This window comes from Streptomyces sp. NPDC003035 (assembly GCF_042888285.1).
Lineage (GTDB): Bacteria > Actinomycetota > Actinomycetes > Streptomycetales > Streptomycetaceae > Streptomyces.
Map to the genome: position 1 here is coordinate 55,925 of NZ_JBIAPJ010000015.1, position 57,671 is coordinate 113,595.

A 57,671-nucleotide genomic window follows, 5' to 3' on the forward strand; every position below is an offset into this window, starting at 1 on the left:
TCCAGGTGGTGGGGATGCCGTTGGTGAGCGGCCGGAGCGTGGTCGGCTCGTTGAAGACCTGGAGGGTGGCGATGATCGAGAAGAAGAAGGTGAGCACCAGTGAGGGCGCCACCATGGGGATCTTGATCCGCAGGGCGATCTGCAGCTCCGAGCAGCCGTCGAGCTTGGCGGCCTCGTAGACCTCGACGGGGAGCGACCGCAGCGAGGTGTAGATGACGATCATGTTGAAGCCGGTACCGCCCCAGACGGCGATGTTGGACATCGCCAGGTAGAGCGGTCCGCCGTCCATCAGGTCCGGCTGCGGCAGGCCGAGGGCGTCGAGCACGTAGAAGAAGGGGCTGACGTCCGGCAGGTACAGGAAGCCCCACATGAGGGCCGCGATCACGCCGGGGACGGCGTACGGGAGGAAGATCGCGAGCCGGGAGAAGGAGCGGGCCCGGACCCGTTCGGTGTCGAGCAGCAGCGCGAAGAGCAGGGCGAGGCCCAGCATGACCGGAACGACGATCGCGCCGTAGCCGAGGATCCGCAGGGCCGCCGCGCCGAGTTCGGAGTCGGTGAGGGCGGCGGTGTAGTTCTCCAGGCCGGCCCAGACCTCGCTCCTTGCTCCCTTGCCCAGACCGAGGCCCTTGACCTCGATCTTGTGGAAGCTGAGCCAGATCGCGTAGCCGATGGGCAGCGCGAAGAAGAGGGCGAACAGTGCGGCTGCCGGAAGGAGGAAGCCGTACGGGGCCAGCTTGACCCCGTACGACCGGCGCACGCCCTGGGTGGGCTGCGTCACGGGGCGACCTCGAAGCCCTGCTTCTTCAGGTCCGCGACGGTGGCGGCCTGCATGGCGCTCAGGGCGGCGGCGAAGTCGGACTTGGCCTTGGCGGACTTGCCGAACTCGTCCTTGAAGGAGGTGTACGCGACGTTCACGTTGGGGCCCCAGGCGGCGGGGGCGGTGGTCTTCGCGATCGCCGCGGCCCGCGTGTAGAAGTCGGGCTGGTTGGCGAAGAAGTCCGGGGCCTGGGAGAGCGCTCCGCCGGTCTGGGCGGCGGTGGCGGCCGGGTAGATGCCGGCCTCCTTCACCAGGGCGGCGAGCGCCTCCGGGTCGGTGTTCAGCCAGGTCGCGAACTTCGCGGCGGCCGCCTTGTGCTTCGAGTCGGTGGTGACGGCGGTGGTGGAACCGCCCCAGCTGCCGGTGGTGGGCTTGGTGGTGTCCCACTGCGGGAGCGGGGCCATGGCCCACTTGCCCTTGGTGTCGGGGGCGGCGGTGGCGAGGACGCCGGGGGCCCAGACGGCGCTGACCCAGGCGATCTGCTCACCGGTGTTCAGGGCCTTGTTCCAGGCGGGGGTGTACATCGGCTGGTTGTCGATCGCGCCTTCCTTGACGAGGCCGCCCCAGAAGTCGGCGACCTTCTTGGTGGCCGCGTCGTCGACGCCCACCTTCCACTTCTGGTCCTGGGCGGTCCACCACTGGGCGCCGGCCTGCTGCGACAGGCCGGCGAAGAGGCCCGCGTCGTTGGAGGAGAAGGTGGTGAGCGCCTTGTCGGGGGCCTTCGCCTTCAGGGCCTTGGCTGTGGCGGCGAACTCGTCCCAGGTGGTCGGCACCTTCAGCCCGTACTGCTGGAACAGGTCGGTCCGGTAGAAGAACATCAGCGGCCCGGAGTCCTGGGGCACCGCGTAGACGGCGTCGGAGCCGAGCGTGGTCTGCTGCCAGAGGCCCGGGGCGAACTTGTCCTTGGCGCCGCCGACCTCCTTGGATATGTCGGCGAGGGCGTCGTTGCTGACCAGCGTCGGCAGGGCCTGGAACTCGGCCTGGACGAGGTCGGGGGCCTGGTGGGCCTTGGACGCCGTGATGATCTTGGTGACCAGGTCGTCGCCGGACGCCTGCTTCTGGACCGTGACCTTGATGTCCGGGTTCTTCTTGTTCCAGATCGCCGCCACCTTGTCCATGTTGGGCGCCCAGGCCCAGTAGGTGAGCGAGACGGGACCGGACGCGGTTTCCTCGCCGCTCTCCTCCGGCGAGCCGCAGGCGGTGAGTGCGGCCGCGGCGAGGGCGACGGCGGTGGCAGTGGCGGCGAAGACGGTAAAACGCTGCCGCGAAACGTTGGGCATGGAGCCCCTCCCCTGACGAGCGGCCTTCCCGTGGCGAGAAGACCGGCCATGCATCTGTGAGCGTTCACAGTAGAGAAACGTTCCGGACACTTGTCAATGGTGGATCGTGTGCGGTTATGTTGCGTTGCCACATCGAGATCTGATGTGTGTACGTTCACAGATGATCGAGTTCTGACGTTCAGGAGACAACCCATGCCGGACATGACTCCCCAAGGCCTGCAGCGGCTCGCCTTCGGCGGGGACTACAACCCCGAGCAGTGGCCGGAAAGCGTCTGGCAGGAGGATGTCCGGCTGATGCGGGAGGCCGGCGTCACCATGGTGAGCGTCGGAATCTTCTCCTGGGCCCTCCTCGAACCCGAGCCCGGCGCCTACGATTTCGGCTGGCTCGACCGGATCCTGGACCTGCTGCACGAGCACGGCATCCGCGTCGACCTGGGAACGCCCACGGTCGTGCCGCCCGCCTGGTTCTACCGCGCCCACCCCGACGCCCTGCCGGTCAGCCGCGAGGGCGTGCGGTACTCCTTCGGTTCCCGCGGGGCGATCTGCCACAGCTCGCCGGCCTACCGCGCGGCCGCCGCGGCGATCACGACGAAGCTCGCCGAGCGCTACGCCGGCCATCCCGCCCTGGCCCTCTGGCACGTGCACAACGAGTACGGCGTCCCGGTCAGCGCCTGCTACTGCGACACCTGCGCCGCCCACTTCCGGCGCTGGCTCGATCGCCGGTACGGATCCGTCGACGCGGTCAACGAGGCCTGGGGCACCGCCTTCTGGGGGCAGCGCTACACCTCGTACGAGCAGATCGACCCGCCGCGTCTGACGCCCACGGTCGGCAATCCGGCCCAGCAGCTCGACTACCGCCGCTTCGCCGACGCCACCCTGCGGGAGAACTTCGTCGCGGAACGGGACATCCTGCACCGCCTCTCCCCCGGCGTCCCGGTCACCACCAACTTCATGACCGCGCTCAGCCAGTGCGACGCGGTGGACTACTGGGCCTGGGGCCGCGAGGTCGACCTCGTCACCAACGACCACTACCTGATCACCGACGGCCGTCGCACCCACGTCAATCTGGCGATGGCCGCCGACCTGACCCGCTCGGTGGCGGGCGGGGCTCCGTGGCTGCTGCTCGAACACTCCACGTCCGGCGTGAACTGGCAGCCCCGCAACCCCGCCAAGCGCCCGGGCGAGATGGCCCGCAACTCCCTCGGCCATGTCGCCCGCGGTTCCGAGGGCGCGATGTTCTTCCAGTGGCGCCAGTCCCGGCGCGGCGCCGAGAAGTTCCACTCCTCGATGCTGCCGCACGCCGGTACCGACTCCCGGGTCTGGCGGGAGGTGGTCCGGCTCGGCGCCGACCTCGACTCGCTGTCCGCGCTGCGCGGTACGCGCACCGTGCCGGACGTCGCGATGGTGTGGGACTGGCAGTCGTGGTGGGCGCAGAACCTGGAGTGGCGCCCGACCGAGGACCACGACGCGCGCGAGCGCGCCGACAGCTTCTACGAAACGCTCTACGACCGGCATCTGACCGTCGACTTCGCCCACCCCGAGTCCGACCTCTCGGCGTATCCGCTGGTCGTGGTCCCCGCGCTCTACCTCGCCACCGAGGCCGCGGGGCTCAACCTGCGCGCGTACGTGGAGAACGGCGGCACGCTCGTCGTCTCGTACTTCTCCGGGATCGTCGACGAGCACGACGCCGTCCACCCCGGCGCCTACCCGGGCGCCCTGCGCGACGTGCTCGGGCTGACCGTGGAGGAGTGGTCGCCCCTGGGCGCGGGCGAGTCGGTACGGATCGCGGGACCGGGCGGGGCGACGCTGCCGGCCGACGTCTGGACCGAGTTCGTGGTGGAGCGTGGCGCCGAGCCCGTCTGGACGTACGCCGACGGGCCGGCCGCGGGACGCCCCGCTGTCACCCGCCACCGTCTGGGCAGGGGCACCGCCTGGTACGTCTCCACCCGGCTCGACGCGGCCTCGCTGGACACGATCCTCGCCGGGGCCTGCGAGGACGCCGGCATCACGCCGCGCGGCGGCCTTCCCCGTGACGTCGAGGTCGTCCGCCGCTCCGGCGACAGCGGTACGTACCTCTTCGCCCTCAACCACACCGCGCGGGACGCGAAGGTGCCGCTGGAGGCCCCCGGCACGGAACTCCTCCAGGGCGAACGCGCCGCCGGGCACCTCGCCGTCCCGGCCGGGTCGGTCCGGGTCGTACGGCTCGACAGCTGATCCTTCCCCTCATGACTCCCCGGGGGCGGGCGTCCCGCACGCGCGCCCCCGGGTGAACGGCACCACCGCACCACCACCCCCTCCCTCCACCGTCGAAGGGACAGACGATGTACGCCGTTCCCCGCACCCCGCGGAAATTTATGTCAGGTACACGATGGAGAGTCGCCGCGGCGTCCGCGCTCGGCGCGCTGCTCCTCGCCGCGCTGCCCGGGCAGCCGGCGCAGGCGGCGACGACCCTCACCAACACCGGTTTCGAGGCCGACGGCCGCGGAACCGCGACGCCGTCCGGCTGGTCCACCTACTCCGCGACGGGCCAGAACGCGGCCTCGTTCACGGAGGCAGGCGGCCACAGCGGCGGCTACCGGCTGAGTCACTGGGCCTCCTCCGCCTACCGGGTGGAGACGTACCAGTACCTGTCCGGGCTCACCAACGGCAGCTACACGCTCAGCGCCTGGGTGCGCTCCAGCGGTGGCCAGAGCTCCGCCTACCTCGCCCTGCGCAACTGCGGCTCGGCAGAACAGCGCACCGATCTGCCGCCCACGCCCAACGGCGCCTGGATGCGCCTGGTCACCTCGGTCACCGTGACCGGCGGCCAGTGCACGATCAGCGTCAACTCCCACGCCACCGCGGGCCAGTGGCTGAACGTCGACGATCTCACCTTCACGTCCGGCTCGACGGGCCTGTCCGTGAAGGGTGTCGACATCTCCTCGCTGAAGAAGAGCGAGGACCTCGGGGGTACGTACCGCACGAGCGCGGGGGCGAGCGGTGACCCCGTGGCGCTCCTGAAGTCGGCCGGCGCCACCTACGGCCGTCTGAAGGTGTGGGTGAACCCGGCCGACGGCTACAACGACAAGGCCAGGGTCCTGGCGACGGCCCAGCGCATCAAGGCCCAGGGCATGAAGCTCCTCGTCGACTTCCACTACTCCGACACCTGGGCCGACCCGGGGGCGCAGTCCAAGCCGGCGGCCTGGGCCTCGCACTCGTACAGTCAGCTCCGCACGGACGTGTACAACCACACGTACGACGTGCTCAACGCCCTCAAGGCGCAGGGCACGACGGCCGACATGGTGCAGATCGGCAACGAGATCAACACCGGCATGCTGTGGCCGGAGGGCTCCACGAACAACTGGTCCCAGCTCGCGGGGCTCCTGAAGTCGGGGGTCTCCGCCGCCAAGGCCGTCTCCTCGTCCACCCAGATCGCGCTGCACCTGGCCCACGGCGGGGACAACGCCCTGTACCGCTGGTGGTTCGACAACGCGACCGCGCAGGGTGTCCCGTACGACGTCATCGCGCTGTCGTTCTACGGGTACTGGCACGGCGCGCTGTCCGACCTGCAGGCCAATCTCGACGACATCTCGGCCCGCTACGGGAAGAACGTCATGGTCGCCGAGACCGCGTACCCCTTCCGGCTGGACAGCGAGGACGCGCACGAGAACATCATCGACACCACCGCTGAGCTGGTCCCCGGGTACGCGGCGAGTTCCGCCGGTCAGTCCGCCTGGCTGCGGGACGTGATGAACGTCGTGGAGGCCGTGCCGAACGGCCGCGGTATCGGGGTCGTCTACTGGGAGCCGACCTGGACCGCCGTGACCGGCAACGGCTGGGACCCGGCGGATCCCGCGTCGGGCAACGGCTGGGAGAACCAGGCGCTGTTCGACTACGACAGCAGGCTGCTGCCGGCGGCCTCCTGGCTCGCACACCGCTGATTCCGTGACCCGCTGATCCGCCGAAGCGCTGATGCGCGCGGCGGCGGATCAGCGGGCGATCTCGTCGGCGGGGCCCATGACGATCACCGGTTCGCGGACCGGGTTCAGGGCGCGCAGCAGCTGCCGCATGACGTCGGCGGGCAGGGAGACGCACGCCTGCGTGGGGCCGCCGTGGTCGACATGGACCCAGACACCTCCGCCGCGCTCCGGGCCGAGCGGCCGTTCCTTGTTCAACGGGGTCGTTCCGGGCAACCGGTTGTAGTCGATGGCGACCACGTAGTCGAACGAGCCCTCCAGGGGTTCGCCGAGGAACCCGGTGCCCGGTGAGACGAACTCCTCGTCCTGGTCGTAGGGCAGCAGGGCCCCTGGGTCCGGCAGCCGTCCGCCCGCGTCGCCGATCCTGAAGACTCCGATGGGGGTGCGCAGGTCACCGGCCACGTGGTGGGTGGTCCAGCCGCGCAGCGCGTTGTGCGCGGTCCACGGCCCCGCGGCCTGCCGCCACTTCCCGGTCCCGTCCCGCTCGTACAGCACCGCCGTGGCCACGTTGGTGTCCCGGGTCTTGCCCGTCACCACGAGCGCCTGGCTCGTGCTGTCCGGAATCTGGGTCCGGGTGACGGGGCCGACGCCGGGAGGTGCTGCGGGTGCGGCGGGCAGGGGCGCGGCCTGGGGGCCGGCGTTCTTGGCCGCGGCGCGGGGTGCGGGCGCGGCTGGTGGCGTGGCTTCCTCGGGTGACACCGTCATGTAGCCGATGACGGCGAGTGTCGCGCACAGGGCGGCGGTCAGCACGCGCGGGCCGGGGCGAACCTTCCTGACAGGCATGGGACGGCATCCTCCGACGCTGGGTGACGGCAATGCCGCGATACGTACCCGGTCCGCGTCCGACCCTGTCGGAAGAACGGCGCACTCACCCGACCGGGGCAGAGCCGGCGGATCACCGCGTCCGGTCGCCGAACAGCCGTCAGGAAGGTGCGGCGCTCCCTCAAGAAGGTCCGGCGCTCCTCAAGAAGGCCCGGCGCCCTGGCCGTCACGCCATCTGGGGGCCTCGTCGTCCGGCTCGTCCGGGCTCGCGAAGTGGAAGGGCACGCCGAGCCGCTCGGCCACGGCCCCGCCGGCCCGCTGTGCCTCCTGGGCCTCCGGCCAGGGCGGGACCGTACCGTTGAGCAGCCTCATGTCGCCGCCGTGCCGGATCGTGGCGAGGTGGTGCTCGGCGTCCGGGTCGTCGGTGACGAGCATTAGGTCCACCATCCAGCCGAAGCTGTCGCCGTCCCACACCGCCTCGACGGCCACGGGCCGGCCGGGCAGCCGCGTGGCCCGTGCGGCGAGGTCAGCGGGGTCGAGGGGTTCCGTCGGGCCGGGATCGAAGCGCCTGCCCAGTTCCCGGAAACGCCAGGCCACCACGTCGAGCGCCTCGTACAGACCCGGCCGGGATCCTTCGGGGAACCCGTCGCGGATCTCCTTGACCGCCGTGATGCGGCGGTCGAGCCGGACGAGGTCGTCCACGGCGGCGCGCGACGCGGCCGGGAGCGCGGCCCAGATGTCGGAGGTCATGGTCCCGGGTCAGGCGGTGGCGGCGGGGGTCTCGTCGAGCTCCCAGGCGTGGCGCTTGAACGCGCGGGCGAAGTCGGGGTGGTCCTCCCAGTTGCGGGCGACGCCGCGCAGCACGTCCCAGTTGTGTTCCAGGGCCTGGTCGATGATGTTGCGCAGCGCCGGGTCGGCCGACGCCCGCTGCTCGGCGAGGCCCTTGACGGCCGCCGCGGCCTTCACGGTGCCGAGGAGGGCCCGCAGGGCGCGGGAGGTGTCGTCCATGCCGAACCCGTGGTCGCTGCCGGTCTCGGGGTCGAAGAGCGGGCGGAGGCGTGCCTCGATGAACGCGGTGATGTGCTCGAAGTGCTGGACGTCCATCGGGTTCTCCTTCTCCCGCCGTGCGGGGCGTTTCGTGTCTCGTGGCGCGGGCGGCCGATGTCACCACGGCCCCGGTGATTATCCCGTGGCCTCGTCACCGGGGCGCGGGCGGGCTCGACCGTACGTCGTGGAACAGGGCGTGTGCGGCGAGCGCGCCCTCGGTGCGGTCCTCGGGAACGGCCCACACCTGCACGGGGGCCGTGGGGGCGGAGGCGTCCGTGAGCGGGGCCCAGCCCGGTTCTCCGGTGCTCGCGAAGGCGACCAGGGCCCGGATCATCCGCTGCGACAGGGCACGGTCGTCGGCGTCGGCGGGGCCGCCGGTCAGGAAGTCGACTCCGGTGGCGTCCAGGGTGCCGAGGACGAAGGGCACGTCGGCGGCGTGCCACGCGTGCACGGGGCTGCCGTCGGGGCGGGTGCGGCGGCGGTCGAAGCGGGACAGGTGGGTGCGCCCGCCGGCGCGGGCGTGGGCCTCGGCGAGGCGGACGGTATGCGCGGCGAACACGGCGTCGCCAGCGAGCGCGAGGAAGATGTCGAGCACCGGTGCCCCGGGCATCAGGGCGCGGTACTCCGCGAGGAGGTCCTCGGGCAGGCCGTAGTCGGCGGCGAACCGGGCGAGGCCGTCCTCGGTGGTGACCGACGGCATGGATCCGACCTCGTGCATGAGCCGGTACTCCTCGGTGGTGTGGCACACCAGGAGGTCGATCGCCCTGCCCGCGCCGTCGGCCAGCGCGTCGAGCGGGTCGCGCGTCAGCGTCTCGCCGTCGAGGACGGGGCCGTAGAGGACGGTGTCGTAGTGCAGGAAGCCCGAGGAGGGGTCGTCCGCGTACCGCGCCACGACCCGGTCCGATGCCTCGACGAGCGCCTGGGGGCTCGCGGAGAGCAGACCCTGCGCCGTGGGCGCGACGCCTGCCTCGTCCGCCACCTCGCGGGTCAGTGCCCCGGCGAGTCCCGCCGGGAAGGTGGCGTCGGGGACGCTGTGCACGACGGCGCGACGGAAGAGCCCCTCGGCCCGGGGGCTGCTCATCAGGCAGGCGATCGAACCGCCGCCGGCGGACTGACCGGCCACGGTGACGTTGTCCGGGTCGCCGCCGAAGGCGGAGATGTTGTCGCGCACCCACTCCAGCGCGGCGATCTGGTCGAGCAGTCCCCGGTTGTCGGGGAAGCCGGGGACGTGGCCGAACCCTTCGAAGCCGAGGCGGTAGTTGCACGTCACGACGGTGAGTCCGGCCCGCGCGAGCGCCGTCCCGTCGTAGTCGGGCTGCGCCGAGGACCCGAAGGTGTAGGCGCCGCCGTGGATCCAGAAGAGGACGGGGCGGGGACCCGAACCTTCCGCGGCGGACCAGACGTTGAGGGAGAGGACGTCCTCCTGGTCCGGGCGCCAGACCGGCGCGCCGGGCAGCTCCGCCGACTGCGGGGCCACCGGCCCGAAGCGGGTGCAGTCCCGTGTCCCCTCCCAGGGGGCGGCGGGCATCGGCGCGCGGAAGCGGCCGGCGCCGAACGGCGGTGCGGCGTACGGAATCCCCAGGGTGACGCTCAGCCCGTCGACGATCGTGCCCCGCACCGATCCCTGCTTCGTCACCACGATGTTCTCGGCGGCAGGCGCACTCACAGGCGGGGCTCTCCTTCTCGTCTCCGCCGGTGTCTCCGAGCGGCAGGCCACCCTCGCACGGGGACCGGGCCCGGGCAATCGAATAATGATCATTCCGGGGCGGGGGTGTCCCGGTCCAGGGGCTGTTCGGCCCAGATCACCTTGCCCTCGGCTGTGTAGCGGGTGCCCCAGCGCCGGGTGAACTGGGAGATCAGGAAGAGGCCGCGGCCGCTCTCGTCGGTCGTGCGGGCGTGCCGCAGGTGGGGGGAGGTGCTGCTGGCGTCGAAGACCTCGCAGATCAGGGTCCGTTCGAGGATCAGACGCAGCCGGATCGGTCCCGAGGCGTGCCGGATGGCGTTGGTGACCAGCTCGCTGACGACGAGTTCGGTGGTGAAGGCGAGCTCCTCGAGCCCCCAGGCGGCCAGTTGGCGTGCGGCCATCACCCGGGCGCGGGCCACGACGGCCGGGTCGGCGGGCAGGTCCCACACGGCGACCTGCCCGGCCGCCAGGCTGCGCGTCCTGACCAGGAGAAGCGCCGCGTCGTCGGTGTACGGCCTGCTGGGCGCCAGTTCGTCGACGACGCTGCGGCAGAGCTGGTCGAGCGGCAGCTCCCGCGACCGGAGAACCCGCCGCAGTCCCTCCTTGCCCGCGCCGGGCGCGGCGATCAGGCCGTCGGTGTAGAAGGCCAGCACACTGCCCTCCTCAAGGGGCAGCTCGACGGACTCGAACGGCAGCCCTCCGATGCCCAGGGCCGGGCCGGGCGGCAGCTCCGGGAAGCCGACCGTGCCGTCGGGGGCGACGACGGCGGGCGCGAGGTGGCCGGCGCTCGCGAGGTCGCAGCGCAGGCTCACCGGGTCGTAGACGGCGTACAGGCAACTGGTGCCGACCGCCCCGGGGTTGGTCGCGCCGCCGATGCCGGCCTCCCGCCCCTCGCGGGTCACCTGGAGGACGAGGTCGTCGAGGTGCGCGAGGAGCTCCTCGGGCGACAGGTCGAGGTCCGCGAGGGTCCGTACGGCCGTTCTGAGCTGCCCCATGGTGGCGGCGGCCTCGATGCCGTGGCCCAGCACCTCGCCGACGACGAGGGCGACCCGCGCTCCGGAGAGGGGGATGACGTCGAACCAGTCGCCGCCGAGGCCGGAGAGTTCGTCGGCGGGACGGTAGAACGAGGCCGCGTCGACGGCCTCCTGCAGGGGGACGCCGTGCGGGAGGAGGCTGCGCTGGAGGACGAGCGCGGCGGCGCGCTCCCGGGCGTAGCGGCGGGCGTTGTCCAGGCAGACGGCGGCGCGGGCGACGAGCTCCTCCGCGAGCCGCAGGTCGTCCTCGTCGAACGCCTCGTCGCGCCGCGAGCGGAAGAACGTGGCCACGCCGAGGGTGACGCCCCGGGCGAGGATGGGCACGACCATGGCGGTGTGCGCCATGGGGCCGGTGGGCGGCCGGGGGGCGGGCGCGGCAGCCTCGGGGGGCACCGGCGCGGCGGACGAAGGGGGTACGGGCACGGCGGACACGGCGTGCCCGGGCCCCGCGGTCGGTGCCTGCTCGGGGCCCGCGGTCGGGGCCTGCTCGGGGCCCGCCGATGGGGACCGTTCGGAGCCCGCCGATGGGGACCGTTCGGAGCCCGCCGTCGGGGCCTGCCCCGATCTCGCCGATGGGGCCCGTACGGATTCCGCCGACGGAGCCTGCTCGGACGCCGCAGACGGGGCCTGTTCGGGTCCCGCGGATGGGGCCCGTACGGATTCCGCCGACGGAGCCCGCTCAGGTCCCGCCGCCGGGAGCCACTCGGATTCCGGCCCTGGGGGCCGCCCCGGCCCCGTCGAGGGGGCCTGCCCCGATCCCGCCGATGGGGACCGTACGGATTCCGCCGACGGAGCCCGCTCGGACGCCGCAGACGGAGGCTGCTCGTACGTCGCCGCCGGGGGCTGCCCCGATCCCGCCGTCGGGGGCTGCCCCGCAGGCGGGGCCGCTTCGCCCTGGTGTTGCGGTGGCCGGACGGGGAGGGCCGAGTCCCTGGCGGGCGGGTCCAGCCGGGCGGCGCGCCAGGGCCGGCCGTGGGCGAGGCAGCCGATCTGGGGTGACGACGGCCGGTAGGCGGCCGCCTCGCCCGGCTCCACCACCGCCTCGGGCGCCCCCGCGCGCACCGTCTGAGCGCCCGCGCGCACCAGTCGTACGGCGGTGGCCCCGGCGGTCGGCCCGGGGGACGGCTCCGCGCCCCGGATCACGGAGTCCAGGAGGTCGACGGCGACGAAGTCGGCGAGGCCGGGCACCGCCACGTCGGCGAGGTCCTGGGCGGTTCCCATGACGTCCAGGCTGCGGCCGATGCGTTCGCTCGCCCGGGCCATCAGGGCGAGCCGGAGACGGGCGCGGTAGCGGTCGGTGATGTCGACGACCGCGTAGCAGATCCCGAGGGCACGGCCGCTGTCGTCGTCGAGCCGGACGAACGACATCGCATGGGCGCGGTCGCGCCCCGGGTCGGCGCGGGTGCGGCCGACGTGTTCGTACCCGGTGACCGGTTCGCCGGTGGCGAGCACCTGGCGCATCTTCGACTCGAGGAGCTCCGCGTCGAAGCCGGGCTGGATCTCCGCGAGGCGGCGGCCGCGGCGCTGGTCGGCCCGGCCGCCGCCGAAGCGCTCCAGCGCGGTGTTCGACCACACGCAGCGCAGCTCGGTGTCGACCAGTGCGATGCCGACGGGTGCCTCGGTGACCATCCGTTCCAGCAGGGCGGGTCCCATGGTCCACTGCCGGGACGGTGCCGCTCCGGTGGCCACGGCCAGCCAGCGTGCCGGTGCCGCGTCCCCCGGCAGGGGCAGCACGGTGACGTCGACGGTGATGTCACGGCCGTCCTGATGACGTGCGAGGAGGGCGCCCGACCAGGCGCCGTCCGTCGCGCAGCGCTTCCGGATCGCGGGCAGACGCGCGGCCTCGCGCGGCGCGAGGAGGGACTCCACATGCCGGCCACGCATCTCCTGCGCGGAGTGGCCGAGGAGCCGCTCGGCGGCGTACGGGCGGCCGACGACCGCCCCGCCCGCGTCGAAGACGAGGACGACGGCGTCCGTGACCCCGAACGCCGGTGCCTGCCCGGTGGTGTCTGTGCCCTCAGGTCTCCCCACGGCCGTCGGCTCCGTTCTCGGATACCACCTTGTTTTTCCCTTTTATCACACTGTGCACTCTCCTTCCGGGGGCTGCACCGGTCTCACCCCATCGGCGGCAGACCGGGTTTTCGAACGGCCAAACAGGTTAGTCAGCACTCAAGGACCGATGACCCGGGAGGCGGGCACGTGACTCGACCGAAGATCCTCGTGGTGGGCGCCGGCTTCGCCGGCGTCGCTTGCGTACGGCGGCTTGAGCGGCGGCTGACCGACAGGGAGGCGCAGATCTCGCTGCTCACACCGTTCTCGTACCAGCTGTATCTGCCCCTGCTCCCCCAGGTGGCCGCCGGGGTGCTCACGCCGCAGTCGGTCGCGCTGTCCTTGCGGCGCAGCAAGCGGCACCGGACCCGGATCATTCCGGGCGGCGCCGTCGGTGTGGACACCAAGGCGAAGGTCTGTGTCGTCCGGACCATCACGGGCGAGTACGTGAACGAGCCGTACGACCATCTCGTGCTCGCGCCCGGCAGTGTGACGCGTACCTTCGACATCCCCGGTCTGACCGAGCACGCCCGGGGCATGAAGACGCTCGCCGAAGCGGTCTACATCCGCGACCATGTGATCGCCCAGCTGGATCTCGCCGACGCGAGCACGGACGAGGCCGAGCGGGCGGCGCGGTTGCAGTTCGTGGTGGTGGGCGGCGGGTACGCGGGGACGGAGACGGCCGCCTGTCTGCAGCGGCTCACGCACCATGCGGTCAAGCGCTATCCGCGCCTGGACCCGAAGCTGATCAAGTGGCATCTGGTGGACCTCGCCCCGAAGCTGATGCCCGAACTCGGCGACAGGCTGGGGGGCGCCGCGCTGGACATCCTGCGCCGGCGCGGCATCGAGGTGTCGCTCGGTGTGTCCGTCGCGTCCGTGGACGCCGACGCCGTGACGCTCACCGACGGGCGGGTGCTGCCGAGCCGGACCCTGATCTGGACGGCCGGCGTGGCCGCCAGCCCGCTGATCGGGACCCTGGGCGCGGAGACCCTGCGGGGCCGCCTCGTGGTGGGGGCGGACATGGTCGTGCCCGGTGTGGACGGGGTGCACGCCCTGGGCGACGCCGCGGCCGTACCGGACCTGGCCAAGAACGAGCAGGGAGCCGTCTGCCCGCCGACCGCCCAGCACGCGCAGCGCCAGGGCAAGCAGGTCGCCGACAACATCGTGGCGACGCTGCGGGGCGAGCAGACGTACCCCTACCACCACCGGGACCTCGGCCTGGTGGTGGACCTGGGCGGACGGGACGCCGTCTCGAAGCCGCTCGGCGTCGAGCTGCACGGGACGCCCGCACAGGCGGTGGCCCGCGCGTACCACTGGGCGGCGCTGCGGACCAATGTGGCCAAGACGCGGGTGATGACGAACTGGCTGCTCAACGCCGTGGCGGGCGACGACTTCGTGCGTACGGGATTCCTGGCGTCCCGGTCCGGGACCCTGACCGACTTCGAGTACACCGACGCCTACCTCACGCCCGAACAGGTCCGGAAGCACACCTCATCCCTGCGCGCCCAGGGCTGAGTTCGTCCCGTCCGTTCCCGCCTGGGCCCTCACGGAGCGGCGACGGCCGAGGCGGGCTCCCGAGGCCGTGGCGAGCGCGAGGGCCGTGAGCAGCGCGCTCGTCCACAGGGGCGCGCGGTAGCCGTGACCGGCGTCGATGACCGCGCCGCCGAGCCACGGCCCCACGGCGGCGCCCACGTTGAGCGCGGCCACGGCGAGCGCCCCGGACAGGGTGGGCGCCCCGGCGGCCGCGTGGAGGGCCCGCGCGATGAGGGCGGAGCCGAGGGCGAACGACACGGCGCCCAGGACCGGGACGAGGACGATCGTGGCCGCGGCGCTCCCCGCGGTGAGTGCGAAAACGCTCCACCCGGCCACCCCTGCCACGGCGCAGCCGGCGAGCAGTGCCGGGGGGTGCGCGTCGGCGATCCGGCCGGCGAGCACGACTCCGGTGAAGGAGCCCACACCGAACAGGGCGAGCAGAGCGGGGACCCAGAGGGGGGCGAGTCCGGTGACGTCCGTGACGACCGGGGCGAGGTAGGTGAATCCGCAGAACATGGCGCCGTTCGCGAGGGCGCAGACCAGGAGTGTCAGGAGGAGCCGTGGGCTGCGCAGGGTCCGCAGTTCGGCGTACGCGCCGACGCCGGCCGGGAGTTCGGCGCCGCCGGTCGGGACCGAGCGGACGATCGCGACGAGCGCCGGTACGGAGAGCAGGGCGACGGCCCAGAACGCCGAGCGCCAGCCCCCTACGTGACCGAGCAGGGTGCCGCCGGGAACGCCCACGACGCAGGCGAGGGTGGTGCCGCCGAGCAGGACGGAGGTCGCGCGCCCCCGGGACTCCGGCCCGACCATCGACGTGGCCGCCACGAGGGCCACCGCGAGGAAGCCGGCGTTGGTCACGGCGCCGATCACGCGTGTGGCGAGGAGGACACCGAAGTGCGGTGTGAGGGCGCCGAGGACGTGGACGAGCAGGAAGGTGCCGAGCAGGACCGCCAGCGCGGTCCGTCGCGACCAGCGCCGGGCCAGGAGCGCCATCAGGGGCGCCCCCACGATCATTCCGACGGCGAACGCCGAGGTCAGCGAACCCGCGGCGGGGACCGAGACGTCGAGGTCGGCGGCGATGTCCGGCAGCAGGCCGGAGAGCATGAACTCGGACGTTCCCTGGGCGAAGACGGCCAGTCCGAGCAGGTAGAGAGCGAAGGGCATCGAGAGACTCCACAACCGAGCGGCAGCGTGAGCCGTACCGGGGCCGGGTGGCGGGGGTACGGCGGGCATGCGCGATCACCGCGCGCGAAGGCGGGGAGAGAGGCGTTCAGGGGCCCGTCTCCCGCGGCGGCGGTTCCGGCGGTTCGTGTCACGTCTGCCCAGCGCGGCGCATGGCCTCAGGGGCCGGGGTGCTTCAGCAGCAGGACGCGGGGAGCCACCGGAAGGCCGGTGGCCGGAGTCTGTCCGACTCGGGGCTCGACATGGCGCCACCGTACGCAGCGCGCCGCGGCACGGTCCAGTCGATTTCGGCCGGCCGGCGCCGGGGGTCGCCGAAGCGGCGTGAAGCGGTCAGAGCCAGCCGTTGCGGCGGAAGCTGCGGTGGAGGAGGAAGCAGGCGGTGGCCATCGCGGCGACGACGAGCGGGTAGCCGTAGGTCCAGCGGAGCTCCGGCATGTGGTCGAAGTTCATTCCGTAGACCCCGCAGACCATGGTGGGAACGGCGATGATCGCCGCCCACGCCGTGATCTTGCGCATGTCCTCGTTCTGGGCGACGGTCACCTGCGCCAGGTGGGCCTGGAGGATCGAGTCGAGCAGGGCGTCGAAGGAGGTGATCTGTTCCGTGATCCGGGACAGGTGGTCGGCGATGTCGCGGAAGTACGGACGTATCTCCGGGCCGATGAGCGGCAGCGGCTGCGCGGCGAGGGTCTGCAGCGGGCGGTGGAGCGGGGTCACCGCCCGCTTCAGTTCGAGGAGTTCGCGCTTGAGCTGGTAGACGCGGCCGGCGTCGCCGCGCGAGGCCTGCTCGCTGAAGACGGCCGTCTCGACGGCGTCGAGGTCGTCCTGGACGGCGTCGACCACGGCGAGGTAGTCGTCCACCACGTGGTCGGCGATGGCGTGCAGGACGGCGGCCGGCCCCTTGGCCAGTTGTTCGGGCTCGGCTTCCAGTGCCTCCCGCAGCGGGCCCAGCGAACCGTGCATGCCGTGCCGGACGGTGATGACGAAGTCGGATCCCGTGAAGACCATGAGTTCGCCCGTGTCGACGACCTCGCTGGTGGCGGTGAGCTCCTCGTGCTCGACGTAACGGACCGTCTTGAACACGGCGAACAGCGTCTGGTCGTACCGCTCGAGCTTCGGCCGCTGATGGGCGTGGACGGCGTCCTCGACGGCCAGCGGGTGCAGCCCGAACAGTTCGGCGAGTCCGGCGAACTCCTCGACGGACGGCTCGTGGAGGCCGATCCAGACGAACCCGTCGCCGGACTTGCGTACCCGCCGCACCGCCTCCTCCGCGGGGCAGGCCCCCCGGTGCCTCGCCCCGTCCTCGTACAGCACACAGTTGACGACCGCGCTGCCCAGCGGCGAGCGCGCCGGGTGGCTGAGGTCGACGGTCCGGCGGTAGGCGCGGCGGACGGTGCGGCGGAGGTTGCGGATGATGGGCACGTGGGGCTCCTCAGGACGATCAGCGGTCAGTGTGCCACTGCCCGGCCGGGGACGGGACCACTGACAAATGTCACCGGATCCGATGCACGAGATCCTCCCGAGGGTGGAGGGCGGGCCGCGCGACGGCGTCGAGGATGGATCCACCGCATTCATCGAGGGAAGCAGGATCCACCCATGCCTTCGTCGTATTCGTCGTATTCGCCCCGCAGGGCTCGCCTCTCCGCCGTCGCCGCGACCACCCTGATAGCGCTCTCCGCCTCGGCGTTACCGGCACAGGCCGTCGCCGCGGAGCCCCGCTCCCCCGCCGCCGTGAGCCCTGTCGCGGCGTCCGTCACCGGCCGCGGTCTCGACCGCGCGGCGCTGCGCGGCTCGCTCGACGCCTTCCACGCGGCGGGGATGTACGGCGCCTATTCGGCGGTGCGCGACGGCTCCGCGCAGTGGCGGGGCGCCACCGGGTTCGCCGACGTCGACACCCGGCGGCCCACGCGGCCGGACCTGGAGCACCGGGTCGGCAGCATCACCAAGACCTTCACGGCCGTCGCCGTGCTCCAGCAGGCCGGCGCCGGCCGCATCGACCTCGACGCTCCCGTCGGCCGCTACCTTCCCGACGTCGTGCCGGGCGAGCGCGGCCGGCAGGTGACCGTACGGATGCTGCTCAACCACACCAGTGGCATCGCCGACTACGTGCTGCCCGCCTTCCCCGGCATCCTCGAGAACCCGGGCAGGACGCTCGACGAGAACCGTCTGCGCCGCATCGCCCCCGAGGAACTCGCCCGCCTGGGGCTGGCGGCCCTGCCCGTCGCGGAGCGCGGGACGCACGCGTACTCCAACACCAACTACATCCTGGCCGGGCTGATCCTGGAGCGGGTGACGGGCCAGAAGGCCGAGGCGTACATCACCCGGAACGTCATCCGCAGGGCCGGCCTGCGCCACACGTACTTCCCGACGTCGGCGTCGATCAAGGGCCCGCACGCCAAGATGTACGAGTCGTTCTTCGGCCTGATCGATCCGCCCCGCGACTACAGCGTCTACGACATGTCATGGGCGGGCACGGCCGGCGCCCTCGTCTCGACGCCGGGCGACCTCAACGACTTCTACCGCGCGCTGCTGAGCGGGCGGCTGCTCGGCGCGGCGCAGCTGCGCGCGATGAAGACCACCGTGCCGGCCTACGAGACGCAGCCGGGCGAGGAGCCGTTGATGCGCTACGGCCTCGGCATCTACACCCTCAAGATGCCCAGCGGCGGTTGGTACTGGGGGCATGACGGAGGCGTCTTCGGGGCCGGTACCTGGGCGCTGTCCACCGAGGACGGCCGTCGCCAGGTGGCCATCGGCTACAACCTGATGAAGTACCAGCGCTTCGACGAGCAGGGCCGTCCGCTGCCGGATCCCGTGACCGAGGCGCTGTACGCCCACGTCGACGGGGCGCTGGCCGGCGCTCCCGCGCTCGTCCGCGGCGCGGCGCCGCTGCGGGGGCGGGCGCTGCCCGGCCTGCCGATCGGCCCGGACGCGCTGCACCAGGCGTCGCTCCGGTAGCCGGCTTCGCCGAAGCCGGGGACATGCGCGATGATCACCGGTCATGAGAGCTCTTGTCGGCATCGAACTGCCGGGCTTCCGACTCGTGGAGCCCGATGTCTGGGTCAGCGACGCGGGTGACGTGCTGTCGCTGCACTTCTTCGCACTGCGTCCGGACCTGCCCGCGTCACTGGACGACGGCCCGTCGTTGCGCGCCGCGTTGACCCGCCTCACCGCAGACGCCGGCGGCGGGCTGATCGAGGCGTCGGTGAAGTCGCTGGGAGAACTGCCCGCGCTGCGGCAGATACTGAAGCTGCCGCTGCCGGGACAGCCCAGCGGGCAGGTCTTCATCGGCAGTTACACCGTCCCGCGCGCGGAGTGCAGCACGGTGGTGAAGATCCAGGCGCCCGAGCGCGGGATGACCGGTATGCGTGAGGCGATGGTGATGGCGCAGGTCGGTCCGGACGCCTTCTACCGGGCGCATCCCTACGCCCCGGAGGTACGGGACGGGCTGCCGTTCCACGCCGCCGACCACGAGCGGTACGACGCCCAGTTCCCGGACCATCCCCTGACCCGGGTCCGGGGCGTGCTCGGGGCGCTCGCGACGAGCGTCGCGGTGGCACCCGAGTTCGCGGCGCTGCCGTCCTTCACGGTCTGACGCCCCTCGGCAGACGTGCTCCCCGCGGCGACGACCGGATCGGCGCGCGCGGGGAGCCGCCCATGGGGAGAGACTGGAAGGAGAGCACGCCAGGGGGGCAGCTCCGGACCGTCGGAGCGGAGCAGCCGTGGAGGAACGATGAGGGCAACGACACGGGAGGACACCCCTGTGGCCATCGCCGGTGACGGCGTGGAGCTGCGGACACAGGAGATCGGCGGCGACATCAGCGTGGCGTTCGTCCACCTGCCCGCCGGTACCGATCTCGGGCCCGCTCTGGAGGGGATGCCGGACGACCTGTGCCAGTGCCCCCACTGGGGCTACGTCTTCTCCGGCGCGGTGAAGATGCGCACCAAGGACGGGGACCAGGTCTACCGCGCGGGTGACGCCTTCTACTGGGCTCCCGGGCACGCTCCCCTGGCGCTGGAGGACTCCGACTACGTCGACTTCTCGCCGACGAAGGAGTTCACCGAGGTGATCGATCACGTGAAGGCGAGGGCGGGCGGCTGATGCGTTCCGGTGGACGGGGCTCGTACGCTCCCGTCCACCGGGGCGAGCCGTCAGCCCTGGGACGCCGCCAGGAGTGCCTCCGCGGTGATGAGGGCGGTGGAGCCCGGCGCCGTACAGGCGTGGGCTCCGGCCACCGCGCCGAGACGGGCGCAGTCCAGGACGTCGCGGCCGGCGAGCCTGCCGTAGAGGAAGCCGCTGACGAACGCGTCACCCGCGCCGTTGGAGTCGACGACGGGCGCGGACGGGGCGACCGCCGGGATGTGACGTGGGGTGCGGCCGCCGTTCCGGGTGAGGACGTAGGAGCCGCTCGCGCCCGCCGTGGCGACCACGGCTTCCGCGCGGCCCTCGCGCAGGATCTCGCGCATCAGCTCCGGTGTTCCCTCGCCGGCCCCTTCCGCGCTGAGGAAGACGAGGTCGGAGCGGAGGGCGAACTCCCGGTGGTGTTCGGCGAGTCCGTCCCAGTCGTGCAGATCGGTGGAGACGGGGACGCCCAGGGCCTCGATGTCGTCGTACAGGAAACGCGTGAAGTTCATGATGGACAGGTGGGCGTGGCGGGTGCGCCGCAGCCGGGGCAGGTAGAAGTCCCTGGGCATCCGCAGGTCGGCGGGGTCCCTGGCGTCGTAGAACGACATCCGGCGCCCCGTCGCGTCGACGAGGTTGACCGCGCGGCGCGTCCCGGCGGGCGAGATCACGGGGGCGAACTCGACGTCCCCCTCGGCCATGCGCTTCCGTACGAGCGCCCCGGTCCCGTCGTCTCCGATGCAGTCGAGCAGGGCGACCTCGAGGCCGAGGGCGCGGGTGCCGAGTGCCACGTTCCCGCCGGTGTGCCCCGCCCACTCCTCGATCGGCCCCACATGGACCGAGTCGGCGAGCGGGACGGGCAGGGTGTCGACCCGGACGACGGTGTCGACGCCACTGCCGCCGATCACCAAGACGTCGTACCGCGCGTTGTGTTGACTCACTGTTCCGCCTCTCGGGTCCCGCCGCGTCCCAGTATGGCGGCACCGCCGGGCGCGGGTTCGCCTGTTCGATCTGTTCGATCTCGATGAGCGCTCCGGTCCTACTTGCGAGCCGCTACTGAAAACGATTATCGTCTTGCCCGCACCGGGGGCGGTTCGACCCGCCGCCGAACCGGCCCCCGGCCCGCGGCCGCGCAGCGAGCGCTGCCCGGAGAAGGGGGACGTACGACCATGACCGGAACCTCGAGACGGCCGACCAGGGCCGCCTGGGTGGCGGCCGCCTGCGCCGCCGCGTTACTGAGCGGGTGCAGCGGCACGCCGGACGGCCCCGGAGCAGGGGCCCAGCGCGACGCGACCGCGGCGCGCGGCGAGCAGCAGATCAACGCCCGGCCCGTCGGCGACCTGCGTGACGGAGGCGATCTGCGCGTACCCGTGGACGCGCTGCCCACCAACTACAACCCCGTCCAGGTCAACGGCGCGCGCGTGGTGACCTGGCAGCTCGCCGAGGCGGTCCTGCCGAGCGCCTTCAACGAGGCCCCGGACGGCGGACACGTCCTCAACAAGGCGTTCTTCACCTCGGCCGCCCTCACGTCGACCTCTCCGCACGTCATCACGTACACGATCGCGGACAAGGCGGTCTGGAGCAACGGCCGCCCCCTCACCTGGGAGGACCTGCGCGGGCAATGGCAGGCGCTCAGCGGCCGGGACACGGCGTACGAGGGGTACAGCAACGTCGGGTACGCGGACATCGTCTCGGTGCAGCGGGGCTCCTCGGACAAGGTGGCCGTGGTCACGCTGCGCCGGCCGTTCGCCGAATGGCAGGGGCTGTTCCGCCCGCTGGTGCCCAAGGAGCTGACCGCGAAGGCGAGTTCCTTCAACAGGGGCTGGCTGGAGGAGCCACCGATCACCTCGGGCCCGTTCGCCGTCGAGCGGATCGACCGGACCGGGAAGACGATCACATTGAAGCGCAACGCCTCCTGGTGGGCGCGCCGGCCTCCCCTGGACCGGGTCGTCCTGCGCGTCCTCGACCCGGCGGCGCGCGCCGACGAGCTGGCCAACCGGGGCATCGACCTCTACCCCGTCGGCGCGGACCTGGATCTGTTCACCCGGGCCCGGACGATGCCCGGAGTGGAGATCCGGCAGGCCCCCGAACGCCTCGCCGGGCAGCTCACCTTCAACGGCGCCGAGGGCGCTCCGCTCGCCGACGAACCGCTGCGCCGGGCCGTCGCCCAGGCCGTCGACCCGAAGGCGATCACCGACGCCCTGGTCGGCCGGATCGTGCCCGGGGCCGCACCGGTCGGTCACCACATCCTGCCGCCGGGCGACCCCGGCTACCGGGACAACTCCGCGACGCTGCCCTTCGACGCCGCTGCGGCGGGACGGCAGCTCGACCGGCTGGGCTGGAAGAAGCACGGCGCCTACCGCGAGCGCGCGGGCAAGAGGCTGACCCTGCGGCTCGTCGGCCAGGCCACGCCCGTGGGACGGACGGTCACCGCCCTCGTCACGGAGCAGCTGCGGGCCGTCGGCATCGAGGCGCGCACCCGGACCGTGCCGCTGGAGAACTTCTACGACGGCTATCTGCTGCCGGGCAACTTCGACCTCATCGCCTTCGAATGGACCAAGTCCGCCTCGCCGTTCGCCCACGACCGGCCGGTGTTCCAGAAGCCCGAGGGCGATGACTTCGGCAGCAACTTCGGCCGCATCCACGTCCCCGGGATCGACGAGCTGTACGACCGGGGCCTGGCCGAGCTCGACGCCGGCAAGCGGCGCGAGATCGCGAACAGGATCGACGTACTGGCCTGGAAGCACGCCCACCATCTGCCGCTCTACGCCGGTTCCGGCGCGTACGCGGTCCGCGCCGACCTCGCGAACTACGGGGCGCGCGGGCTGGGTTCGTACGGCTTCGAGAGCGCCGGGTTCGTGAAGTGAGGGGGGCGGCCGTCCATCTGGTGCGGCGGCTCGCCTGGCGGGTGGGACTGTGCCTGGCCGCCACGCTCGCCGCGTACGTGCTGGCCTCCCTCAGCTTCGACCCGCTCGCGGAGCTGAGGGGGCACCAGCCGCGACCGCCGCAGGCCGTCATCGACGCACGGGCGCACCGCCTGGGGCTCGACTCGCCGCTGCCGGTCCGTTTCCTCGACTGGCTGTCGGGGGTTCCGCGCGGGGACTTCGGCGAGACGGTCGGCGGGCAGCGGATCGGGGACGAGCTGTGGCGGCGCTGCGGCACCAGCGTGCGTCTGTTCCTCGCGGGGAGTCTGCTGGCGATGGCCGCCGGGGTGGTGATCGGGGTGTGGAACGCCCTGCGCAGCGGCCGGCTGAGCGACGGGGTGTCCCTGGTGGGCTCGCTGGTGCTGCTCGCGATTCCGGTGTTCGTCCTGGGGACGGTCCTGAAAATGGCGTGGCTGCCCATCAACGAGGCCGTCGGCACGCAGGTGCTGTACTTCTCCGCCGAGACGACACCCGGCTCCGAGCTCACCGGGTGGGCGGCGTTCGGTGACCGGCTGCGGCACCTGGCCCTGCCGACGCTCGCCGTCGCACTCCCCCAGGCCGCGTTCTACAGCCGCTATCAGAGGGCGGCGATGCTCGACGTGCTCGGCAGCGATTTCCTCCGGGCGGCGCGGGCGAAGGGCCTGCGGCGCGGTAAGGCGGTGGTGCGGCACGGCATCCGGATGGCGTTGATCCCGATGGTCACGCTCTTCTCGTTCACCTTCGGCCTGCATCTGACGGGCGGGGTGTTCACCGAGCGGATCTTCGGCTGGAACGGCATGGGCGACTGGCTGCTCACCGGGATCCACGAGCAGGACGCGACCGTCGTCGCCACCGTCACCCTCTTCATCGCCGTGCTGGTGGTGCTGGCGGGGTGGCTCGGCGACGCGCTGCTGGCCGTGCTCGATCCCCGGATACGGAGGGCCGGGCCATGACCGCTCCCTCCTCGGTGCCGGCCCGGCTCTTACGGAGCCCGCTCGCGCTCTGCGGAGCCGTCCTGCTGCTGTTCCTGGCCGGCTCGGCGCTCGTGGGGCCCTGGCTCTGGCCGTACGACCCTGTCACCCAGGATCCCGGGGCTGCTCTGCTGCCGCCGTCCGCGGACCACTGGCTCGGCACGGCCCGGCTCGGTGAGGACCTCCTCGCGCAGTGTCTGACGGCGCTGCGGAAGTCCCTGCTCATCGGGCTGCTGGTGGCCGGGCTCTCCACGCTGCTGGCGACGCTGGTCGGGCTGACGGCGGGGTACGTCGGCCGGGGTGTCGACCGGTCGCTGATGTGGGGCGTGGACATGCTCCTGGTCCTGCCGTCCTTCCTCGTCGTCGCCGTGCTCTCACCGGCGCTGCGGGACCGCTCCTGGCTGTGGACGGTCCTGGTCATCGCCCTGTTCCAGTGGATGCTCACCGCGCGCGTCGTGCGCGCCCGCGCGGTGAGCCTGCGGCGGCGGGAGTTCGTGACGGCGGCCCGCTTCATGGGCGCGCCGACGGGCTGGATCCTGCGCAGGCATCTCGTACCGCATCTGGTGCCGCTGCTGGTCATCGACTGCACGCTGCACGTCGGTGCGGCGATCCTCGGCGAGGCGGGACTGAGCTACTTCGGCTTCGGGATCCAGCCTCCCGATGTGTCCTTGGGGACGCTGCTGGCCGTGGGGAGCGGCTCGGCGCTGACGTATCCGTGGGTGTTCCTCGCGCCGGTGGGCTTTCTCGTGCTGACGGTGACGGCCGTGGGACTGCTGGGCGAGGCGCTGCGGCGCGTACTGGACGAGGAGGACGGCCATGACGGCTACGACGGCCAGCACGGCTGAGACGGCTGAGGTCAGGGCACATCCGCTGCTGGAGGTGCGCGGTCTGTCGGTCACCTTCGCGGCGGGTTCGCGGCGGGCGGTGGAGGGGGTGGATCTGACCCTCGCGCGCGGCGAGGCGCTCGCCGTCGTGGGGACCTCGGGCTCGGGGAAGTCGGTGACGGCCTCGGCGCTCATCGGTCTGCTGCCGGGGCTCGGGGAGGTCGGCGGTTCGGTGCGGTTCGACGGGCGCGAGCTGGTGGGCCTTCCGGACCGGGAGATGTCGCGGATCCGGGGGAAGCGGATCGGCATGGTGTTCCAGGACCCGCTGGCGGCGCTGACGCCCGTGATGTCGGTGGGGCGGCAGATCGAGGAGGCGATACGGACGCACCGGAGGGTCCCGCGGGCGGAGGCCCGGCAGCGCGCGGTCGGCCTCCTCGACCGGGTCGGGATCCCCGACGCGGCACGCCGGGCGCGGGCGTACCCGCACGAGCTCTCCGGCGGTATGCGGCAGCGGGTCGCGATCGCCATGGCCCTCGCCTGCGATCCCGAACTGCTGATCGCCGACGAGCCGACGAGCGCCCTGGACACGACGGTGCAGGCGCAGATCCTGGACCTCCTGGACCGCCAGCGCGCGGAGCGCGGGTGCGCGCTGCTGCTGATCACCCACGACCTGGGGGTGGTGGCCCGGTGCTGCGACCGCGTGGCGGTGATGCGCGACGGCCGCCTCGGCGCGGCGGGCGAGGTGGCGGCGCTGCTGTCGGGTCCCGGAGCGGGAGGCGTCGAGGACGGGGGTGCGGGCGGTGAGGGCGGTGCGGGCTCGGGCGGCGACCTGGCGCATCTGCTGGCCGCCACCCGGCGTATGGAGGAGGCCGCGACCGGCCCGCGTCCCACCGCGACGCGTCCCGCCACGGCACGGCCCGCACCACGGCCCGGCGACACGCCGGCGGAGGTCCCGGACCGGGCCCCGGTTCCGGCCGGACCACTCGAAGTGCTGCGTGTCGAGGGCCTGGAGCGGCACTACGCGGCGCGTCGGGGCCGGGCGGTTCGCGCGGTCGACGGGGTGAGCCTCAGCCTCCGGCAGGGAAGGGCGCTCGCGCTGGTCGGCGAGTCGGGGTGCGGGAAGACCACCACGCTCCACGAGATTCTGCGGCTGCGGGCGCCCGCGGCGGGCCGGATCGAGGTGCTCGGGCACGATCTCGCCTCGCTCGCACCGTCCGGCCGACGGGAGTTGAGGCACCGGATGAGCGTGGTGTTCCAGGATCCCGCGGCCTCGCTCGATCCGCGGATGCGCGTCGGGGAGATCGTCGCGGAGCCGCTCGCGCTGCGCGGTGCGACGCCCGCCGAACGCGGGCGCCGGGTCGAGGAGTTGCTGCGCCTGGTGGAGCTTCCCGGGAGCGTCGCGGAGGTCCGGCCCGCCCGCCTGTCGGGCGGTCAGCGTCAACGCGTGGCCATCGCACGGGCGTTGTCCACGGGGCCGGAGCTCGTGCTGCTCGACGAGCCGGTGTCCGCCCTGGACGTGCCGTTGCGGGCCGGGGTGATGGACCTGCTCGACGGCCTGCGGGCCCGGATGGGCCTTTCCTACGTGCTGGTGTCCCACGACATCCGGCTCGTGCGCCGTTCCGCCGACGACGTGGCCGTGATGTACCTGGGGCGGGTGGTGGAGGCCGGCCCCGCCGGGGAGGTGCTCGGGCGGCCCCGACATCCGTACACCCGGGCCCTGGTCGACGCCTCGCCCTCGACCGATCCGGCCCGGGAGCGCGAGCGGGTGGTGCTGCACGGTGATCCGCTGCCGTCGACCGGTGCGGGCTGCTCCTTCCGGAACCGCTGCCCCCTTTTCCCCGCACTGGACGCGCCCGTCCAGGAGTTGTGCGTCCGGAACGCGCCGCTCCTGCGGGAGGCCGAGCCCGGCGCGGCCCAACTCCTCGCGTGCCACGGCGACCTGCACAAGCGGCACGTACCATTCCTTGATTGAAAACGATTGTCGTTGCGCACTAGGGTCGAAGCGGACGCACGGCGCGGCGCTTTCGCGGCCGGTCCGCCCCTACGAGAAGACCAGGAGTCCGCACATTCATGAGCACTCCGCTGTATCTCGCTCCACGACTCGAGCCCCGGCTGGCGTCGCTCCTCGACGACACCGAGCTCCTCCACCGGCTGACCCGGGCGCTCGGATCTCCGTTGAACATCGTGCTTCCCGACCAGATCGCCGAGAACGTCGGCCGCTTCCAGGAGGTGTATGAGAAGCACCGGCTGGCCGGCACGATCTACTTCGCCCACAAGGCCAACCGCTCCAGCGCGCTCGTCCGGCGCCTCGCCGCCACCGACGCCCACATCGACATCGCCTCGCTGCACGAGCTCCAGCACGCGCTGGGCTGCGGCTTCGCGCCGGAGCGCATCATGGCGACCGGCCCGAAGAGCCCCGAGTTCCTGTGGCTCGCGGCGCGGACGGGTGTCATCGTCAACGTCGACTCGGCCGACGAGCTCCGCACGCTGGCCGCGTTGGTCGAGAAGCACCGGCTCCCTGCGGTCCGCGTCCTCCTGCGGCTCTCCGACTTCGACAGCACCGGGGTCACCGTGCTGAGCCGGCGCAGCAGGTTCGGCACGCCGGCCGCCTCGGCCACCGTGCTTCTCGACATCCTCGACAAGCACCGGGAGTCCCTCGACTTCCTGGGCGTCGCCTACCACCTCGACACCATCGGCGCCGCCGAGAAGGCCACCGCCTTCGAAGGGTGCCTGCGGGTGATGAACGAGTGCGCCGCCCGGGGCCTGCGCCCCCGCGTCGTCGACATCGGCGGCGGCTTCGGCGTGGACTATCTCGCCGACGGCGCCCAGTGGGAGACGTACACCTCGGAACTGACCAACGCCGTGCTCGGCAGGCGCCCTGCCCTGACCTGGCAGGGGCACGGCTACGGGCTGCGCAACGACGGCGGGACCCTGCGCGGCGCGCTCGGCCTCTACCCCGCCCACCGGCCCGTGTCGGGACCGCGCTACTTCGACGAACTCCTCGCGATGCGCGGCCAGTCGCTGGGCCGGCCACTGGCGACTCTGCTCCTGGAGAGCCTGTACGACCTGCACATCGAGCCGGGTCGCGCCCTGGTGGACCAGTGCGGTGTCGCGCTCGCCCGCGTCCTGGAGGTCCGCGACACACCGGGCGGGGACTGCTTCGTACGCCTGGAGATGAACGCCTCCGACGTCAGCCTGGAGGAGCACGGCGTCCTCATGGACCCGGTGCTCGTGGAGCGCCCCGGCGCCAGGGGGGAGGCCGACGGCGACGGTCCGGTCGGGGTTCACCTGATCGGGAACCTCTGTCTGGAGGCGGACTTCATCACGCGGCGGCTGGTGTACCTGCCACGCCGTCCGGCACCCGGCGACCTGCTCGCCTTCGCCAACACCGCCGGCTACTTCATGGACTTCAGCGCCGACCACGCCCTGCACCAGCCCATCGCACGCAAGGTCGCCGCATACCGGGCGGGCGACCGGTGGGACTGGTGCCTCGACGAGAACTACTGGCCCATCACTTCCACGGGGGAAGACTGTTGAAGTACGACTCCATCACCGATGTCATCGGCGACACCCCGCTCGTCCGCATAGCACCGGAGATACACGGACTGCGTCACATCGATCTCTACGCCAAGCTGGAGATGCTCAACCCCTTCGGCTCCGTCAAGGACCGCGCGGCCTGGAACATGGTCCAGCCGCTCATCGCCACGGAAGGCGACGGCGACAGCGACAGCGACAGCGACGGCAAGGTCACGCGCACGGTCGTGGAGCTGTCCAGCGGCAACACCGCCAAGGCCCTCGCCGTCATCGCCGGCATGCACGGGCTGCCGTTCAAGAGCGTCACCAACCGGATGAAGGTCCCCGAGATCAAGGACCTGCTGCTCCTCCTGGGCGCGGAGATCGAGGAGCTTCCCGGGCAGGCCGAGTGCCTGGACCCGACGAACACCGAGGACCCGCTCACCAAGATCCACCAGATGCTCTCCGCCGACACCGGCGCCTACGTCCACACGGACCAGTACTACAACCCGCTGAACATCGAGGCGCACCGGACGGCCACCGGGCCGGAGATCGTGAAGGACCTCGGCGGCCGGGCCCCCGACTGGTTCGTCGCGGCCGTCGGCACCGCGGGCTCCTCGACCGGTACCGCCCGCGCCCTGCGCGGCCACGACCCGAACGTCGGCGTGATCGGCCTGGTCGCCCACAAGTCCGACTTCATCCCCGGCATCCGGAACATCGACGAGGTCCACGAGGTCGGTCTGTTCGACCCGGCCACGTACGACACCATCGAGTCCGTCACCGCCGACGAGGCCATCGACGGCATGATCACGCTCGTCCGTCGCTGCGGCATGCTGGCGGGCCCCACGGGCGGAGCCGCCTACTTCGGCGCGGTCCGGCATCTGCGGGCCATCGACGAGACGCTGACGGACGAGGAGGAGCGCAGGACCGCCGTCTTCATCGTCTGCGACCGCGTCGAGAGCTACATGAGCTATGTGCGGCAGCGGCGGCCCGAGCTGCTGCGGCAACCGGCCCGGCGCAACTCCGTCGCCACGCTCACGGACGCCGAGATCGCCGCCGCCACGACGATCGACGCGGGAGAGGCCCGTCGGTGGATCGCCGACGCGCGGCCCCTCGTCGTCGACCTGCGGGGCTCCTTCGCCTTCGACGCGCTGCACATCCCCGGCTCGGTGAACATCGTCGACGAGATCTTCGCCGAACTCCTCCATGGCGGGCTGCCGTTCGGCCGCAACCAGCCCGTCCTGCTCGCCTGCCCGGTCGGCGAACAGTCCGTGCGCTACGCCGCACTGCTCCACCGGATGGGCCACACCGATGTGCGCAGCCTCGCGGGCGGCATCATCGCCTGGCGCGACGCCGGCGCTCCGCTGGTGAGGGACTGAGATGACACTGCCTCTCGACACCACTCCCGCCCCGCCGGTCGATCTCGTCTCCTGGCAGGCGGGGCTGCGGGACCAGTTCCCCATCGTCACCGGGCATCCGGACGTCCGGTACCTGGACAGCTCGGCCACCGCCCAGAAGCCGCAGGCGGTCCTCGACGCCGTGCACCGTTATCTGACCACGTCGAACGCCAACGCCGGGCGGGGCACGTACCCCTGGGCGAACCGGACGACCGAGCTGATCGAGCGGGCCAGGGAGCGGGTGAAGTCCTTCCTCGGCGATCCCGGGCCGGAGCGGTCGGGCGTCCACTTCACCAGCGGGACGACCGAGGGCCTGCGAGCGGTCGCGCGCGACTGGCTCGTCCCGTACCTGCGCGACGGTGACGAGATCGTCGTCCCGTTCGCCGACCACCAGGCCAACGCCGTGCCCTGGCTGGAGGCCCGACGGCTGCTCGCGGAGCGCGGTGTGCGGATCACCGTACGGGAGATGCCGTACGAGACGGACTCCCGGGACTACGACCAGCAGGCGCTGGCCCGGCTGGTCAACGAGCGCACCCGTTTCGTGGCCGCCACGCACGTCCACCACGTCTACGGCGCCGACATGAACGTGCACCGGATCCGTGCCACGGCGGGCCCCGACGTCGTGATCTGTCTGGACGCGGCGCAGAGCATCGGGCACAAGCCCGTGGACCTCGGCGCCCTCGACGTCGACTTCGCCGTCTTCTCCGGGCACAAGGCGATGGCCCTGCCCGGTGTCGGCGCCGTCTGGGCCCGCAATCTGCGCGGGCCGGTGTTCGAGCCCGGCGGGTGGAGCGGCAGCCCCAACACCAGCGGCATCGTCAGTCTGCACGCCGCGCTGGACTGGCTGGAGGCGGCGGACCCGCGGCGGATCGAACGCTGGACGGTCGATCTCGGCGTCCGTCTCACCGACGGGCTCAGCCGGCTCGGCTCGTACGAGGTGCTCGGCTGTCCGCTCAGTCTCACCGCCGCGTCCACGGTGCAGCGCCGCCAGGGCATCGTCACCTTCCGCCACCGCGCCATCGGCTCCAACGACCTGGGGTTCATCCTGGCCAGCCATGGGCTGATGGTGCGCGCGGACGGGCACTGCCAGGGGCACGCCGGGGAGAAGGACTCCTCGGTGCGGGCAAGTCTGCACGTCTACAACACCCCCGACGACATCGACCACCTGCTGGAGGTCCTGGCCGGCCTCGACCGGGAGAGCTGAGGGAACCATGCGAGACGACAACACCGCCGGGCGGGGCGGGGGTCCGGCGCCGGTCGTGATGGTCGACGTGTACGCGCCGACCCTGCGCCTGGCCCGCGCCTTCCAGGAGGCCGGCCACCCGGTGGTCCGGGTCCAGAGCACCCCGTCCGTCCCCCCGGTCTACCGCGGTTCGTTCCGTACGGAGGAGTTCGCCGACGACATCGTGGACGACGGTGATTTCGCGAGCACGCTCCGGGCGGTCGCCGCGCACCGGCCGGTCGCCGTGCTCACGGGCGGGGAGCTGGGGGTCGAGCTGGCCGACCGGCTCGCCGAGGCGCTGGGGCTCGCCGGCAACGGCACCCAGCTCAGCGCCGCCCGCCGCCACAAACACACCCAGATCGAGACGATCAAGGCGGCCGGTCTGCCCGGCACCCGCCAGCATCTGGCCGCCTCGGCCGAGGACGCCGCCGCTTGGCACCGCGAGCTCGGCGGCCGGGCCGTCGTCAAGCCGGTCCGCAGCGCCGGCAACGACCACGTCAGCTTCTGCGCGAGCCCGGAGGAGACGGCCGCCGCCTACGAGAAGATCATGGCCGCGACGAACATCTTCTCCTTCCGCAACGAAGGCGTCGTGGTGCAGGAGCATCTGGAGGGCACGGAGTACGTCGTCAACACGGTGAGCCGCGACGGGCACCACCGGTGCACCGACGTGTGGCGGTACATGAAGATCTCCGCCAACGGCGTCACCGACCGCATCAGCGCGGCCGTCTCCACGCACCCCGGCTCCCCCGAGCGCGCGCGGCTGATCGAGTACGGCTTCGAGGTGCTCGACGCCCTCGAGGTCCGGCATGGGCCCGCCCATCTGGAGATCATGCTCACGCCGGACGGGCCGCGTCTGGTCGAGGCGGGCATCCGGCTGTGCGGCGCGGACGCGGCCTACTTCGCGCGGCTCGCGGCCGGCGAGTCGCAGATCGAGCGGACCGTCGACGCCTATCTGCGCCCGGAACGTTTCCTCGCCTCCGTCGGCGACGCGCACCGCGTGGAGCGGCACGTCGCCATGGCCTATCTGACCTCACCGGTCAGCGGAACGCTCGCCGGATATCCCCTGCTGCCGCAGGTGGAGGCGCTGGAGAGCTTCCACAACGTGCACATCGCTGTTCCGGAGGGCGGGCGGCTCCCGCTGACCGTCGACGACACCACGGAGCCGATGATGATCGGCCTGGCGCACGCCTCGGAACACGTGCTCGCCCGGGACCTGAACACCGTGCACTACCTGGACGGCGCGGGGTTCTACGCCCTGGCGGACCTGGCGGACCTGGCAGACCTCGGAGGCGGCGCGTGAGCGCGCGGCGGCCGCACCTCGTGGTCCTCCACCGCTGGCGGGCCGACTACGCGCACTACGCGCGGTACGTCGACCACTCCGCCTACGCCGTCACCTATGTGACGACCGAGGTCGGGGCGGAGGCCCTGCCCCCGGCGGCGGCCGAGACCGTCGTCGTACCCGCGACCGACGATCTCGCGCGGGTCCGCAAGGAGGTCGACGGCCTCGCCGCCCGGCACGGCGCCCCGACCGCGGTGGTCGCGCTCAAGGAGGACGATCTGCTGGTGGCGGCCCAGGTGGCCCTGGAGTGGGACTGTCGCGGCCGACGCCCCGACGAGCTGCTGCCCTTCCGGGACAAGTACCTGATGACGGCCACCGTGGCGCGGGCCGGGCTCACCGTCCCGCCGACGGCCCGGGTCGCCGGACCGCGGGACGTGCGCGCGCTCGCCGACGCGCACGAGCGCCCGGTCGTCGTCAAGCCGGCGACCGGCAGCAGCAGCGAGGGGGTCGTGCTCGTCCGGGACGAACACGACCTGGACGAGGTGCAGTTCGCCGCGGACCGGCCACTGATCGCACAGGTGCACATCCCGCATCCGGTGTTCCACGTGGACGGCGTCTTCGACGGCCGCGAACTGCTCTGCTGGAGGACGTCCCGCTACGTCAACTCCTGCCTGGGCTTCCGGCACGGCGCCACCCTCGGCTCGGTCGAGGAGGACCGGGCCGACGTCGTGGCGGCGGTCGGCGAGTTCGCGGTCCGGGCGCTGCGGGCGCTCACCTCCTCCCCCACCCCCTTCCACCTGGAGGTGTTCGTGGACGCCGAGGCGCCGTCCGGGCCGCGCGTCACCTTCCTCGAGGTGGGCGCGCGGGTGGGCGGGGCGGAGATCCCGTACGTCTGGCGGGAGGTGCACGGCTACGACCTGATGGAGGCCGCGTTCCGCATCGCCCTGGGCGAGGAGCCGAGACCCTGGGCGCCGCCACCCCGGGCGGAGACCGCCGGGTGGCTGCTCGCCCCGGCCCCGGCGGCCCGGCCGTGCGTGATCACCGGTGTCACGCCGATGTCGGGCCGGCGGCCGGGTCCGTACGCGGAGGAGTTGCTGCGCCCCGGAGACGTCCTGCCCGCCGCGGACGCCTACTACGAGCACGTCGGGGGCCGGTTCCGGTTCCGCGGTCCGGACAGCGCGGCCGTCCTGGCCGCGGTCGAGGCGACCGCGCGCGACTTCCGGGTGACCGGCGAGACCTGTGGAGGCGGACGATGACCGGCATGGCGCGGTACGGCCGGCTGTGGCGGGTGCCGGGGGCTCCCCTGCTCCTGGTGGGCGGTGTGGTCGCCCGCCTCGGGCAGGGCGTCACGATCCTCGCCTGGCTGCTCCTGGTGAAGGAGACCAGCGGAGGGTTCACCGAGGCGGGCCTGGTGGGCGCCACCATCTCGCTCGCCACGGCGGCCACCGCCCCCGTGGCCGGACGCCTCGCGGACCGCTACGGCGCGGGCCGGGTCCTGCCGCTGTACGCCGCGGTCTACGCCGCCCTCCAGCTGGTGCTGCTGGCCGCGGTGCTCGCCCGGCTGCCGCTCGGGGTGCTGTGCGCCGTCGCCGCGCTCTCGGGCGCCGCGTTCCCGGCGATCAGCCCGGCGTTGCGGGCGGCGTGGACCACACTGACCAACGAGGACAGCGGCCGCGGCGACGTACGACAGGCGGCGATGGCGGCCGAATCCACCCTGTTCGAGCTGGTCTTCGTCGTCGGGCCGCTGCTGTTCTCCGCGTTCATGCTCCTCGGCACCCCGCTCGGCGACGCCCTGGGCACCGGCAACGGCACGGCGGGCCCGGCGGCCGCCCTGGTCTTCGCCTCGCTGTGCACGGGGTTCGGCACGTTCGTGGTGGCGCGCGGCCGGGCGATGCGCGCGCTGCCGTCCGGGGGCGCGAAGGCGGCCCGCGGGATCGGGCCGCTGCGGGAGCCGGCGCTGCGGATGCTGCTGCTGTGCGCGGCGGGCATCGCGTTCTCCTTCGGCGGCTCGCCCGTCGCCATCGCCGCGTACACCAAGGCGCATGACGGTGCGTCGGCCGAGAGCGTGACCGGGATACTCATCGCCGTCTGGAGCATCGGCAGCGCGGCGGCGGGCCTGTGGTACGGCAGCCGTACGTTCCGCGGGTCCCTCGGACGGCGCTTCCTCGTCCTGCTCGCCGCGCTCGCCGCCGGGTACGCGGTGTGGGCGCTGATGCCGAACTCGTACGCCCTCGGTGCTGTCCTCTTCGTCTCCGGCGCCGTCATCGCCCCCGCGCTGACGGTGGAGGCCGAGCTCGTCTCGCAGGTCGTGCCCGAGCGGATGCTGAACGAGGCGTACACCTGGCTCACGACCGTCAACCTCTCGATGGCCGCGCTCGGCTCCGCGGTCACCGGCGTCGTCGTCGACCGGCAGGACGGCCACACCTGGGGCTTCCTCGCCGCGGCGGCGGCCACCGCGGTCGCGGCCCTGGTCGCCGCGACGGGCCGGCTCGAAGCGCCCGCCGCCCCTGTGTCGTCCGCGGCGGACGACATACCCACGGCCCCGCCCGCGCCAGAAGTACGAACAGCACCAACAGCACCAACAGCAAGGACGCACCATGGCACGGAACATGACGGCTGAGACGGCCGCCCGTCTCTGGGTGGATCGCTGGGAGCGCCAGCAGGAGCTCTACGCGACCGCCCGCGAGGAGCGCTTCCACGTCGTGGCCGACGTGGTCGCCCACGGCACGCGGGGCATGCGCCGGCCGCTCGTCGCCGATCTTGGCTGCGGACCCGGTTCGCTCGCCGCCCGGCTCGCCGACCGCCTCCCGCACGCCCGGGTCCTGGCGGTCGACCACGACCCGCTGCTCCTGGCCCTGGGTCGGGCGGTGCACGGCGACGCGGTCGGGTTCGTGGACGCGCGGATCGGATCGGGGCCCTGGGCCGCCGCGCTGTCCGCCGCCGGTCCGCTGGACGCGGTGGTCTCCACGACGGCGCTGCACTACCTGCCCGTGGACGTGCTCGCCTCGGTGTACGAGGAGGTCCACGGGCTGCTGCGGCCCGGCGGGGTGCTGGTGAACGCCGACCACCTCTTCCAGGAGGACACCGCGATCCGCCGGCTCGCCGCCGCGGTGGCCGGGGGCCACGACGCGCGTCGTGGCCCCCGGCCTCCCGAGGACTGGCGGGGGTGGTGGGCCGGCGTGGCCGCCGACGGCCGGTTCGCCGACCTCCTGGCCGAACGGGAGGCCCGCGGCCTGGACCTCGGCGACGACAACGGCCTCACGGCGCAGCGCCACATGGAGCTGATGCGCAAGGCGGGCTTCGGCGCGGTGGGAAGCGTCTGGCAGTACGGGCACAGCTGCGTCCTGGCCGCCGTCCGCACGCGGCCCCGGTCTCTTCCGGCGCGCCACCCCGAACAGGGGTGATAATCCCGATATGAGCGCAAAGTCGGTTGTCGTCGGCGTGGACGGTTCCGAGCACAGTCACCGAGCCCTGGAGTGGGCACTGAACACCGCCCGGGGGCTCGACGCTCCGCTCGTGGTGGCGCATGTGCGCTCCGAGGCGCTCCAGCTCGGGGCCGCGCGCATCGCCTCGCTCGGCGAACCCGCCGAGATCCCCGACAGCGTCCTCGACGGCGTCCGCGCGTGGATCGAGGAGCAGGGCGGGAACGTGCCCGTGCGGTACGCGTCGCTCGACGGCTCCGTGCCGGACGCCCTGCTCGCCGAGGCCCGGACGGCGCGGCTCCTGGTGACCGGCTCCCGGGGACGCGGCGGCTTCACGAGCCTCCTGCTCGGCTCCACCAGCCGGGCCCTCGCCTCGTCCGCGCCCTGCCCGGTCGTCGTCGTACCGCACGAGGCGCGGGACGTGTCGCTGGAGAGCGGCGCGACGGCGGGCCGGATCCTGCTGGGGCTGCACCCGGAGGAGACCGCCGACGAGGTTCTGGACTTCGCCTTCCACGCCGCCCGGCAGCGGAACGTGGCCGTCGAGGCGGTGACGGCCTACCGGCTGCCGCCCTCCCCCGTCATCCTGGCCGGCCCGCCCGCCCCCGCGCTCCAGATTCCGCCGCCGCTCCCCATGGACGAGACGCCTGAGCTCGTCACGGAGACCACACGGCGCCAGGAGGAGCGGCTGCGGCCCTTCACCGAGCGATTCCCGGACGTCGAGGTCGTCCCCGCCGTGGTCCCCTCGGACGCGGCGGGCCGGCTCGTCGAGGGCTCGCAAAGCGCCGGTCTCGTGGTCGTGGGCCGCCACCGCAGGCACCGGATGGAGTCACTGCTCATGGGGTCGGTCGCCCACGCCGTCCTGCATCACGCCCACTGCCCGGTCGCGGTCGTCCCGCCCGCCCCTCCCGCGTCGGCCTGAGGCGTGGACGGGAGGAGCGCCCCGGAAAGTCCCCTGGCATCGGCACCTTCTCCATCGAAGCGCTTCGATTGTGTGTCCAGAAGCCTGGACACCTGCCAGGGCCCGAGATACCGTCTCCCTGTTCAGAGCCTCACAAGCTGAGTTCATCGCTGTCGAAGCGCTTCACACGATCGGGAGTGGGGATGGTCACCCTTGCCGAGGTCGCCCGGCACGCCGGAGTGTCGGCCAGCACGGTGAGCTACGTCCTCAGCGGCAAGCGGTCCATCTCCGCCGTCACCCGGCAGCGCGTCCGCGACAGCATCGAGCACCTCGGATACCACCCGCACGCCGGCGCCCGCGCCCTGGCCAGCAACCGGTCCCGGATCATCGCGCTGATGGTGCCGCTGCGCACCGACATGTACGTACCGGTGATGATGGAGATCGCCATCGCCATCGCCACCACCGCCCGCGAACACGGCTACGACATCCTCCTCCTGACGGGCGAGGAGGGACCCGCCGCCGTCCGGCGTGTCACCGGCAGCGGCCTCGCCGAGGCCATGATCCTGATGGACATCCAACTCGAGGACGAGCGGCTTCCGTTGCTCCGCGAAGGCGGCCAGCCCGCGGTCCTCGTCGGACTGCCGGCCGATTCCTCGGGGCTCACCTGCGTCGACCTGGACTTCGCCGCGACCGGTGCCCTGTGCGCCGAACACCTGGCGGCGCTCGGGCACCGGGACCTCGCCGTCATCGGCGAGGCGCCCGGCGTCTACGAGCGCCACACCGGCTTCGCCGAGCGCACCCTCGAAGGACTGCGCGAGCGCGCGGCGCGACTGGGGCTGCGCGTGCTGCACCGGCCGTGCGAGGGGGGCTACGCCTCCCTCGCGGGGACGCTCGGCCGGATCTTCGACGAGCGGCCCGGCACCACCGGGTTCGTCGTCCAGAACGAGGCGGCGGTGGAGCCGCTGCTCGCCCTGCTGCGGCAGGGCGGACGGGCCGTTCCGGAGGATGTCTCGGTGGTCGCGGTCTGTCCCGAACAGGTCGCCGTCCAGGCCTCCGTGCGGCTCACGTCCGTCGCGGTCCCGGCGCAGGAGCTCGGGCGGCAGGCGGTGGAGCTCCTCGTGGCCAAGCTGCAGGGCCGGCCGGACGAGGGGGTCGTGCTCCTGCCGCCCGAGCTGACCGTGCGGGACAGCTCGGGGCCCGCTCCGGCGGTCAGCCGGAGCTGACGGTCAGACTGTTGGTGACGAAGTCCTTGCCGCCGGACGACGAGGTGATCTCGAATCCGAACTGCACGTCACCGATGGTCTCGTCCCCCATCCACTTCTTCGTGTCCTTGATCCACTTCAGGATCGGCAGGATGTTCACGGTGCCGGCGGTCGAGTCGGAGGTCCGCAGGAACGAGAACACGTCGTGGTACGTGCCGTCGGCGTTGTGGACCTTCCCCTTGTAGACGCTCCAGGTGTGGCCGCCCAGGGTGGCCGTGCCCTGGTGGTCGCCGAGCGCCCCGACGGGGCCGGTCGCGTTGACCCAGAGCATGATCTCGTAGTCGTAGTCGGTGTCCCAGATGTCGTACGAGCTGTTGTACGCCCCCGAGGACGGCACCGTGACGTTGTAGCTGCTGGTCAGCGTGGTCATCGCGCTGATCTTCCGGTTCACCACCTTCTTGGCGTTGGGGTACGACTTGATGCCGCCGGTGTCCGGGTGATCGGCCCAGACGCCCCAGTTCGTACCGGAGTTGGCCCACACGCACTGGCTGCCCGCGCCCGAGCCCCAGATGTTGTTGTAGAGCGTGTATCCGCCGAGGGTGGTGTTGCCCCATCGGTCGCAGCTGTTCCAGACGGCCGCCTGGGCGGGGTCGGCGGCGAGGCCCAGCGTGGCGCCGAGGGCGAGAACGGGTGCCAGCAGCGCGGTGCGGAGCCGGGCGGCCGTGGTCGTGCGTGGTGCCATGGTCGGTCCTTCCGTGGGGGGTGGGGGGCTACCGCGTCTCGGGGGTGAGGACGCGGTCGACGCCGGCGCACAGGTCGAGCGGATGCGCGCCGGCGGGGCTTCGGAGGTCGATCCGGTGGCTGCGGGTGGGGCGGACGACCGCGGTGTACGTCCCCGGCCCCCAGGTCAGGTCGACACGGGCACCGAAACGGGTCCGGATGCCGGTGATCCGGCCGCTCGGGTACGCGGCGGGGGGCGCGGGCAGCAGGACGAGGCGGTCGGGCGTCGACTGCACCACCATCTCGACGAGCAGGGCGGGCAGGGCGTGCGCGGCGTCGGCGTTGTAGACGTCACGGCCCGGGTAGTGGGAGCTCATCAGGGAGTCGTGGAAGTAGTCGCCCGCCAGGACCCGGTGCAGAGCGGCTTCCGCGCGGGAGCCGTCCCGGAGGCGGGCCGCGACCAGGGCCTGGTGCAGGTGCCCGTGGGCGGAGTCGTTCTCGGCGCCGCGCAGGGCGAGCGCCCGGTGGGCGGCCCGTGCCGGCTCCGGGGTGTCGTAGGGGTTGATCTCGTCGAGCGGCCACACGGCGTAGAGGTGGCTGAGGTGGCGGTGGTCGTAGGTGTCGTCGAGGCCGGGCCAGGCCCATTCGGCGAGCGCACCGTCGTCGTTGATCCGGTACGGGGGCAGGCGGTCGGCGAGCGCGCGGCGGCGGTCCGCGGCGGGGCCGGGGTGGTACGCGGCGGCGGTCAGCAGCGCGTGCCGGGCGGCGGTGAGGTCCATGGTCGCGTTGATGGCGCCCCAGCTCGCGCGGGCGGGGCGGTTCTCGGGCGAGTAGGAGGGCACCACGACGACGCTCCCGTCGGGACCGGTGCGGGTGAGGAAGTCCTCGTAGAAGTCGGCGACTTCGGCGAGCGCGGCGGCGAGGCGGGGGTCGCGGGTCCCTCGGGACTCGTCGTGGTCGACGAGCGGCTTCAGGAGCCAGTCGGCTCCCGCCGTCCAGAGGTGGAGGGGGTACTCGCGGCTGAAGTGGTAGGTGTGGCCGCTGACTCCGTCGGTGTGGGAGGGGGCGACGATGCCCCGGGTGCCGAAGATGCTGCGGGCGTTGTCCCGCCAGTCGGCCAACTGCCCCATGATCAGCCGGGCATGCGCCTCCGTGACCTCGGGGAGGTCGGCGGCGACGGCGGAGGCGGTCTGGAGGTTGAGGTTGGCGTTGGTGGTGAAGGCACCGGACCAGGCGGTGTTCCAGTCGCCGGTCCACAGTCCGGTGAGCCGGGGCGGCAGCATGCCGGAGGCGGACAGCAGGTGGTAACGGCCGGCGGCGAAGAGCCGCTCCAGAAGGGCGGGGCTCCGGGTGCGGCGCAGGAGGGCGGTGCCGGGGAGCGCGCGCTCGGCCGGATCGGCAGCGAGATCGAGGGTGACGCGCGCGTAGGCGGGGCGGTGCAGGGCCGTGTGACGGTCGAGCAGACGGGCGTACACGGCGGCGAGGTCCCGGTCGGTGGCGGCGGAGTGCCGGCCGGTCGCGGCTGGGCGCTCGCCCGCGGCGGCGAGGTCCCCGTCGGTGGCGGCCGGACCCCGGTCGGGCGCGACCGGGTGCTCGCCCGTGGCGGCGAGGTCCCCGCCGGTGGTCGCCAGGTCCCGGACAGTGGGGGCCGGGGCCCAGCCCGGAGCGGCGAGGTCCCCGCCGGTGGCCGTCGCGCCCCGACCCGTCGCCGCGAGGCCGCCGTCGGCGGAGACGAGGGGCGTTCCGGTGGTCGCGAGGTCCCGGCCGGTGGGGGCGGGGTCCCGGCCCGGGGGCTTGGGGGTCTCGACGGCGCGGAGGAGGGCGCGCAGTTCCTCGGCCTCGGCGACGGCGTCCAGCTCGCCCTCGTGCCGGCGTACCCGGGTCAGGACGAGCAGCGCGCGAGCGCCCACGAACCGTACGCCCGCCGGGGTGATCACCGTGCGGCCGCCGCCCGTGACCGCCAAGGTCACGCCCGTGCAGGCGAGACGGCTGCCGGGGTAGCCCATCCGGAGCGTGAGCAGGACGCCGTCCGGGGTGAGGGCGACACTCCGGCCGACGGTCAGGTCCGGCGGGACGCCCGGGAGCCGGTGGTCGAGGTGGAGTTCGACCGTGGGACCGGGAGCGGTCACGTACTGCAGGACCACGTCGTCCGCGCGCGAGACGACGACCTCGCTCCGCCGCGGGCCGCGCACGGAGGTCACCACTCCCGTGGTGTAGTCGACGGCCCTGCGGTACCCCCGCGCCGTGCCGCCGCCCTCACGGCGCAGCCGGACCTGGAAGGCGGGGTGGAAGGGGCGGACCCAGCGCAGGGGCCGGCCGTCGGTGAACCGCTCGGCGGCGGTGACGTCCCCGGCGAGCAACCGGTCCTGAAGACCGGGGAGTTCGTCGGCGAGGCGTGGGGGGCGGGTGTCCTCCTCGGCGTTGTTGGGCCGGACGAGCGCGTGGTGCGTGACGATCACCCGGTCGTCGTCCGGGTCTCCGAGGACCATGGCCCCGTGCCGGCCGTTGCCGCTGAGGAACGCGTCCTCCCAACGGGCCGCGGGCGCCGCCTCCCAGGTGCCGTGGACCGGGCCGGGCTCCCCCGCCGTGACCGTCACGCCGGTTCCTCGAGGATCGCGACGCCGTACCGGGCGAGGTGCAGCGTGCCGTCGACGTCCGCGCCGGTGAGCAGGTCCCGGTGGTGGCCGGGGATCTTGACCGTGACCTCGTCGCGGTGGTGGTTCAGGACGAAGAGCAGCTCGCCGCGGCGGATGGCCTCGACCCCGTCCGGGAGGCCGTCGAGGACGGGCCGCACCCCGGCGTCCTGGGCGATCCGGGCGAGGAGGGCGCGCAGCGCGCCGGGCTCGGGCAGGGTGGAGACGTACCAGGCACGGCCGTTGCGGAGCACGGCGGGCAGTCCGTCGAGCTCCCCGCCCCGGTAGGCGGCGACGGCCTCCGCGCCCGGCGCCGGCGCCAGCTCCTCGGACCACAGGGTGCCGTGGAAGTCCCCGCAGTCGGCCCGCTCACCGGCGTCCAGCGGCCACCACTCGTGCAGGACGTCGATCCCGAGGAGTTCGCGCAGGCGGGGGTCCATGCCGCCGGGACGTACGCGGTCGTCCTCGTCGGCGACGCCGGTGAGGAAGCCGCAGACGAGGGTGCCGCCGCCGCGTACGTAGGCGAGCAGGTTCTCGATCCCGGTGTCGTCCAGGAGATAGAGGCGCGGGACGACGACGAGGCGGTAGGCGGACAGGTCGTGCGCGGGGTGGGCGAAGGCGGCGGTGGTGTGCGACTCCCACAGGGCGCGGTGCCAGGCCCGGACGATCTCGGGGTGGTCGACGAGGTCGGAGAGCCGGCCGTCCTGGTCGCCGGCCCACCAGGAGTTCCAGTCGTGCAGGACGGCGACGTCCGCCCGGACGCGCTGCCCGGTCACCTGCTCGCCGACGAGGGCCAGTTCGCGGCCGATCTCCTTGACCTCCCGGAAGACGCGGCCCTTCTCCCCGGCGTGGCCGAGCATGCCGGAGTGGAACTTCTCGGCGCCCTGACGGGACTGCCGCCACTGGAAGTAGCAGAGGGCGTCGGCTCCATGGGCGACGGACTGGAGGGACCAGAGGCGGTTGAGACCGTACGGTTTGGGGTGGTTGACACCGCGCCAGTTGACCGGCCCCGCCGCCTGCTCCATCACCATCCACGGTCCGCCGCCCGCCTGGGAGCGGGTCATGTCGCCGATCATGGCGTTGTACTGGCCGCCGTACGGGTCCTTGGGGTCCGGGTAGATGTCGACGGAGACGAGGTCCTCCTCGCGTGCCCAGGTCCAGGCGTCCTGGCCGGTCCAGAACGGCATGAAGTTGGTGGTGACGGGGATGTGCGGGGTGTGGCGGCGCACGATGTCCCGCTCGGCGCGGTAGCACTCCAGGAGCATGTCGGAGGTGTAGCGCCGGAAGTCGAGCACATGGGCGGGGTTCTTCATGTAGTGGGCGTGCCGGGGCGGCAGGATCTCGTCCCAGCTGTCGTAGCCCTGACTCCAGAAGGCGGTCCCCCAGGCCGTGTTGAGCGCGTCGAGGGTGCCGTACCTCTCCTGGAGCCAGCCGCGGAAGGTACGGGCCGCCTCATCGCCCCAGTCGAAGGTGCAGTACTCGTTGTTGATGTGCCACATCGTCAGGGCGGGGTGGCCGCCGTAGCGGGCGGCGAGGTCCTCGGTGACGGCGGCGGCGTAGCGCCGGTAGGCCGGGCTGGAGTGGGAGAAGTGCTGCCGGGATCCCCACCACTCGGTCCGGCCGTCCGCGTCGCGGGGCAGGGTCTCGGGGTGGAGGCGTCCCATCCAGGGCGGGGGCGAGGAGGTGGGGGTGGCGAGCACGACCCCGATGCCGTGGGCGTGCAGGAGGTCCATGAGCCGGTCGAGCCAGCCGAACTCACGGGCGCCGGGGCGCGGTTCGATCCTGGCCCAGGAGAACACGCCGAGGGTGACCGAGTTGACGCCGGCCTCCTTCATCAGGCGGACGTCCTCCGGCCAGGTCTCCTCCGGCCACTGCTCGGGGTTGTAGTCGCCGCCGAAGAGGATGCGGGCCGGGCGGTCCGGCCGTCCGTCGTGGGGGCGGGTCAGGTCGTCGAGGCCGGGCATCAGGCGATGTCCCCGTACTGGACGCCCCGGCCGTTCGTGCCGAGGTAGACGCGGCCGTAGAGGCGCGGATCGCCGGTGATCACCTCGCCCGTCCAGCCCCATTGGTGGGCGTCGTCGTTGATACGGGTCCAGCTCGCGCCCTCGTCGTCGGAGCGGTACACGCCGACGACGTCGGCGGTGGCACCGGTCTGGTAGATCGCCGGGTAGCCGCCCGGCTCGGCCGCCCTGCCGAAGCCGAGGGCGTACGAGGCCCAGCAGCTGGTCACCTCGGTGAAGGTGCGGCCGGCGTCGGTGGAGCGGTACAGGCCGTTCCACTTGGCGGAGAGCCAGAGGTGGCCGCGGCGCCCGGGGGCCGCGGCGATCCGGAACTGGGTGTCGCCCGCGGGGAGTCCGGTCGCACCGACGGTGAACGAGACGCCACTGTCAGTGCTCACGTATACGTTTCCTGTGTCGGTGTCGTACGCGTAGAAGAGCGTCGGGTCGGCCGGGTCGGCGACCGGCGTGGCGCCCTTCGGGAAGGAGGAGACCTCGGTCCAGGTCGCACCGTTGTCGGTGGAGCGGTGCGTGGCGTGCCTGGTGCCGTCCCAGTGCACGAAGGACCAGAGCAGTGCCGTGGCGTCGGCGCCGAGGGCGATCGGTCCCGGTGCGTCCTTGGCGATGGGGGGCTGGGCGGAGAAGGGCGCCCAGGTCCGGCCCCCGTCGGTGGAGTACGCGCCGTTGCCGTGGTCGCCCCAGCCGGTGCGGACGACATGGTCCGGCCGCAGCGCGGCCTGCGCCAGTCCGGTCGCCGACCCGAACACCGGACGCGTGGCCATGCCGTCGGAGGGGGACGCCGTGAGGCTGTCGTGGTACATGACGCCGATGTCGCCGAGCCCGCTGATCAGATGCGCCGTCCCGACCGGCGGCGAGATCAGCTGGCGTACGGCGGACTCCTCCAGGCCGCGGACGCGCGGGGACCAGTGGGTGAGGTCCGGGGTCGCGTAGAGCGTCGCGCCCGTGCCGTAGAGCAGGTGCTTCGCGTCGAAGGGGTCCAGGGCGAGTGCCTGGATCCACCAGCCGAACTTGGGGTGCTCCTCGCCCCACTTCAGGAAGGGGGTCTCCGACACGTCGAAGACCGCGGTGTCCTTGAGAGAGGTCCAGTGCGCGCCGCCGTCGGTGGAGCGGAAGAGCGTGTCGACGTCCGCCCAGCGGTTGTTGGTGGAGACCACGACGGTGCCGGGGCGGCGGGCGTCGACGGCGACGCCGCCGTAGCCGAAGGTGTCGGCGCCGCCGTCGGCCGTCGTGCCGCCCGGGCGGACCGGGGTGACCTCGGTCCAGCGTCCGGTGACGGTGTGCAGCTTGTGGACCGATCCGGTGGTCTGGCCGTTGGGGCCGGGTGCGTCGGCGTAGGTGACGTACAGCTCGCGGGCGCAGGCGTCGTACGCGGCGCGGATCGGGACCTTGGCGGCGGGGCCGGTCGGCCGGCCGGGGACGGGCTCCCAGCCGGTGGCGGTCGAGCGCAGGAGGGTGGCGCCGCCGTCGCCCCAGCCTGCGTAGACGGTGCGGCCTGCGGCGACGAGGAAGGTGACGCCCTGGCCGGTCGCCGAGGGCTCGGCGGGGAAACCGGTCGCGGGGGCCCAGGTGGCGCCCCGGTCGGTGGACTTCAGCAGGCCGTCGTGGCGGGTGCCCAGCCACAGGGTGTCGCTGCCGCGCGGGTCGACGAGGAGGCGCTCGCCCGTGCCCCGGCCGTCCTCGTTGGCGCCGAGCTTGACGGTGAGGTCGGTGCGGGACCAGGTCGCGCCGCGGTCCTCGGAGCGCAGCACGGCGCCGTTGCCCGCCCATGGCTGGCTGTACGTGCCCAGGGCCAGGTACAGCCGGTCGGGGTGGGCGCGGTCGACGGCGATCGCCTCGACGCCGAGGAGATTCCAGTCGTCCCAGCCGAGGTGGTCGGTGAGCGGGACCCACCGGGCGGCGCGGGCGTCCCAGCGGTAGGCGCCGCCGATGTCGGTGCGGGCGTAGGCGAGGCCGCGTACGGCCGGGTGGAAGAGGACGCCGGTGATGAAGCCGGTGCCGCCGATGACCGCGGTGCGCCAGCGGTACGGGGTGCTCGCGGCGCCGGAGCCGGCGGCCGATTCGGCGTGGGCGGCGGCCTGGGCCGCGGGTCCCGCGGCGGCTGCGGCGTGCGCCGTGCCGGGGAACCCGGGGAGGGCGGTGACGGCGGTCGCGGCGGCGGCTCCGGCGAGGACGGTACGCCGGGAGACGGTGAGGGACGACGGCGTGGGCACGGGAAGGGACGACGGCATGGCGGACCTCGCGCTCGACGGGGAGGACGGTGGGGGGACGGCGCAGCGGCGCGGGGAGGGGCTCAGCCCTTGACCGCGCCGGTGAGCATGCCCTTCTTGAAGTGCTTCTGGACGAAGGGGGAGAAGACCGCGACGGGGACCAGGGCGAGGACCATGACGGCCATCTGGACGGCGACCCCGGACAGCGAGCCGGCCTTGACGGCCTGGCCGAGCCCCACCGGGATCTCCTGCTTCTGCACGAGCTGGATCAGGACGTTCTGGAGCGGCATCATCTTCTGGTCGCTGAGGTAGATGGAGGCGTTGAACCAGGCGCTCCAGTACCCGACGGCGTAGAAGAGGGTGATCACGGCGATCACGGCGCGGGAGAGCGGCATCACGATCTGCCAGAGGATCCGCAGGTCGCCGGCGCCGTCGATACGGGCGCTGTCGATGAGTTCGGGCGAGACCCCCATGAAGAAGCCGCGCAGGACCAGGATGTTGAAGACGCTGACCGCGCTGGGCAGGATCAGCGCGAGGTAGGTGTCCGTCAGGCCCAGGGTCTGCACCAGCAGATAGGTGGGGATCAGTCCGGCGCCGAAGAACATGGTGGCCATCAGCGTGAGCAGGATGGCGCGGTGGCCGAGCGAGCCCGGCCGGGAGAGCCCGTAGGCGCAGAGGATGGACACCGCCATGGAGAAGACGGTGCCGGTCACGGTCACACCGACGCTGACGAGCGCGGCGCGGGTGACCTGGCCCCCGCTGAGCAGCTCCTGGTAGGCGATGAAGGTGATGTCCTTGGGGACGATGACCAGTCCGCCGGCCTCCGTGATCGTCTTCTTGGAGGAGAGGCTGGTGACGATCACGATCCACAGCGGGAAGAGCACGGCGAGGCAGGCGAGTCCCAGGACCGCGCCCTTGGCCGTGAGGCCGGCGCGGGTGGGCGGTTCCTCCCAGACGGGCCGGGCGGGGGCGGCCCAGCGGCCGGGGCCCGTCGTCGTCACGGTCATTTCCGGTACACCCCCTGCTCGCCCATGAGATGGGCGGCCTTGTTCGCCGAGAGCACCAGTACGAGGCCGACGACTCCCTTGATCAGTCCGGCGGCGGCCGCGTAGCTGAAGTCCTGACTGCGCAGACCCGTCCACCACACGAAGGTGTCGAGGACCTCGGCCGCGCCGGGGCCCACCGCGTCACGTTGGAGCAGCAGTTGCTCGAAGCCGACCGTGAGCGCGTCGCCGACCCGCAGGACCAGGAGCAGCGCGATGATCGGGCGCAGCGCGGGCAGCGTGACGTGCCACATGCGGCGCCGGCGGTTCGCGCCGTCCATGGCGGCGGCCTCGTAGAGGTCCTGGTTGACGGCGGCGAGGGCCGCGAGGAAGACGATGATGCCCCAGCCCGCGTCCTTCCAGATGCCCTCCGCCGTGACGAGGTACTTGAAGATCGCCGGGTCGGTCATGAGGTCGAAGCCCTCGTGGCCGTGCTCCCGCAGCGTCTGCGCGATGATGCCGGCGCCGCCGAAGATCTGCTGGAAGACGGTGACGACCAGCACCCACGAGAAGAAGTGCGGCAGGTACAGCACCGCCTGGATCACCGCCCGGACCCGGGGCCTCAGCACGCTGTTGATGAGCAGGGCGAGGGCGATCGGCACGGGGAAGTACAGGACGAGCTGGAGGAGGAACAGGACGAAGGTGTTCTCCACCGCGTGCCAGAACGAGGGGTCGGAGAAGACCCGCTCGAACTGGGCGAGCCCGACCCAAGGGCTCTCCAGCATGGCGGTGACGCCGTTGGTGGAGACGTAGGGGTCGTAGTCCTGGAAGGCGATCACATTGCCGAGGATCGGTATGTAGTTGAAGACCAGGACCAGGACGAGCGCGGGCAGCGTCATCAGGAGCAGGGTCCGGTCCCGCTTGAGACGGCGGCCGAGCGGGACCTTCGCCGAGGCGCGAGGAGACCGGGGCGGGCGCCCCGGGACGCCCGACCCGGGGCGGTCGGGCTTCCGTCCGCGGTCCGGCCTGTGAGGGCTGAGCGTGGCCACGGTCAGCTCGCCGCGGACCCGTTGGAGTCGAGCAGCTTCTTGTACCAGTCGCGCAGCTGGTCGCCGCCCTTGCTCTTCCACTCCGACACGGCCTGCTGCATGTCGGAGAGCTTCTTGCGGCCGCGGACGATGTCCTTCTCCAGCTGCTCGAAGTCGTTCATCAGGCCGATCCACTGGGAGGGCTCGGTGACGGTCATGCCGTAGAAGGACGACTTGCTGGTGAAGGCGCCCATGCGCTGCTGCCACTCGACCATCGCCCGGGTGACCTCGGGGGTGTCGGGGTGGGCGATGTAGGGGGCGGGGTTGGCGACGAAGAGCCAGGAGCTGTTGACCTCGTTGTTGCCCTGGTCGGTCTTGACCGGGAGGCCGTTCTTGACGGTGTGGTCGACGCCCTCGACGCCGTAGTCGGTCAGCATCCGCTCCTTGGTGCCGTACGGGGCGGCGGTGAAGTCGGCGATGGCGAGGATGTCCTCGATGACCGTCTTGGAGCTGCCCTTCTTCACGAAGGCCCAGATGTTGGCCGGGTTCGTGGCCCAGAGCTTGGGGTTGCCGCCGGCGTGGCCGGGGATGTCCATGGCGGAGATGGCGAACTTCGGGTTCTGCGCCGCCTGTTCCGTGGTCTTGGCGTACCAGTGGGAGATGTCGTTGTTGTAGATCAGGACCTGTCCCGCGGTGAACCGGTTGCCGGCGTCGCCCTGGTTCTGCGCCTTGGCGTCCGGGTGGACGAGGCCCGCGTCGTAGAGCTTGCGGGTCCACTCCAGGGCTTCGAGGTACTCCTGCGTCTCGATGCGGTTGGTCATCTTGCCGTCGGCCATGTGCCAGCCGAGCGACTTCTCGCTGCCGGAGAGGACCCCGAACATGTTGAACGCGGTCCAGGTCATGTCGTCGCAGGCCCAGACCTTCGCCTTGGCGCTGGTCATCTCCTTGGCGAGGGCGAAGAACTCGTCCGCGCTCTTCGGGAGTTGCCATCCCTTGGCGTCGAAGACGTCCTTGCGGTAGAAGGGCGCGATGTTGGTGACGTACGAGGCCGGCATGGGCAGGCCGCGCAGCTTGCCGCCGAAGATGGAGCGCTGCCAGGCGTCGGTGGGGATCGCGGCGAGGTTGGGGTACGCCTTGATCCTGTCGCCGGAGAGGTAGGGGCCGAGGTCCTCGAACTTGGCGTTGATGGCGCTGGGGATCTTGCCGCCGAGGTTCCAGCCGGGGACGACGACGAGGTCCGGGATGTCGCTGGAGGCGAGGACGGCGCCCAGCTTCTGGTCGTAGACGTTGCCGTCCTGGTTCTGCCAGACGGTCTTGACGCCGATGGCCTCGTTCATGGCCGTGTAGTACGGGTTGTCGTTGGCCGGCGGGGTGCCCCAGAGCGGGGCCATGACGCGGATCGTGCTGCCCTTGCCGCGCTTGCCGGAGACCGAGGTGGCGAGCTGCTCCTTGGCGATGGGGCGGGTGAATCCGGCGGCCGAGCCGTTCTTCGGGGCGATGTCGGGGGTGACGACGTTGCGTGCGACGTACGCCGGGAGGATCTTCTGCGCGTCCTTCCCGGTGGTGGTGCCGTCCTTGTTCCCGCTCTCCCCGCCGCCGCAGGCCGCGAGGAGCGGCATCCCGCCGGCCACGGCGACCGCGGCGACGGCGGTGGAGCCGAGGAAGCCTCTCCGGCTCGGGGAGGAACTCCCGGAGATCCCTGAGGAGCTCGGGGAACCCGTGGTGACGGCGTTCGGCGTCATTGCGTCAACCCTTCGTGGCGCGCCAGGACATCCGGCGGAAACGAGCCGCCGGTCGGCTGCGGTGTGTGAGGTGGAGCGGGCGGGCACAGCGGCCCGCGGCGCTGTCGACACGCGCTGTCGAAGCGCTTCGATGTTGCTGCGAGGTTAAGTGAACGCCACCAGCCCGGCAAGAGCCGATTCCAATATTCCTCGGCGCCTCCCACCCGAACGCCCCTTCCGCTGCAGCTCGTACGAGGTGGTACGTCCGCACGCCTTGACACACCTTCTGCCGGAGCCGAGCATCGAAGCGCTTCGAAAACCACTCGCTCTCTCCTCTGCCCAAGGGATTCGTACGTGACCGCACAACGGCCGCCCTTCCGTGACCCCGCGATCCCCGTCGGCCGGCGCGTCGACGACCTTCTCGGCCGGCTCAGCCCCGACGAGCGGATCGCGATGCTGCACCAGTTCGCGCCCGCCGTGCCCCGGCTCGGCGTCGCGGCGTTCCGGACGGGCCAGGAGGCCCTGCACGGCGTCGCCTGGATGGGACCCGCCACCGTGTTCCCGCAGGCCGTCGGCCTCGGCGCCACCTGGAACCCCGACCTCGTGCGCCGGATCGGCGAGGCCGTGTCCCGCGAGGCCCGCGCGATGCGCGCCAAGGACGACCGGGTCGGGCTCAACGTCTGGGCCCCGACGGTCAACCTGCTGCGCAACCCGCTGTGGGGCCGTGGCGAGGAGGGCTACGCGGAGGACCCCGGTCTGACCTCCGCCCTGGCGACGGCGTACACCCGGGGACTGCGCGGCGACCACCCCACGTACTGGCGCACGGCCCCCGTCCTCAAGCACTGGCTCGCGCACAACAACGAGGCCGAGCGGGACACCTCCTCCGCCTCGGTCCGCCCGAGGGTGCTCCACGAGTACGACCTGCGGGCCTTCCGGGGCGCCGTGGAGGCGGGCGCGGTGGCCGGGGTCATGCCCGCGTACAACCTGGTCAACGGCCGCCCCAACCATCTCTCGCCGTATCTGCGCGAGCACTTGAGGACCTGGACGGACCGGGAGATCCTGGTCTGCTCGGACGCCGGCGCGCCCTCCAACCTCGTCGACTCCGAGAAGTACTTCGCCACGCACGAGGAGGCGACGGCCGCGGCGCTGCGCGCCGGCGTCGACTCCTTCACGGACCACGGCACCGACAGCTCCACGATCGTGGCCCGGCTGCATGGCGCGCTGGAGCGGGGGCTGATCGGACAGGAGGACATCGACCGGGCCGTCCGCCGCCAGCTGGCGGTGCGCTTCGCGCTCGGCGAGTTCGATCCGGAGCTCGACCCGTACGCGGACGAGAGGGCCTTCGACACGCCCGAGCATCGGGCGTTGGCCCAAGAAGCCGCCGAACAGGCCGTCGTCCTGCTCAAGAACGACCCGGTCGACGGCGGGGACGCGCTGCTGCCCTTGCGCCCCGGCGCCCGGGTCGCGGTCGTGGGGCTGCTCGCCGACGAGTGCAAACTCGACTGGTACAGCGGGACGCTGCTGCACCGCTCCACCCCGCTGGACGGGCTGCGCGAACGGTTCGGCGCCGACCACGTCGTCTTCGCGGAGGGCGTGGACCGGGTGCGGCTGCGGACCGCCTCCGGCGCCCGGCTGCGCGTCCCGGAGGGCGGGGCCCGGGACGCGGCGCGCGGCGCCGAGGGCGCCCTCGACCCGGCCCTGATCGCCGGGCGCACCGACCTGCCGCCGCTGACCACGGACGCCGAGGGCTCGGAGCTCGCGCTGATCGACTGGGGCGGCGGACTGCTCACCCTGCGCGCCCCGGACGGACGGTACCTGTCGGTCGCCGACGACCGGCGGGTACGGGCCTCGGCCGACCAGCCGGGGGGCTGGGTCGTCCAGGAGGCCTTCCGGTTCGAGACGCATGGGACGGGTCACCTCCTCGTGCACGTCGGGACCGGCGGATACGTCTCTGTCGCCGCCGACGGCGTGAAGGTTGCCGCCGACCGCGAATCCGCCGAGATCTTCACGGTCGAGTCCGTCGAACGGGGCGAGGACGCGGTGGCGCGGGCCGCCGCGGAGGCCGATGTGGTCCTCGTGGTGGCGGGCAACGATCCGCACCTGTGCGGCCGCGAGACCGAGGACCGCACGACGCTGGAGCTTCCCGCGCAGCAGGAGCGGCTGTGGCGGGCGGCCCACGCCGCCAACCCCCGTACCGCGCTGATCCTCGTCTCCGCCTACCCGTACGCCGTGCCGGAGGCCGCCGCCGCGCTGCCCGCACTGCTCTGGACGGCGCACGGCGGCCAGGCCGCGGGCACGGCGCTGGCCCGGGTGCTCGCCGGCGACGTCTCCCCCGCGGGCCGGCTGCCGCAGACCTGGTACGCGTCCGACGCGGACCTGCCCGGGATGCTGGACTACGACATCGTCGGCGGGCGGCAGACGTATCTGTACTTCGACGGCACGCCGCTGTTCCCGTTCGGGCACGGCCTGTCGTACACGTCGTTCGCGTACGGGGGACTGTCGGCCTCTGTCGACGGAGAGGTCGTACGGGTCGGCTGCACGGTCACCAACACCGGCGCCGTCGCCTCGGACGAGGTGGCCCAGGTGTACGTCCGGGCCGTCGCCCCGTCCGTGCCGCGCCCGCACGGCGAGCTGGTCGCGCACCGCCGGCTCCCCCTGGCACCGGGTGGCTCGGAGACGCTGTCGTTCGAGATCCCGCTCTCCGCGCTCGGCTTCTGGGACGTGGCGCACGGGCGGTGGACGGTGGAGCCGGGGCCGTACGAGATCCGGATCGGCGCGTCCAGCGCGGATGTGCGCGGGTCGGCCATGGTCGAGGTGGCGGGGGTACGGCCGGGGCCGCGCCCCGTCCTGGAGCACGGCCTCGCCGCCGTCGACTACGACGAGCAGACGGGCACGGAGATCGTCGACCTGACCACGGTGTCGGGCGACGCCGTGACCCCCGTCGACCCCGCGGGCGTGGGTGAACTCGTCTACAGGCGCTGCGACTTCGGTGACGGCGTGACCGAGGTGGCCGTGGAGGTCGCGGGGGCGGGCGGGGTCCGGTTCTCGCTGGACGGCCGCACGCCGCTCGCCGAGATCGACGTCCCGGAGACGGGCGGCCGGTACGTGTACGCCACCCTGGGCGCCGCCGTCCTCGCGCAGGGCGTGGCGGACCTGCACATCGAGCTGCGCGGGCGTCTTCGCCTCGCGCGGGTCGGCTTCGCCGGCTGAGGGTCCGGCCGAAGCCCGACCAGCGGGGCCCGGCACCGATGCCTTCCGGTGCCGGGCCCTGTCGTGTCCGGGGAGCGCAGGCAGGATCCGGCCGCCGGCCCGCGCCGTGGCCCGCGCGCGCCGCTCCTGCCTCCTCGGCCCTCGGCCCTGACAGTCCGAAGGCCCTGACCCGCCCCTCACGGGCGGGGCAGGGCCGGGTCGGTCGGCGTCAAGCGCCGTGGACCGTCACCTCGCCGCTGCCGTGGGCGGAACCGCCGCCCGCCACCCGGAGTGCGAAGGGGCGGTCCGTGTCGGTCGTCACCGCCCGTACGGTCTCGCCGGAGCGGGTCACATGGAACGTCGCCGCAGGGTCGCCGTGGAGGTTCGGGATCGTGAGCGTGCGGTCGGTCGTGCCCGGCGTCGCCAGCAGGGTGAGGCCGTCGAGCCAGTCGCCGTCCGGGCGCTCCTCGTCCGCGCCGAGCGGGAGGACGGTGCCGGGACGGACGTACAGCGGCAGGCTGTCGAAGCCATGCACCTCGCTGCGCCAGCACGGCCCGGTGACGGTCTCGCCGCTGAGGAGGTGCGTCCACTCCCCCGCCGGGAGGTAGACCTCCACCTCCCCGTCGGCGGTGAAGACCGGGGCGACGAGCAGGTCGGGACCGAGCATGTACTGCCGGTCCAGGGTCCGGCAGGTCGGGTCGTCGGGGAACTCGAGCAGCATGGGACGCATGGCGGGGACGCCCGTGCGGTGGGCCTCGACGGCGACTCCGTACAGGTACGGCATCAGCCGGTGCTTGAGCCGCGTGAAGCTCCGCGCCACGTCGACGGCCTCCTCGCCGAACTCCCACGGCACCCGGTAGGACTCGTTGCCGTGCAGCCGGCTGTGCGAGGAGAGCAGGCCGAAGGCGAGCCAGCGTGTGAAGACGTCGGGGTCGGGTGTGCCCTCGAAGCCGCCGATGTCGTGGCTCCAGAAGCCGAAGCCGCTCAGGGAGAGGGAGAGCCCGGCGCGCAGCGACTCGGCCATGGCTTCGAAGGACGCCCAGCAGTCGCCTCCCCAGTGGACCGGGAACTGCTGGCCGCCCGCGGTCGCGGAGCGGGCGAAGAGGACGGCCTCGCCGGCTCCGCGCTCCTTCTCCAGGAGTTCGAAGACGGCCTGGTTGTACAGGTGGGTGTAGTAGTTGTGCATCCGCTCGGGGTCGGAGCCGTCGTGCCAGACCACATCGGTGGGCACCCGCTCGCCGAAGTCCGTCTTGAAGCAGTCGACGCCCTGCGCGAGGAGCGGCTTCAGCCGGTCTTGGAACCAGGTGCGGGCGGCCGGGTTCGTGAAGTCGACCAGCGCCATGCCGGGCTGCCACAGGTCCCACTGCCAGACGTCGCCGTTCGGCCGTTTCACCAGATAGCCGCTCGCCATCCCCTCGGCGAAGAGCGTGGACTTCTGGGCGATGTACGGGTTGATCCACATGCTCACGCGCAGGCCCCGCTCCTTGAGGCGCGCGAGCATCCCGTCCGGGTCGGGGAAGGTCTCCGGATCCCACTGGAAGTCCGACCACTGGTAGCCGCGCATCCAGAAGCAGTCGAAGTGGAAGACGGAGAGCGGGATGCCGCGCTCGGCCATGCCGTCGACGAAGGAGGTGACGGTCGCCTCGTCGTAGGGCGTGGTGAAGGAGGTGGTGAGCCACAGCCCGAAGGACCAGGCCGGGGGGAGCGCCGGACGGCCGGTGAGGGCCGTGTAGCGGGTGAGGACGTCCTTGGGGGTGGGGCCGGCGACGACGTAGTACTCCAGCGTCTGGTCCTCGACGCTGAACTGCACCTGGCCGACGGACTCGGAGCCCACCTCGAAGGAGACCTTGCCCGGGTGGTCGACGAAGACGCCGTAGCCGCGCGAGGAGAGGTAGAACGGGACGTTCTTGTATGCCTGTTCGCTGCTGGTCCCGCCGTCGGCCTGCCACATGTCCACGACCTGGCCGTTCTTGACGAACGGGGTGAAGCGTTCGCCGAGTCCGTAGACGTTCTCACCGACGCCGAGGGCGAGTTGGGCCATCATGTGGTGGGCTCCGTCGCCGGTGGTGACGAAGGCGGTGCCCTTGCGGCCGGCCGAGGTCAGGGTGCGGCCGTCGGCGTCGAGGAAGTCCAGGGACCACGGCCCTGAGGTGTCCAGGCGCAGCGTGAGCGGGCCGGTGGTCAGCTCGGTGACCGTGCCCTCCCGGCGTACGGACGCGGTCCCCTGGCCGTCCCCCGGCAGGGCGAAGTCCGGACCGTGGTGGGCCTTTCCCGCGTGGTGGGTGAGGCGGACGCCGATCACGCCCTCCGCGGGCGAGAAGCACTCCACCGTGATGAGGGCGGAGTTGAGGGTGTCGCCGCGTGTCTCGACCCTCTTGACGGACGCGTACGCCGTGAAGTGGTCGGCGCTCAGGTGCAGGTCGCGTACTTCGGTGGCGTACGAGGCGTGAACGCCTTCGCGCATCAGCCAGAAGCCGTCGGTGAACTTCATCGTGGTCCTCGGAAGGGGTGCGAAGGTGTACGGGTCAGGTGAGGAGGCTCGGGGCGGCCCGGCCCAGGACGCCGGCGATCCGGTCCCAGGTCTCCTCGTCCCGGTCGACCGCCGGGAGTGTCTCGCCGTTCCCGGTGCCCCAGGCGGTGGCGAGGGCGACCGGGTCCTCGCCGGTCACGGCGGCCGCGGCGAGGGCCGCGGCGCCGAGCGCGACCAGCTCGGTGGCGGCCGGGACGACCAGGGGGCGTCCGGAGAGCCGGCGGACGGTGTCCGTCCAGGCGCGGCCCTGGGCGCCGCCGCCGACGAGGCGCAGGGGCCGGTCCCGTACCGCCGGGTCGGCGAGGTCGAGGCCGCAGGCGGCCAGCAGTTCGTCGAGGGCGCGCAGGATCGTGAAGGCGGCGCCCTCGTAGGCCGCGCCGAGGATCGCGCGTGGGGTGGTGGTGTGGCGCAGTCCGGTGACGAGGCCGGCGGCGTGCGGCAGGTCGGGGGTGCGTTCGCCGTCGAGGTACGGCAGCACGACCACGCCGTCGCCCGGTGCGGTGTCCTCGCGGTCGAGGCCGAGGAGGGTGGCGAAGCGGTCGACGGCGAGGGTGCAGTTCAGGGTGCAGCCGAGGGGGAGGTTCGTGCCGTCGGCGGCGGCGAAGCCGGCGAGACCGGCGGCGTCGGGGCGGGTCCGGGTGGCGGCGAACACGGTGCCGGAGGTGCCGAGGCTCACGACCGGGTGGTCGAGGAGGCCCGCGCCACCGAGGCCGAGGCCGACGGCGGCCGCCATGTTGTCCCCCGTGCCCGCCGCGACGGCGACGGTATCCGGGAGGCCGAGCGCGCGGGCGGCGGCGGGGGCGAGCGTGCCGACGCGCGTGCCGCCGGTCGGGGCGACGGAGGGCAGGACGCCCAGGTCCAGGGCGAGGAGCCGGAGGATCTCGGGGTCGTAGGCGGCCATCGCCGGGTCGTACCAGCAGGTGCCGGAGGCGTCGCCGGGGTCGGTCACGGCGACTCCGGACAGGCGCTCGGTGAGGAAGTCGTGAGGCAGCCGGACGCCGGCCGTGGCGGCGGCGGTCTCCGGCTCGTGTTCCCGCAGCCACTGCCACTTGGCGGCGGTCATGGACGCGACCGGTACGGAACCGGTCCTGCTGAGCCAGGAACCGGGGCCGCCGAGCGCGGCGGTGAGGGCGGTGGCCTGCGGCGCGGAGCGGGTGTCGTTCCAGAGCAGGGCGGGGCGCAGCGGGCGGCCGGCGGCGTCGAGGACGACCAGCCCGTGCTGCTGGCCGGCGACCGCGATGCCGGTGACGGCGGAGGGCGGAACGGCCGCCTGGGCCAGGCCGGCGGCGACCGCCTCGCACAGGGCGCTCCACCAGGCCTCCGGGTCGCTCTCCCTGGCTCCGTCCGTTCCCGTGACGGTGTGCGGGGCACGGCCGACAGCGAGGAGGGCGCCGGTGGCCGCGTGGACGACGGCCGCCTTGGTGGACTGTGTGGAGCTGTCCACACCGATCACGACCGCGTCCGCCGGGCGGGCCGGGGCCTCAGGTCGCGGCCGGTCGGCCGGCTGGGCCGCTTCCACCGGCCGCGTCCATCGCGCCGGTTGAGCAGGTGCCGCCGGTTGGACCGGTTGAGCCGGTTGAGCCGGTTGCGTCGCCGCCATGGGCCTCACCTTTCCTCGGGTCTCTTCGTATCGGCCGACGCCGGTCCGGCTCGGACTCTGGCGCGGAGTCTGGCGTGGTGTCGCACGGTGCCGTATTAGTTATCGCAGAAAACAAATACGCCGACCAGACCTGGCCGCGTGTCGATTCCCCTGCAGGCTCTCGCCGCCATCACCAAAAGAGGGACAGACCATGTCGGAACGCTTCACCCCCGCCCCCGAGGACCGCTTCACCTTCGGCCTGTGGACCGTCGGCTGGCAGGGCCGCGACCCCTTCGGCGACGCCACCCGTCCGGCGCTCGATCCGGTCGAGTCGGTCGAGCGGCTCGCCGGACTCGGGGCGTACGGCGTGACCTTCCACGACGACGACCTCATCCCCTTCGGAGCCTCGGACAGTGAGCGGGAGGCCGCGATCAAGCGCTTTCGGGGCGCCCTGGAACGCACCGGCCTGAAGGTGCCGATGGCCACCACGAACCTCTTCACCCACCCCGTCTTCAAGGACGGCGGCTTCACCGCCAACGACCGCGACGTGCGCCGCTACGCGCTGCGCAAGACGATCCGCAACATCGACCTCGCCGTCGAGCTCGGCGCCACCACCTATGTGGCCTGGGGCGGCCGGGAAGGCGCCGAGTCGGGCGCGGCCAAGGACGTCGGCGTCGCCCTGGACCGGATGAAGGAGGCCTTCGACCTGCTCGGCCAGTACGTCACCGAGCAGGGCTACGACCTGCGTTTCGCCATCGAGCCGAAGCCGAACGAGCCGCGCGGCGACATCCTGCTGCCGACCATCGGTCACGCGCTCGCGTTCATCGAGCGTCTGGAGCGGCCCGAGCTCGTGGGTGTGAACCCGGAGACGGGCCACGAGCAGATGGCCGGGCTCAACTTCCCCCACGGTATCGCCCAGGCACTGTGGGCGGGCAAGCTGTTCCACATCGACCTCAACGGCCAGTCCGGCATCAAGTACGACCAGGACTTCCGCTTCGGCGCGGGCGATCTGCGCCAGGCGTTCTGGCTGGTGGACCTGTTGGAGACAGCCGGCTACGAGGGCCCCCGGCACTTCGACTTCAAGCCGGTGCGGACGGACGGCTTCGACGGGGTGTGGGAGTCCGCGAAGAACTGCATGCGCAACTACCTGATCCTCAAGGAGCGCGCCGCCGCGTTCCGCGCGGATCCCGAGGTCGGGGCGGCCCTGGCCGCCTCCCGGCTCGACGAGCTCGCCACCCCGACGGCCCCCGACGGGCTCGCCGGCCTGCTCGCGGACCGCGCCGCGTTCGAGGAGTTCGACGTGACCGCGGCGGCCGAGCGGTCCATGGCCTTCGAGCGGCTGGACCAGCTGGCGCTCGAACACCTGCTGGCGGTCCGCTGACCAGCGCTTCCCAGCGACGCCGGCGGGCGTCCGTCCCGGGCCGCGACGGCCTGGTACGGGCGCCCGCCGCCATGCCGGGACCACATCCCGCAGCAAGCGCTTTCTAAGAATCCTGCGCGAAGCATTGACGAAACATGAACGCCCCCCTAGCTTCAACCGCGTTGCACTTCGTACGTCATATATGAGACGCGATACATGAGATCTGAGAGTGCGTCATGGCCTTCGCCCCCAGTCCCATCCCGTCCCGCACCCAGTACGTCCTGGAGGCGATCAAACACGACATCCTCACCGGCGGCCTGAGTCCCGGCCAAGCCCTGGTGGAGACCGAGCTCGCCGCCCGCTTCGGGGTGTCGAAGACTCCGGTGCGCGAGGCCCTCAAGACCCTGGCCGGCAGCGGTCTGGTGGTGATGAGCCAGTACAAGGGCGCCACGGTCCGGATGGTCGACGCCGACATGGCCCGCTCGGTCTACGACGTACGGCTGCTCCTGGAGCCGGAGGCGGTCCGTCGCACGGTCGCCTCCGGGGCCGGCCTGGACGAGGCGCGGGACGCCCTGCGCCGGGCCGCGACCGCCGAGGACCCGGCCGAACGC

At 72.6% G+C, this 57,671-nt stretch carries 41 protein-coding genes (2 of these 41 running past the window's edge); 22 read left to right on the top strand and 19 right to left on the bottom strand.

Annotation, left to right across the window (positions count from 1 at the left end; all coding sequences use genetic code 11):
• Positions 1-778: the 5' portion of a carbohydrate ABC transporter permease gene (locus ACFYV5_RS34260; protein WP_389175309.1), read on the bottom strand. Its footprint begins 155 nt before the window's first position; 778 of the gene's 933 nt are visible here — the first part of the coding sequence; its start codon is at positions 776-778; the stop codon falls past the left edge of the window.
• Positions 775-2,097, bottom strand: coding sequence for an extracellular solute-binding protein (locus ACFYV5_RS34265; RefSeq protein ID WP_355114094.1), 1,323 nt, complete (start codon positions 2,095-2,097; stop codon positions 775-777). The genes ACFYV5_RS34260 and ACFYV5_RS34265 overlap by 4 nt, the downstream gene beginning before the upstream one ends.
• Before the next feature lie 192 nt (positions 2,098-2,289).
• Here ACFYV5_RS34265 and ACFYV5_RS34270 point away from each other — a divergent pair, with 192 nt between their 5' ends.
• Both ACFYV5_RS34270 and ACFYV5_RS34275 read left to right on the top strand, forming a co-directional pair.
• Positions 2,290-4,311, top strand: a complete 2,022-nt coding sequence (locus tag ACFYV5_RS34270) for a beta-galactosidase (RefSeq protein WP_389175313.1) — start codon at positions 2,290-2,292, stop codon at positions 4,309-4,311.
• Between the two features lie 140 nt (positions 4,312-4,451).
• Positions 4,452-6,017 carry an arabinogalactan endo-beta-1,4-galactanase gene (locus ACFYV5_RS34275; RefSeq protein WP_389175316.1) on the top strand — a complete coding sequence of 522 codons (1,566 nt, stop codon included), beginning with the start codon at positions 4,452-4,454 and terminating at the stop codon, positions 6,015-6,017.
• Between the two features lie 48 nt (positions 6,018-6,065).
• Here ACFYV5_RS34275 and ACFYV5_RS34280 read toward each other — a convergent pair whose 3' ends face one another.
• From ACFYV5_RS34280 to ACFYV5_RS34300, 5 genes are all read right to left on the bottom strand, one after another.
• Positions 6,066-6,836 (bottom strand): hypothetical protein, encoded by a 771-nt coding sequence (locus ACFYV5_RS34280; RefSeq protein ID WP_389175319.1) that lies wholly within the window; start codon positions 6,834-6,836, stop codon positions 6,066-6,068.
• A 180-nt stretch (positions 6,837-7,016) separates the two neighbouring features.
• On the bottom strand, positions 7,017-7,565 hold the full coding sequence (locus ACFYV5_RS34285; RefSeq protein ID WP_389175322.1) for a hypothetical protein: 549 nt from the start codon (positions 7,563-7,565) through the stop codon (positions 7,017-7,019).
• Positions 7,566-7,574: 9 nt separating this feature from the next.
• Complete coding sequence (locus ACFYV5_RS34290) at positions 7,575-7,919, bottom strand: hypothetical protein (RefSeq protein WP_389175325.1); 345 nt, start codon at positions 7,917-7,919, stop codon at positions 7,575-7,577.
• Positions 7,920-8,013: 94 nt separating this feature from the next.
• Positions 8,014-9,528: a carboxylesterase/lipase family protein gene (locus ACFYV5_RS34295; protein ID WP_389175328.1), complete on the bottom strand. Its 1,515-nt coding sequence runs from the start codon at positions 9,526-9,528 to the stop codon at positions 8,014-8,016.
• Between the two features lie 89 nt (positions 9,529-9,617).
• Positions 9,618-12,611: a SpoIIE family protein phosphatase gene (locus ACFYV5_RS34300; protein WP_389175331.1), complete on the bottom strand. Its 2,994-nt coding sequence runs from the start codon at positions 12,609-12,611 to the stop codon at positions 9,618-9,620.
• A gap of 168 nt (positions 12,612-12,779) precedes the next feature.
• Here ACFYV5_RS34300 and ACFYV5_RS34305 point away from each other — a divergent pair, with 168 nt between their 5' ends.
• Positions 12,780-14,144 carry an NAD(P)/FAD-dependent oxidoreductase gene (locus ACFYV5_RS34305; protein WP_355114082.1) on the top strand — a complete coding sequence of 455 codons (1,365 nt, stop codon included), beginning with the start codon at positions 12,780-12,782 and terminating at the stop codon, positions 14,142-14,144.
• Here the strand turns inward: ACFYV5_RS34305 and ACFYV5_RS34310 are convergent.
• Together ACFYV5_RS34310 and corA are read right to left on the bottom strand one after the other, a co-directional pair.
• Positions 14,121-15,326 (bottom strand): Cmx/CmrA family chloramphenicol efflux MFS transporter, encoded by a 1,206-nt coding sequence (locus ACFYV5_RS34310; protein WP_389175334.1) that lies wholly within the window; start codon positions 15,324-15,326, stop codon positions 14,121-14,123. The genes ACFYV5_RS34305 and ACFYV5_RS34310 overlap by 24 nt on opposite strands.
• 348 nt (positions 15,327-15,674) lie before the next feature.
• Positions 15,675-16,757 carry a magnesium/cobalt transporter CorA gene (gene corA / locus ACFYV5_RS34315; RefSeq protein ID WP_389175451.1) on the bottom strand — a complete coding sequence of 361 codons (1,083 nt, stop codon included), beginning with the start codon at positions 16,755-16,757 and terminating at the stop codon, positions 15,675-15,677.
• Positions 16,758-16,937: 180 nt separating this feature from the next.
• On the opposite strand from corA, the gene ACFYV5_RS34320 reads away from it, so the two are divergent.
• From ACFYV5_RS34320 to ACFYV5_RS34330, 3 genes are all read left to right on the top strand, one after another.
• Positions 16,938-18,296, top strand: a complete 1,359-nt coding sequence (locus ACFYV5_RS34320) for a serine hydrolase domain-containing protein (protein WP_389175337.1) — start codon at positions 16,938-16,940, stop codon at positions 18,294-18,296.
• A 43-nt stretch (positions 18,297-18,339) separates the two neighbouring features.
• Complete coding sequence (locus ACFYV5_RS34325; RefSeq protein ID WP_389175339.1) at positions 18,340-18,933, top strand: hypothetical protein; 594 nt, start codon at positions 18,340-18,342, stop codon at positions 18,931-18,933.
• A 138-nt stretch (positions 18,934-19,071) separates the two neighbouring features.
• Positions 19,072-19,440: a hypothetical protein gene (locus ACFYV5_RS34330; RefSeq protein ID WP_355114074.1), complete on the top strand. Its 369-nt coding sequence runs from the start codon at positions 19,072-19,074 to the stop codon at positions 19,438-19,440.
• A 50-nt stretch (positions 19,441-19,490) separates the two neighbouring features.
• Here the strand turns inward: ACFYV5_RS34330 and ACFYV5_RS34335 are convergent, their stop codons facing one another.
• Positions 19,491-20,402 carry a carbohydrate kinase family protein gene (locus tag ACFYV5_RS34335; protein WP_389175342.1) on the bottom strand — a complete coding sequence of 304 codons (912 nt, stop codon included), beginning with the start codon at positions 20,400-20,402 and terminating at the stop codon, positions 19,491-19,493.
• Between the two features lie 228 nt (positions 20,403-20,630).
• On the opposite strand from ACFYV5_RS34335, the gene ACFYV5_RS34340 reads away from it, so the two are divergent.
• The 13 genes from ACFYV5_RS34340 to ACFYV5_RS34400 all read left to right on the top strand — a co-directional run bounded on the left by ACFYV5_RS34340 (position 20,631) and on the right by ACFYV5_RS34400 (position 37,113).
• Complete coding sequence (locus ACFYV5_RS34340; protein ID WP_389175345.1) at positions 20,631-22,328, top strand: ABC transporter family substrate-binding protein; 1,698 nt, start codon at positions 20,631-20,633, stop codon at positions 22,326-22,328.
• The gene (locus tag ACFYV5_RS34345) at positions 22,325-23,317 is read left to right on the top strand and encodes an ABC transporter permease (protein WP_389175348.1); all 993 of its coding nucleotides are present in this window, start codon (positions 22,325-22,327) and stop codon (positions 23,315-23,317) included. The genes ACFYV5_RS34340 and ACFYV5_RS34345 overlap by 4 nt, the downstream gene beginning before the upstream one ends.
• Positions 23,314-24,180: an ABC transporter permease gene (locus ACFYV5_RS34350; protein WP_389175350.1), complete on the top strand. Its 867-nt coding sequence runs from the start codon at positions 23,314-23,316 to the stop codon at positions 24,178-24,180. Before ACFYV5_RS34345 ends, ACFYV5_RS34350 begins: the two co-directional genes overlap by 4 nt.
• Positions 24,152-26,131: a dipeptide ABC transporter ATP-binding protein gene (locus ACFYV5_RS34355; protein WP_389175353.1), complete on the top strand. Its 1,980-nt coding sequence runs from the start codon at positions 24,152-24,154 to the stop codon at positions 26,129-26,131. The genes ACFYV5_RS34350 and ACFYV5_RS34355 overlap by 29 nt, the downstream gene beginning before the upstream one ends.
• A 98-nt stretch (positions 26,132-26,229) precedes the next feature.
• Positions 26,230-27,696 carry a Y4yA family PLP-dependent enzyme gene (locus ACFYV5_RS34360; protein WP_389175356.1) on the top strand — a complete coding sequence of 489 codons (1,467 nt, stop codon included), beginning with the start codon at positions 26,230-26,232 and terminating at the stop codon, positions 27,694-27,696.
• Positions 27,693-29,051, top strand: a complete 1,359-nt coding sequence (locus ACFYV5_RS34365) for a pyridoxal-phosphate dependent enzyme (protein WP_389175359.1) — start codon at positions 27,693-27,695, stop codon at positions 29,049-29,051. Before ACFYV5_RS34360 ends, ACFYV5_RS34365 begins: the two co-directional genes overlap by 4 nt.
• A gap of 1 nt (position 29,052) precedes the next feature.
• Positions 29,053-30,273 carry an aminotransferase class V-fold PLP-dependent enzyme gene (locus tag ACFYV5_RS34370; protein WP_389175362.1) on the top strand — a complete coding sequence of 407 codons (1,221 nt, stop codon included), beginning with the start codon at positions 29,053-29,055 and terminating at the stop codon, positions 30,271-30,273.
• A gap of 7 nt (positions 30,274-30,280) precedes the next feature.
• Complete coding sequence (locus ACFYV5_RS34375; RefSeq protein ID WP_389175365.1) at positions 30,281-31,591, top strand: ATP-grasp domain-containing protein; 1,311 nt, start codon at positions 30,281-30,283, stop codon at positions 31,589-31,591.
• Positions 31,588-32,826, top strand: a complete 1,239-nt coding sequence (locus ACFYV5_RS34380) for an acetyl-CoA carboxylase biotin carboxylase subunit family protein (RefSeq protein WP_389175367.1) — start codon at positions 31,588-31,590, stop codon at positions 32,824-32,826. The genes ACFYV5_RS34375 and ACFYV5_RS34380 overlap by 4 nt, the downstream gene beginning before the upstream one ends.
• A complete protein-coding gene (locus ACFYV5_RS34385) occupies positions 32,823-34,190 on the top strand; it encodes an MFS transporter (protein WP_389175370.1) in 1,368 nt (455 codons plus the stop codon). Before ACFYV5_RS34380 ends, ACFYV5_RS34385 begins: the two co-directional genes overlap by 4 nt.
• Positions 34,168-34,974, top strand: coding sequence for a class I SAM-dependent methyltransferase (locus ACFYV5_RS34390; RefSeq protein WP_389175373.1), 807 nt, complete (start codon positions 34,168-34,170; stop codon positions 34,972-34,974). The genes ACFYV5_RS34385 and ACFYV5_RS34390 overlap by 23 nt, the downstream gene beginning before the upstream one ends.
• Before the next feature lie 10 nt (positions 34,975-34,984).
• Positions 34,985-35,911 carry a universal stress protein gene (locus tag ACFYV5_RS34395; RefSeq protein ID WP_389175376.1) on the top strand — a complete coding sequence of 309 codons (927 nt, stop codon included), beginning with the start codon at positions 34,985-34,987 and terminating at the stop codon, positions 35,909-35,911.
• 182 nt (positions 35,912-36,093) lie between these two features.
• A complete protein-coding gene (locus ACFYV5_RS34400; protein ID WP_389175379.1) occupies positions 36,094-37,113 on the top strand; it encodes a LacI family DNA-binding transcriptional regulator in 1,020 nt (339 codons plus the stop codon).
• On the opposite strand, the gene ACFYV5_RS34405 is transcribed toward ACFYV5_RS34400, so the two are convergent.
• From ACFYV5_RS34405 to ACFYV5_RS34435, 7 genes are all read right to left on the bottom strand, one after another.
• On the bottom strand, positions 37,100-37,834 hold the full coding sequence (locus ACFYV5_RS34405; RefSeq protein WP_389175382.1) for a hypothetical protein: 735 nt from the start codon (positions 37,832-37,834) through the stop codon (positions 37,100-37,102). The genes ACFYV5_RS34400 and ACFYV5_RS34405 overlap by 14 nt on opposite strands.
• 28 nt (positions 37,835-37,862) lie before the next feature.
• Positions 37,863-40,409, bottom strand: a complete 2,547-nt coding sequence (locus ACFYV5_RS34410) for a glycoside hydrolase N-terminal domain-containing protein (protein ID WP_389175385.1) — start codon at positions 40,407-40,409, stop codon at positions 37,863-37,865.
• A complete protein-coding gene (locus ACFYV5_RS34415) occupies positions 40,406-42,409 on the bottom strand; it encodes a beta-galactosidase (RefSeq protein ID WP_389175388.1) in 2,004 nt (667 codons plus the stop codon). Before ACFYV5_RS34415 ends, ACFYV5_RS34410 begins: the two co-directional genes overlap by 4 nt.
• Positions 42,409-44,691, bottom strand: coding sequence for a 1,4-beta-glucanase (locus ACFYV5_RS34420; protein ID WP_389175390.1), 2,283 nt, complete (start codon positions 44,689-44,691; stop codon positions 42,409-42,411). Before ACFYV5_RS34420 ends, ACFYV5_RS34415 begins: the two co-directional genes overlap by 1 nt.
• Positions 44,692-44,753: 62 nt before the next feature.
• On the bottom strand, positions 44,754-45,677 hold the full coding sequence (locus ACFYV5_RS34425) for a carbohydrate ABC transporter permease (protein ID WP_355114041.1): 924 nt from the start codon (positions 45,675-45,677) through the stop codon (positions 44,754-44,756).
• On the bottom strand, positions 45,674-46,708 hold the full coding sequence (locus ACFYV5_RS34430) for an ABC transporter permease (protein ID WP_389175454.1): 1,035 nt from the start codon (positions 46,706-46,708) through the stop codon (positions 45,674-45,676). The genes ACFYV5_RS34425 and ACFYV5_RS34430 overlap by 4 nt, the downstream gene beginning before the upstream one ends.
• Positions 46,705-48,423, bottom strand: coding sequence for a Tat pathway signal sequence domain protein (locus ACFYV5_RS34435; protein ID WP_389175394.1), 1,719 nt, complete (start codon positions 48,421-48,423; stop codon positions 46,705-46,707). The genes ACFYV5_RS34430 and ACFYV5_RS34435 overlap by 4 nt, the downstream gene beginning before the upstream one ends.
• A gap of 333 nt (positions 48,424-48,756) precedes the next feature.
• Here ACFYV5_RS34435 and ACFYV5_RS34440 point away from each other — a divergent pair, with 333 nt between their 5' ends.
• Complete coding sequence (locus ACFYV5_RS34440) at positions 48,757-51,612, top strand: glycoside hydrolase family 3 C-terminal domain-containing protein (RefSeq protein WP_389175397.1); 2,856 nt, start codon at positions 48,757-48,759, stop codon at positions 51,610-51,612.
• A gap of 208 nt (positions 51,613-51,820) precedes the next feature.
• On the opposite strand, the gene yicI is transcribed toward ACFYV5_RS34440, so the two are convergent.
• Both yicI and xylB read right to left on the bottom strand, forming a co-directional pair.
• A complete protein-coding gene (gene yicI / locus ACFYV5_RS34445; protein WP_389175400.1) occupies positions 51,821-54,082 on the bottom strand; it encodes an alpha-xylosidase in 2,262 nt (753 codons plus the stop codon).
• A gap of 34 nt (positions 54,083-54,116) precedes the next feature.
• Positions 54,117-55,574 (bottom strand): xylulokinase, encoded by a 1,458-nt coding sequence (gene xylB / locus ACFYV5_RS34450; protein WP_389175457.1) that lies wholly within the window; start codon positions 55,572-55,574, stop codon positions 54,117-54,119.
• A 337-nt stretch (positions 55,575-55,911) separates the two neighbouring features.
• Between xylB and xylA the strand changes: the two genes are divergently transcribed.
• Positions 55,912-57,081 (top strand): xylose isomerase, encoded by a 1,170-nt coding sequence (gene xylA, locus ACFYV5_RS34455; protein ID WP_389175403.1) that lies wholly within the window; start codon positions 55,912-55,914, stop codon positions 57,079-57,081.
• A gap of 215 nt (positions 57,082-57,296) precedes the next feature.
• Positions 57,297-57,671 carry the 5' portion of a GntR family transcriptional regulator gene (locus ACFYV5_RS34460; RefSeq protein ID WP_355114031.1) on the top strand. Its footprint extends 267 nt past the window's final position, so only the first 375 of its 642 coding nucleotides appear in the window; it begins with the start codon at positions 57,297-57,299; its stop codon lies beyond the right edge, outside the window.

Coding starts and splice junctions, on each gene's coding strand:
- ACFYV5_RS34360 (WP_389175356.1), top strand. CDS start 26,230: ATGAGCACTCCGCTGTATCTCGCTCCACGACTCGAGCCCCGGCTGGCG.
- ACFYV5_RS34320 (WP_389175337.1), top strand. CDS start 16,938: ATGCCTTCGTCGTATTCGTCGTATTCGCCCCGCAGGGCTCGCCTCTCC.
- ACFYV5_RS34420 (WP_389175390.1), bottom strand. CDS start 44,691: ATGCCGTCGTCCCTTCCCGTGCCCACGCCGTCGTCCCTCACCGTCTCC.
- ACFYV5_RS34350 (WP_389175350.1), top strand. CDS start 23,314: ATGACCGCTCCCTCCTCGGTGCCGGCCCGGCTCTTACGGAGCCCGCTC.
- ACFYV5_RS34275 (WP_389175316.1), top strand. CDS start 4,452: ATGTCAGGTACACGATGGAGAGTCGCCGCGGCGTCCGCGCTCGGCGCG.
- ACFYV5_RS34400 (WP_389175379.1), top strand. CDS start 36,094: ATGGTCACCCTTGCCGAGGTCGCCCGGCACGCCGGAGTGTCGGCCAGC.
- ACFYV5_RS34265 (WP_355114094.1), bottom strand. CDS start 2,097: ATGCCCAACGTTTCGCGGCAGCGTTTTACCGTCTTCGCCGCCACTGCC.
- ACFYV5_RS34370 (WP_389175362.1), top strand. CDS start 29,053: ATGACACTGCCTCTCGACACCACTCCCGCCCCGCCGGTCGATCTCGTC.
- ACFYV5_RS34290 (WP_389175325.1), bottom strand. CDS start 7,919: ATGGACGTCCAGCACTTCGAGCACATCACCGCGTTCATCGAGGCACGC.
- ACFYV5_RS34340 (WP_389175345.1), top strand. CDS start 20,631: ATGACCGGAACCTCGAGACGGCCGACCAGGGCCGCCTGGGTGGCGGCC.
- ACFYV5_RS34310 (WP_389175334.1), bottom strand. CDS start 15,326: ATGCCCTTCGCTCTCTACCTGCTCGGACTGGCCGTCTTCGCCCAGGGA.
- ACFYV5_RS34390 (WP_389175373.1), top strand. CDS start 34,168: ATGGCACGGAACATGACGGCTGAGACGGCCGCCCGTCTCTGGGTGGAT.
- ACFYV5_RS34395 (WP_389175376.1), top strand. CDS start 34,985: ATGAGCGCAAAGTCGGTTGTCGTCGGCGTGGACGGTTCCGAGCACAGT.
- ACFYV5_RS34355 (WP_389175353.1), top strand. CDS start 24,152: ATGACGGCTACGACGGCCAGCACGGCTGAGACGGCTGAGGTCAGGGCA.
- ACFYV5_RS34385 (WP_389175370.1), top strand. CDS start 32,823: ATGACCGGCATGGCGCGGTACGGCCGGCTGTGGCGGGTGCCGGGGGCT.
- yicI (WP_389175400.1), bottom strand. CDS start 54,082: ATGAAGTTCACCGACGGCTTCTGGCTGATGCGCGAAGGCGTTCACGCC.
- ACFYV5_RS34425 (WP_355114041.1), bottom strand. CDS start 45,677: ATGACCGTGACGACGACGGGCCCCGGCCGCTGGGCCGCCCCCGCCCGG.
- ACFYV5_RS34270 (WP_389175313.1), top strand. CDS start 2,290: ATGCCGGACATGACTCCCCAAGGCCTGCAGCGGCTCGCCTTCGGCGGG.
- ACFYV5_RS34415 (WP_389175388.1), bottom strand. CDS start 42,409: ATGCCCGGCCTCGACGACCTGACCCGCCCCCACGACGGACGGCCGGAC.
- xylA (WP_389175403.1), top strand. CDS start 55,912: ATGTCGGAACGCTTCACCCCCGCCCCCGAGGACCGCTTCACCTTCGGC.
- ACFYV5_RS34435 (WP_389175394.1), bottom strand. CDS start 48,423: ATGACGCCGAACGCCGTCACCACGGGTTCCCCGAGCTCCTCAGGGATC.
- ACFYV5_RS34375 (WP_389175365.1), top strand. CDS start 30,281: ATGCGAGACGACAACACCGCCGGGCGGGGCGGGGGTCCGGCGCCGGTC.
- ACFYV5_RS34285 (WP_389175322.1), bottom strand. CDS start 7,565: ATGACCTCCGACATCTGGGCCGCGCTCCCGGCCGCGTCGCGCGCCGCC.
- ACFYV5_RS34330 (WP_355114074.1), top strand. CDS start 19,072: ATGAGGGCAACGACACGGGAGGACACCCCTGTGGCCATCGCCGGTGAC.
- ACFYV5_RS34280 (WP_389175319.1), bottom strand. CDS start 6,836: ATGCCTGTCAGGAAGGTTCGCCCCGGCCCGCGCGTGCTGACCGCCGCC.
- ACFYV5_RS34405 (WP_389175382.1), bottom strand. CDS start 37,834: ATGGCACCACGCACGACCACGGCCGCCCGGCTCCGCACCGCGCTGCTG.
- ACFYV5_RS34325 (WP_389175339.1), top strand. CDS start 18,340: ATGAGAGCTCTTGTCGGCATCGAACTGCCGGGCTTCCGACTCGTGGAG.